A 56,210-nucleotide genomic window follows, 5' to 3' on the forward strand; every position below is an offset into this window, starting at 1 on the left:
GCTGGCAACCGTCGGCGGCAGGCACGCGCCGGGAACGCCAGCAATGGCGAGGGGCACATGGGGGGACGGCGCGACAGATGAGTGTATGGCACACGGAAAACGCGCAGGGCTCGGCCGACTTGGCCGCAGAGGTCCGCGCATCACCCTCCGTGATGCCGTTGGCTGAATCAGGCCGGTCTCCGGGCTCATGAGCGGGGCCTGGCGGCCGCCCGAGCGTGCGCCTTCCCGGAATTCACCAGTGGCCATGCACGATCCTTGACTCATTTACCGTTGCGGGGGCAGCGCCGGGTTCGCGCTTGGTTAGCGCCCACCGGCTTCCCTGTTTCACCCTGCCGACCCACGGGCCACAGAGCACCTGAAACAAGACGCGAAGGTTAGAGGGTTGGGCCCGGAGCGTCAATGAAAGGCACGCCCACTGGCCTGGATCAATGGCGCAATCGGCACCTTGTGTAACACTGGCATCAGTGATATCACTGAGCCATCAATGATGGCGGATCTCGATTACAACGATAAGGGAGCGCGCAGCATGCAAGGCTTGATCATCAACAACCCGCGCCTGGAGTTCCTGCGTCCGGCCCTGGAGCGCTGGAGCGAGTGCATCGAGCGCTTCAACCAGACCCTGGGCGACAACGAGGCACCCTACTGGCAGGGCGTGCAGGCCAACCTGGGGCTGCTCTCGGCAGCCGCCTGGCAGGCCGAGCTGGTCACCTTGCATGCCGCGCCGAGCAAGAAGCAACGCGACGAAGGCGAGCGCGAAGGACGCTGCGACCTGGTGATTGCCAGCCACGACGAGTCGGCCTACGTGCATGCCGAACAGCGCTGGCCGAAAGTCGCCAAGCTCGACCTGAACGCCGCCCTGGGCGAGGTCACCACCCTTGCCCGCCAAGGTGCCTACCCCAGCCAGCTGAAACTGGCCGCACTGTTCGCCAGCCCGTGGAAAGCAGGCCAGCACGCCAGCCCGGAAGAACTGCAGGATCTGGTCGATGACCTGCAACATCACAATGCCTGTGCCCTGGCCTGGTTCTTCCCTTACGGCTACCGCAAGCTGCACAACGAGCTGGGCCAGTATCACCCCGGGATCATCCTGCTGCTCAAGCAGGCCTGAGCGACAATGGAACCTTGCGCGATAGGCGTGTCTCTACTGCTCACTACCGCCGTCATCGCGAGGGATTTCGATCAGGCGCCTTCCCCCCATTGCACTGCTGTTGCTGCTCGGCGGCGGATTGGCCGCCTGTGGTGAGACCGCCCGCCTGGCGGTGAGCGACGGCAGCGGCCCGTCGCCGCAGTTGCCCGAACCGAACAAGACCCTGATCCCCACCGCCAACGTCGCCAAGGCCGTCGGCTGGGCGCAATCATTGGTCAGCATGGTTCGTGGAACCGCAAGCCGCACAGTGGCTATAAGGTGCTGTTTGTACCGTTCAGTACGGCGGGTAAGCCGGCGGGCAAACCTCTGGACCTGTTGACCGGGTTCCTCGATGGCGATGGCAAGGCCATGGGCCGGCCGGTGGGGGGTAGCGAGCGACAAGCGGTGGGGTGCTGGTAGCGGATGATGTCGGGAATGTGATCTGGCAAGTGAGCAAGGCGCAGTAGCGCGGCGCTCCCACAAGAGCGCAATACAACCTGTGGGAGCGGGCTCGTCCCGCGAGAGGCCTGAAGCCTTAGCGCTTACGGCACAGCGTCATTCCATCGCCCAGCGGCACCAGCGACAGATCCACCCGCGCATCGCCCTGCAAGGCCAGGTTGAGCGCCTGAATCCCCCGCGTGTCTTCACTGTCCGGCTGCGCCTGTAACACTCGCCCGCTCCACAGGGTGTTGTCGAACACCAGCACCCCGCCCCGACGCAACAACACCAGCGCGTGCTCCAGGTACTGCGGATAATTGGCCTTGTCGGCATCGACAAAGATCAGATCGAACGCCCCCGCCTCCAGCCCGGCGAGGGTCTGCACTGCCGGGCCAAGGCGCATTTCGATGCGCCCGCTCACCCCGGCTTCGTCCCAGTAACGCTGGGCAATCGCCTGATAGTCCCCCGCCAGGTCACAGCAGATCAGTTGCCCCTCAGGCATCGCCTGGGCCATGCACAGCGCGCTGTAGCCGGTAAATGTGCCCACTTCGATCACCCGCCGCGCGCCGATCACACTCACCAGCCAGGCCAGCAATTGCCCTTGCTCGGGCGCCACCTGCCAGCGCGCCTCGGGCAAGGCCTGGGTTTCCACGCGCAAACGCGCCAGCAGCGGCGTCTCACGCAAAGAGACCCGCTGCAGGTAGGCATAGAGGCTATCGTCGAGGTAGAGCGTTTGACCGGTCATCGCTCACCTCGCGGCGATCAGGGGTTGTGCGCCAGGTGCTCCGGCTGGGCCGGGTTCAGCACGCGCTTGGCGTTGAGGTAGGCCTTCTGCCAATAGCTGTTGGACAGGTAGTCCAGGCGCACCGTTCCGCCGCTGGACGGTGCATGGACGAAACGCCCCTCGCCGACATAGATGCCAGCATGGCTGACCTGCCCGCCGCCATTGGTGGCGAAGAACACCAGGTCGCCCGATTGCAAGGCTTCGCGACCGATATCCGGGGCGCGCATCACGATCATTTCGCGGGTGGAACGCGGCAAGGCGATACCCGCCGCGTCACGGTACACGTAGCCGATCAAGCCGCTGCAATCGAAACCGGAATCCGGGGTGTTGCCGCCCCAGCGATACGGCGTGCCGACCAGGCCAATGGCACGGAACAGCACGTCTTCGGCAACCGGCGAGAAGAAGGTTTGCGGGGCCATGACACGAGGCTCGAGCACCTGAGGTGGGGCCGGGGCATGGCTGGAACAGGCACCGAGCAGTGCCAGCAGGGAAAGAACAGCAAAGCGCGCCGTCATCGACATGTCAGAACATCCTGTCTGAAGCCGCCCGGCGCGGTGGCCGGAAATAGTTGAGAAGTTAGATTAGACGCTTTCTGTAAACACGTACGGCGGCAAGCTTTTCAGCTCTGCCGCCGTACGTCGGAAAGACCGGAAGGCTCAGTTGCGCGAGAGGGTGGTCGGGGCCATTGCCAGCGCGCGCTTGGCTTCGATAAAGGTCTTGCTCCAGTAGCGATCGCCCAGGCTGTCGATCCGCACCCCGCCGCTGCGGCGGCTGCTGGAGTGAATGAACTGGTCGTCGCCCAGGTAGATACCGGCGTGGCTGACACGGCCACGGCCATTGGTGCTGAAGAACAGCAGATCGCCTGGCTTGAGGTTGTTACGGGCTACCAGCGGGGCTTTTACGTTGATCATTTCGCGGGTGGAACGCGGCAGGGTCATGCCGGCTTCTTCGCGGAACAGATAACCGATGAAGCCGCTGCAATCGAAGCCGGATGCCTCGGAGGTGCCACCGAAGCGGTAACGGGTGCCGATCAGCGCCATGCCGCGTTCGAGGATGTTGTCCGCCAGTGCTGGCAGTTGGTAAGGCTTGGAGCCACTGGAGAAGGCTTCCAGTTCCTGCTCGGTGGCCAGCTCTTCTTCGAACACCGATGACTTGGCGTTGGATTGGGCAGCGGCGGCAGCCTGGGCAGTGATGGCGTGTGGCGCCTGCTGCTGCGAAGAAGGGCTATGAGCCGCGCAGCCAAAAAGCAGGGTCACGAGTGCGAGGGGCACGAGGGGTGCGAAGCGATTTAGCATGGGCACGACCGTGTCTGGAATTTAAAGAAGTCGAGACTATGCCTTCTATCGCATCGATTTGCAAATTCAATCGAAAAAAATGTGACTTTTATGTGCCGAGGCTCTAGACCGCCATTACCAGCCCAGCGTCTCCTTTAAAAACGGAATCGTCAGCTTGCGCTGCGCCTGCAAGGAGGCCTGGTCGAGCCGTTCGAGCAGGTCGAACAGCGCACTCATGCTGCGGGTGCCACGGGTGAGAATGAAGTGCCCGACTTCGTCGGTGAGGTGCAAACCGCGGCGCGACGCGCGCAGTTGCAAGGCGCGCAGCTTGTCTTCATCGGACAGCGCGCGCATCTGGAAAATCAGCGCCAGGGTCAGCCGTGACTTGAGGTCGGCCAGCTTGATCGGCAGTTCCCGCGGCGAACTGGAGGCCGCCAGCAGCAGGCGCCGGCCGCTGTCACGCAAGCGATTGAACAGGTGGAACATTGCCTCTTCCCACTCTGGTTTGCCGGCGATCACGTGCAGATCGTCGAGGCAGACCAGTTCGTACTGTTCAAGGTTGTCCAGCAGTTCAACGCCGCGGTCGAGCAGTTGCGCCAGCGGCAGGTACACGGCCGGTTCGCCGAGTTGTTCGAAACGCAGGCAGGCGGCTTGCAGCAGGTGGGTTCGACCGACCCCCTGCTTGCCCCACAGGTAGATCAGGCTTTCGGTCCAGCCGGCGTCGGCTTCGCAGAGACGCTCGACGTAGCCCAATGCGGCGGCGTTGGCACCCGGATAGTAGTTGATGAAGGTGGCGTCATCACGCAGACGCACACCCAGGGGCAACTGGATCGGTTTCATGCTGGCTGGGCAGTCCCGAGGGACCGCAAGGGGCCTTTTGTGAAAAGTCTGCAAAGTCTATACCCGTGACGTCGGTCGCACAATGCGTTAAGAAAATCAAAGGCTTGCGCCAGAGCCAAGGCAAGCCCACAGGTCAAAGGTCCGGATCAATGTCACCCGCATAGATATCCGACTCTTTATACAGGTCATGCACATGCCGCAGCAGCACCATGATCACCGCCGCCACCGGCAGCGCCAACAGCACCCCGGTAAAACCGAACAGCTCGCCGCCAGCGAGGATCGCGAAGATCACTGCCACCGGATGCAGGCCGATCCGGTCGCCGACCAGCAACGGCGTCAGCAGCATGCCCTCCAGCGCTTGACCGACCATGAACACCGCCACGATACCGAGCATCGGGTACAGCTCGCCGCCAAATTGGAACAGCCCCGCCACCAGCGCCGCGCCGAGGCCAATAATGAAGCCCATGTACGGCACGATGGCCGCCAGCCCCGCCAGCAGGCCGATCAACAGGCCCAGCTCCAGCCCCACCAGCATCAGGCCACTGGCATAGATCAGCCCCAGCGCCAGCATCACCAGCAACTGCCCGCGGACGAACGCCCCGAGCACCTCATGACACTCGCCGGCCAGCACCACCACCTGTTCCTCGCGCTGGCGTGGCAGCAGGCTGCGCAACTTGGCCATCATCAAGTCCCAGTCACGCAGCAGGTAGAAACCCACCACCGGAATCAGCACCAGGTTGGCCAGCCAGCCGATCAGCGCCAGGCCCGACGCGGTTGCCTGCGACAACACGACCCCGACGATGTCGGTGGTCTGGCCCATGTGCTCGCCAATCGCCGCCTTGATCTTGTCGAACTTCCAGAAGCCGTCGGCCAGCCCCAACCGCGCCTGCACCCAGGGCAGCGCCACATGCTGCAGCCAGTCGAGCATCTGCGGCGCCAGTTCATAGAGGCGGATCAACTGCTTGGCCAGCATCGGGATCAGCACCAGCAGCATGGCAATCAGAATCAGCGTAAACAGGGCGAACACCAGCACCACGCCCCAGGTACGCGACAGCCCCATGCGTTCCAGCCGATCGACCAGCGGGTCGCCCAGGTAGGCGAGCAGAATGCCGATCAGAAACGGCGAGAGAATCCCGTGCAGCACATACAGCAGCGCACCTACCAGCAACGCCACGCCCAGCCACATCCAGCGGCGCATGTCAGTCATCGTTCAGCTCCCTTACCAGCGAAAACGCAGGCCGCTGAACGGCGCCGCCACAGACACCGGCGCTGCACCCGGCGCGGCCGCTGCGGTGGGAGCCGGGGCAGTTTGTAGCGCTTCGGCCGGCAGCTCCTGCAGCTTCGACAGCGACAGTTGCGCGCGCAATTGCTCGGCACTGCCACTGACCTTGTATTCCAGGGTGTCGCCATCGACTGCCTGCAAACGCGCCCCGAACGGTTCCAGCACCCGGCAGAGCTCGGCGTAACGCTCCAGGGTCATGCCCTGTACCTGCAACAGCTGGTCGCCACTGGCGCCCGGCTTGGTCGCAAAGCGTGGTGCCAGGCGCGTGCTGAGCGCCAGCATCAGCGCATCGGCCAGGGCCGCCTGATCGGCGCCCTCGACCTTGCCCTGCTCGTGCTGGTCGCCCAGCCACAGCCGCCAGTTGCCCTGCCATTTACCCTCGGCCTCGGTCGCATGGACGGTCAGCAAGGCGTTGGCCGCATAACGCTCGGCGGCCTCGCGCAGCGGCGCCGGGTCGCTGCCTTCGAGGTTCTTCGCGGTGGCCACCAGCTGTTCCTGCAAGTCGCCCAGAGGCAAGCGCAGCGGCAAGCCGCGGTGCTGGGCCGCACGTCGCAGCGGCTCGGCGCTGCTCTGGCCATCGCCGACCAGGCTCGCGCCTTCCGGGCTGTCGTTCAGCCACCAGACGAGGATCGATGGCCGGTTGCTGCCCCACAGGGCCAGGCCGGCCTGGCGCAAGGCGCGCTCGGTGCTGCCCGGATCGAACTCGACCAGCAGGGTTTCCGGCGGGCCGGCTTCGAAGCCGAACTGGCTGATGATCTGTTGCGGGTCTTTGCGCAGCGCGGCCAGGCCTGGGTTTTGCAGCGCCTTGGGGTCGCCGGTGAGGCGCAGCACCAGGGTGTCGAGGGCCTTGTTCAGCGCTTCGCTGCGTACTTCGGCGCTCTGGCCGTTGGCCGGCTCGCGCACCTGGTACAGGCCGGTGAGGGTTTCTGCCTGGACACTGAAGCCAAACAGGGCAAGACAGCCGACGGCCAGGTAAGAACGCAAACGCATGGAGGATTCCTGTCCAGATATAAAGAAGAGGCGTGGCCCGGGAAAAGTGATGCTCAGACCACCACTGCTGGCAAAACATTCAGCCACACAGGTGAAATTCATTCCCTATACCTTATACAGGCCTTGGCGCGGCAACCAGCCGCAGGCCAAGAATCGCAGTTTTTCCATCGAATCAGGCCCTGCCCGTCGGCCTGAGGATGGCCGCTCAAGGGTAACCCTGATAAAATCGCGCGCCTTCGCAGACCGCCGACGGTCGGCCAGCCGGTTTTCCCCCGCTGTGCCGGGCCAGTCACGGTCGATTCCCCTGAATCCCTCCCCCCTAAAGGCCTGGATCATGAGCAAGCAACCCTCCCTGAGCTACAAGGACGCCGGTGTAGACATCGACGCCGGTGAAGCATTGGTCGAACGCATCAAAGGCGTCGCCAAGCGTACGGCGCGCCCGGAAGTCATGGGCGGCCTGGGCGGTTTTGGCGCCCTCTGCGAAATCCCGGCTGGCTACAAGCAGCCAGTGCTGGTCTCCGGTACCGACGGCGTCGGCACCAAGCTGCGCCTGGCGCTGAACCTGAACAAACATGACAGCATCGGCCAGGACCTGGTCGCCATGTGCGTCAACGACCTGGTGGTGTGCGGTGCCGAGCCGCTGTTCTTCCTCGACTACTACGCCACCGGCAAGCTCAACGTCGATGTCGCCGCTACCGTGGTAACCGGCATTGGCGCTGGCTGCGAACTGGCTGGCTGCTCGCTGGTTGGCGGTGAAACCGCCGAAATGCCAGGCATGTACGAAGGCGAAGACTACGACCTGGCCGGCTTCTGCGTCGGCGTCGTGGAAAAGGCCGAAATCATCGACGGCTCCAAGGTTGCCACGGGTGACGCGCTGATCGCCCTGCCGTCTTCCGGCCCGCACTCCAACGGCTACTCGCTGATCCGCAAGATCATCGAAGTGTCCGGTGCCGACATCGAGACCGTACAGCTGGACGGCACCCCGCTGACCGAACTGCTGATGGCGCCGACCCGTATCTACGTCAAGCCGCTGCTCAAGCTGATCAAGGACACCGGCGCGGTCAAGGCCATGGCCCACATCACCGGTGGCGGCCTGCTCGACAACATCCCGCGGGTGCTGCCAAAAGGCGCCCAGGCCGTGGTTGACGTCGCCAGCTGGGAACGCCCTGCGGTGTTCAACTGGCTGCAAGAGCAAGGCAACGTCGACGAGCACGAAATGCACCGCGTGCTGAACTGCGGCGTCGGCATGGTCATCTGCGTAGCGCAGGATCAGGTCGACAACGCCCTGAACGTGCTGCGTGCCGCTGGCGAACAGCCATGGGTGATCGGCCAGATCGGCGTTGCTGCCGAAGGCGCCGCCCAGGTCGAGCTGAAGAACGTCAAGGCGCACTGATGCCGAGCAAGACCTGTGATGTCGTGGTGCTGCTGTCGGGCACCGGCAGTAACCTGCAAGCCTTGATCGACAACGTCCGTGCCGGGGATTCCCCGGTACGGATCCGCGCCGTGATTTCCAACCGCGCCGACGCCTACGGCCTGCAGCGCGCCAGCGCTGCCGGCATCGACACCGCCGTACTCGACCACAAGGCCTTCGACGGCCGCGAGGCATTCGATGCGGCACTGGTCGAGCTGATCGACGGCTTCCAGCCGCAGCTGGTGGTGCTGGCCGGTTTCATGCGCATCCTCAGTGCCGGCTTCGTCCGCCACTATCAAGGCCGCCTGCTCAACATCCATCCTTCCCTGCTGCCCAAATACAAGGGCCTGCACACCCATCAACGGGCGTTGGAAGCGGGCGATGCCGAGCATGGCTGCAGCGTGCATTTCGTCACCGAGGAACTCGATGGCGGCCCGCTGGTCGTACAGGCAGTCATCCCGGTCGAGGCCGATGACACGCCAGAGCGCCTGGCACAAAGGGTTCACCAACAGGAACATCAGATTTATCCGCTGGCGGTGCGCTGGTTTGCCGAAGGCCGTTTGCGCCTTGGCGAGTACGGTGCTCTACTGGATGGCCAGCCCCTGGCGGCCAGCGGCCACTTGATACGACCCTAGGAGATTTTATGCGTCGCGCCCTGCTCTTCGCTCTTGCCGTGCTTGCGCTGCCCCTGCAGGCAGCCGATCTGAAGCCGTTCTCGGCCAGCTACACCGCCGACTGGAAGCAGCTGCCCATGAGCGGCACTGCCGAGCGCAGCCTGGAAAAGAACGCCAACGGTACCTGGAACCTCAATTTCAAGGCGTCGATGATGATCGCCAGCCTGACTGAGCAAAGTACCCTGCGCCTGGACAAGGACACCCTGCTGCCGCAAACCTACCACTTCGAACGCGGTGGCCTGGGTAAAGCGAAAAAAGTCGACCTGGACTTCGACTGGAGCAGCAAGATGGTCACCGGCACCGACCGTGGCGACGCGATCAAGCTGCCGCTGAACCGTGGCGTGCTGGACAAGTCGTCTTATCAGCTGGCCCTGCAGCATGACGTGGCCGCTGGCAAGAAGAGCATGACCTACCAAGTGGTCGACGGTGACGAGATCGACACCTACGACTTCCGCGTGTTGGGCACCGAAGCGGTGAGCACCAAGAACGGCAAGGTCTCTGCAATCAAGGTCGAGCGCGTGCGCGACCCAAGCCAGAGCAAGCGCATCACCGAGCTGTGGTTTGCCAAGGACTGGGACTACCTGCTGGTGCAACTGCGCCAGGTCGAGACCGATGGCAAGGAATACGTCATCGTGCTGCAGGACGGTACTGTGGATGGCAAGGCTGTCAAAGGCCAGTAAGCGTTTCGCGCTGTAAGCAAACCCCGCGCTGTGCGGGGTTTTGTTTTTTGGGGCGCCAGCCTTCTGTGCACCAGCAGGGCCAACGGGTCGGGATGTTCCACCAGGAACACGAAGCCCACCGATATCGCCTGGAGCTGGAGCGCCTCGAAGCCGAGCAAGGCCAGCCCTGAAGCCCTGCCCCTGAATACGACAAACCCCGCCTGGGCGGGGTTTGTCGGGTTTACCACATGAGATCGTCGGGGATCACATAAGCGGCGTACGGATCGTCGGCATCCGGCGCTTCCACCTGGGTGTTGAGCAGGATGATACGCTGCGGATCGCGTTCCTGGATCTTCACCGCCGCTTCCCGTGGGATCACTTCATAACCACCGCCATGCGCGACGATCGCCAACGAACCACTGCTCAGCTTGCTGCGCATCAGGGCGTTGACCGAAAGGCGCTTGACCTTCTTATCGTCGACGAAATTGTAATAGTCCTCAGTGGTCAGCTTGGGCAGGCGCGACACCTCGATCAATTGCTTGACCTGGGCGGCACGGGCCTTCTGCTCGGCCTTTTCCTGCTGTTGACGGTTCAGCTCCTGGTCGCGCCTGGCCTTCTCGGCCATGGCTTCCTTGGCCACGCGCTGCTGGCTGTCGTCGACGTCGACCTGGCCTTTATGCTCCAGGCGCTTTTGTTTCTTCTGCTCTTTGGTGACCTGCTTGACCTGCTTCTGGTTGACCAGACCGGCCTTGAGCAACTGGTCGCGAAGGGAAAGGCTCATTGGTGTTCACTCACTTATGCAACAGCTCAGCCGCAGCTGGGCAGGTTCTTTTCCTGACGTTTGGCTTCGCCCCAGAGCGCGTCCAAGTCTTCGAGGGTGCAATCTTCAATCGGACGACCCACATCGCGCAATGCCTGTTCGATAAAACGGAAACGTCGCTCGAACTTGCTGTTGGCGCCACGCAGGGCGTTTTCCGGGTCCAGCTTGAGGTGGCGGGCCAGGTTGACGGTGGCGAACAGCAGGTCGCCGACCTCGTCGGCCAGCGCCTGCGGGTCGTTGTCGGCCATGGCCTGGAGCACTTCGTCGAGCTCCTCGCGGACCTTGTCGAGCACCGGCAAGGCATCCGGCCAGTCGAAACCGACCTGGGCCGCACGCTTTTGCAGCTTGGCCGCGCGCGACAGGGCCGGCAGTGCGGCCGGAACGTCATCGAGCAGCGACAGTTGCTCGGGCTCGCTGCGTTCGGCGCGCTCCTGGGCCTTGATTTCTTCCCAGCGCTGCTTGACCTGGTCTTCGCTCAGCTGCGGGGTGTCCAGCGGCGCGTACAGCTCGCCGGTGGGGAATACGTGCGGGTGACGGCGGATCAGCTTGCGGGTGATGCTGTCGATCACCCCGGCAAACTCGAAACGCCCCTCTTCCAGCGCCAGCTGGCTGTAATAGACCACCTGGAACAGCAGGTCGCCCAGTTCGCCCTGCAGATGCTCGAAATCGCCGCGCTCGATGGCGTCGGCCACTTCGTAGGCTTCTTCGAGGGTGTGCGGGACGATGCTCGCGTAATTCTGCTTGAGGTCCCACGGGCAACCGTATTGCGGGTCGCGCAGGCGGGCCATGAGATGCAGCAGGTCATCGAGGTTGTACATGTTTGCGGTCTCGGTTGGACCTATCGCGGGACTAACCCGCGATAGCTAGCTCATGGCGTACGGTTACGCCGCGTCTCGATGATGTTCGGCAACTGCGAGATGCGTCCCAGCAAGCGTCCGAGCGCATCCAGCCCGGGAATCTCGATGGTCAGCGACATCAGCGCGGTGTTGTCTTCCTTGTTCGAGCGGGTATTGACCGCCAGCACGTTGATCCGCTCGTTGAGCAGCACCTGCGAGACGTCGCGCAGCAGCCCCGGACGGTCGTAGGCACGGATGATGATGTCTACCGGGTAGGTCTGCACCGGCACCGGCCCCCAGCTGACCTGGATGATCCGCTCCGGCTCGCGCCCGGCCAGTTGCAGCACCGAGGCGCAGTCCTGCCGGTGAATGGTCACGCCACGGCCCTGGGTGATATAGCCGACGATGGCATCACCCGGCAGTGGCTGGCAGCAACCGGCCATCTGCGTGAGCAGGTTGCCGACGCCCTGGATCTGGATGTCGCCGCGCTTGCCCGGTTTGTAGCCGGTAGCCTTGCGCGGCACCAGCTCGACGTGGTCGCTGCGCTCCGGTTCGACCAGTTGCTGGGCGGCGTTGACCAGGTGCGCCAGGCGCAGGTCGCCGGCACCGAGCGAGGCGAACATGTCCTCGGCCGTGCGCAGGTTGGCTTTTTCCGCCAGCCGCTCGAAGTCCACCTGCGGCAGGCCGAGACGGTTGAGTTCGCGTTCGAGCAGGGTCTTGCCGGCGGCGACGTTCTGATCGCGCGCCTGCAGCTTGAACCAGTGAACGATCTTGGCCCGCGCCCGCGAGGTGGTCACGTAGCCGAGGTTGGAGTTCAGCCAGTCGCGGCTCGGGTTGCCGTGCTTGCTGGTGATGATCTCGACCTGCTCGCCGGTCTGCAGGCTGTAGTTGAGCGGCACGATACGCCCGTTGATCTTGGCGCCACGGCAGTTGTGGCCGATCTCGGTGTGCACCCGGTAAGCGAAGTCCAGCGGTGTCGCGCCCTTGGGCAGGTCGATGGCGTGACCGTCCGGGGTGAACACGTAGACGCGGTCCGGCTCGATGTCGACGCGTAACTGCTCGGCCAGGCCGCCGATGTCGCCCAGCTCTTCGTGCCATTCCAGCACCTGACGCAGCCAGGAGATCTTCTCTTCGTAATGGTTGGAGCCGGATTTGACGTCGGTGCCCTTGTAGCGCCAGTGCGCGCAGACGCCGAGCTCGGCCTCTTCGTGCATGGCATGGGTACGGATCTGCACTTCCAGCACCTTGCCCTCGGGGCCGATCACCGCAGTGTGCAGCGAGCGGTAGCCGTTTTCCTTGGGGTTGGCGATGTAGTCGTCGAATTCCTTCGGAATGTGCCGCCAAAGGGTGTGCACGATACCCAGCGCGGTGTAGCAATCGCGCATTTCCGGGACCAGCACACGCACCGCACGCACGTCGTAGATCTGGCTGAATTCCAGACCCTTGCGCTGCATTTTGCGCCAGATCGAATAAATGTGCTTGGCCCGGCCGCTGATGTCGGCGTTGACCCCAGTGGCCAGCAGCTCGTTCTGCAACTGGTTCATCACCTCGCTGATGAAGCGCTCGCGGTCGAGCCGGCGCTCATGCAGCAGCTTGGCGATCTGCTTGTATTGCTCCGGCTCCAGGTAGCGGAACGACAGGTCTTCGAGTTCCCACTTGATGTGGCCGATACCCAGGCGGTGCGCCAGCGGCGCATAGATATCGAACACTTCGCGGGCCACGCGATTGCGCTTCTCGTCGTCGGCGCCTTTCACCGCGCGGATAGCGCAGGTACGTTCGGCCAGCTTGATCAGCGCGACGCGAACGTCGTCGACCATGGCCACGAGCATCTTGCGCAGGTTTTCCACCTGCGCCTGCGAGCCCAGCACCAGCGATTGGCGCGGGCTGAGGCTGGCGCTGATGGCGGCCATGCGCAACACGCCGTCGATCAGCTTGGCCACCACCGGGCCAAAGCGCTGGCCGACTTCGGCCAGGGTCACCTTGCCTTCGCGCACCGCGCGATAGATGACGGCGGCGACCAGCGAGTCCTGGTCGAGCTTGAGGTCGGCGAGGATCTCGGCGATTTCCAGGCCGGCCTGGAAACTCGAGGTACCATCGGCCCAGGAATGCTTGGCCGGATTGCCCTTTTTCTCGATTTCCTGGGCGAATTCGCAGGCCACCTTGAGGGCTTGCCGGTCCAGCGCCAGGTCGACGCTGACCACGTGATCCAGCCATGCTTCGAGATTGATACTGCCGTCGGTGTTGACCGGCTGGTGCACTCTCACCTGTACCATCTTTGTTTACCTTTCCCTACAGCACATACGCGATGTGCTTGAAAACACAGGTGTCGCCCTGCCACATGAAGGGGCGACACCGGGCGGTCAGCGTCGCTAACCCACCTCGAATAACGCCATGGCCTCGACATGCGCAGTCTGCGGAAACATGTCGAGGATCCCGGCACTTTTTAACCGGTAACCCTGCTTGAGCAACTCAAGCGTATCGCGGGCCAGGGTTGCCGGGTTGCACGAAACATAGACCAGGCGCTTTGCACCCAGGGCGCCGATATGCCGGACCACTTCGAATGCACCGTCGCGCGGTGGATCCAAGAGTACCGCAGAAAAGCCCCCAGCCGCCCAGCTTGCCGTCGCCAAAGGCTGGGATAAATCGGCCTGAAAAAACGCCACGTTATGCAAATTGTTGTCGACGGCGTTCGCCGCCGCGCGCTCGACCATGGCCTGCACGCCTTCCACCGCCACCACTTCGCGGGCCAGCCCGGCCAGTGGCAGGGCAAAATTGCCCAGCCCACAGAACAGATCCAGCACCCGCTCGTCGGCTTGCGGAGCGAGCCAGGCCAAGGCCTGCTCGATCATCGCGGTGTTCACCTGTTCATTAACCTGAACGAAATCGCCAGGCCGATAAGCCAGGCTTAGCTGCCACGGCGCCAGCTCGAAGCCCAGGCGCTGACCGTCTTCGACCGGGGCCGGTTCAGCCTCGCCGTGTAACCACAGTTGCACGTTTGCTTCGCGGCAAAACGCTTGCAGCCGGCCCAGGTCACCCTCGCCCAGCGGCGCGGTGTGACGCAGCAGCAAAGCCAGCGCGGTGCCGCTGAACAGCTCGACATGCCCGACCACCTGCGGCTTGCTCAGGCTGCGCAACAACATGGGCAGGTGGCGCATAATCGAATGCAAGGGTTGTACCAGCACCGGGCAATCATCGATGGCGACGATCTCCTGGCTGGCCTCGGCGCGAAAACCGACGTCCAGTTTCTTCGCCTTCTGGTCCCAGCGCACGGCCACCCGCGCGCGGCGGCGGTAGCCGAACTCGGGGCCGCTGAGCGGCGGCGCCCAGCGCTCTGGCGTCACCCCGGCGACACGCTGCAACTGCTCGGCGAGTAGGCGCTGCTTGAGTTCCAGCTGGGCCGCATGTGGCAGGTGCTGCAGGTTGCAGCCACCGCAGCGGTCGAAATGCTTGCACGGCGCCGGGCGGCGCTCGGCGCTGGCGCTGAAGACCCGCTCCAGGCGTGCCTCGACCACCTTGCCATGGGTATTGAGCACCCGCGCTTCGACCTCCTCGCCGGCCAGCGCGCCACTGACGAACCAGGTGCGACCGTCAAGGAAGGCAATACCGCGGCCGTCACCGGCCAGGCGCTCGATGTTCAGGCGCTGTTTCTTGCCGCTGGGAATTTGCGGGGTACGGCTACCGCCGGCCGGCTGGAAGCGCAGGCCGCTGTTACGTTTGGCTTTGGACATCAGCGATCCGCGTCGAAAATGCCGGTCGACAGGTAACGGTCGCCACGGTCACAGATGATCGCCACCAGCACGGCGTTTTCCACTTCGCGGGACAGGCGCAGCATGGCGGCCACTGCACCACCGGAGGACACGCCACAGAAAATGCCCTCTTCGCGGGCCAGACGGCGGGTGGTGTCTTCGGCTTCGGCCTGGGACATATCGACCACACGGTCGACGCGGCTGGCATCGAAGATCGATGGCAGGTATTCCTGCGGCCAGCGGCGAATGCCGGGGATGGCCGAGCCTTCCATCGGCTGCAGGCCGACGATCTGCACGTTGGGGTTCTGTTCCTTGAGGTAGCGCGAGCAGCCCATGATGGTGCCGGTGGTGCCCATGGAACTGATGAAATGGGTGATGCTGCCGCCGGTCTGCTGCCAGATTTCCGGGCCGGTGCTGACGTAGTGGGCTTCGGGGTTGTCACCGTTGCCGAACTGGTCGAGCACCTGGCCACGGCCTTCGGCCTGCAGGCGCTCGGCGAGGTCACGGGCGCCTTCCATGCCTTCTTCCTTGCTGACCAGGATCAGCTCGGCACCATAGGCGGTCATCGCGGCCTTGCGCTCGGCGCTGGAGTTGTCGGGCATGATCAGGATCATCTTGTAGCCCTTGATCGCCGCTGCCATCGCCAGGGCAATGCCGGTATTCCCGGAGGTCGCCTCGATCAGCGTAGCGCCGGGCTTGATCTGTCCACGCAGTTCGGCGCGGGTGATCATCGACAACGCCGGACGGTCCTTGACCGAACCTGCCGGGTTGTTGCCTTCGAGCTTGAGCAGGAGGGTGTTGCTGGTTTCGCCGGCCATGCGTTGCAGGCGAACCAGAGGCGTGTTGCCGACGCAATCGGCGATGGTAGGGTACTGCAAGGTCATGGCGTATTCGCAATCCAGACTGCCGGGGATGCGTATCATACCGGCAAACGGCGGTGGCCCATATCACGCAATGTGTGAGGCTTATAGCTACAGAGCATAAGCCGGCGCCCACAGGGTGTGCTGGTTACTGATAAAGGCTATAGGGCGACCGCCGGCAAGCGCATGTTCAGGCGCAACCCGCGCCCGCTGTTCTGCGCCCACAGTTGCCCGGCCTGACGCTGCACGGCATTGCGCGCAATGCTCAAGCCCAGACCAAAGCCACCATCGCCAGGCCGTGAGTCGTCGAGCCGGGTGAACGGGGCAAAGATCCGCTCCAGCTCGCCTTCCGCCACCCCGCCACCTTCATCTTCCAGCCAGAGCAGCCAGTGATTGCCCTGCCGCTGCCCTTGCAGACGAATCACCCCGTCTGCCGGCGAATGACGGATCGCGTTGCGCAGAATATTCTCCAGCGCCTGCGCCAGGCTGTTGAGGTGGCCCTGCACCCAGCAATCGGCGGGCAACTGGCAGTGCAAGCGCTCACGCGACCAGCCGCACTCATAGCAGGCGTCCTCGCAGAGCATCTCCCACAACGCCTGCACCTGGATCGGCGCCAGCGCCAGCGGCGCCCGCTCGGCATCCAGCCAGGCCAGTTGCAAGGCGTCCTCGACCAGCCGCTGCATGCAGTCGATCTCGCGGCTCAGGCGCTCGCGCAGGCAGGCCGCGTCCTGCTCGCCGTCGCAGGCCACGCGCAAACGGCTCAGCGGCGTGCGCAGCTCATGGGAGAGGTCGTGCAGCATCTGTTGCTGCAGTGCCACCGTGCCCTGCAAGCGCTCGGCCATATGATCGAAGGCCCGCCCCAGCTCGCCAAGCTCGTCCCGGCGCTGAGTGGTTTCGCGGTCGACCCGCGCGGTCAACTGATCGGCACGCCAGGCGTTGGCCTGCTCACGCAACTGGTTCAACGGGCGGATCAGCATGCGGTACAGGCCCACGCAGAACAGCAGCGCCAGCAACCCTGGGATCAGGCCATTGGTCACCAGTTTCCAGAACAACAGGGTCCAGCGGCTGGGCATCAGCCGCTGCGGCAGCTCAATGACCACACTGCCCAGGCTCGGGTCCTGGGGGAACGGAATCTTCAGCCACGGGATGCGCTTGGAGTTGCGGCTCATCGGCCAGTCGGCGCCACGCAGGAAGGTCAGGTGCTGGCGCTGCGCGTCGCTCAGCGGTTCGCTGGCCAGGCTTTGCAGGTCGCTGCCGATCACCCCGACGAAACCCTGCTCGCGCTGGCGCATCTGTGCCAGCCACTGATCGACACCGTCGCGCCCCTTGCGGCGCAATGCTGTCTCGGCCTCTTCGGCAAAGCGGTGCAGGGTGGCGCGCGACTGCGGCGAAAGGAAACCGCTCTGGATTTCCATATGTTGGCCCCACGACCAGCTCAGGGCCACCATCAGCAGGCAGAAGCCAACCAGCAGAAACGCCAGTCGCCAGAACAATGAATGACGATTGGGCAACTCAGCTGTCCTCACCGGCACTCAGCACGTAGCCCTTACCCCACACGGTGCGCACCTGGCGCTCACTGTAGCCGATGGACTTGAGTTTGCGGCGGATCTGGCTCACGTGCATGTCCAGGCTACGGTCGTGCCGCGAATAGCCACGCTGCAACACATGCTGATACAGGAAGGCTTTGCTCAGCACCTCTTCGTTGCTGCGCTGCAAGGTGTCGAGCAGGCGGTATTCGCTGGGGGTCAGGCCGGCGGGCTGGCCGTTGTAGGACACCTCGCTGGCGGCTTCGTCGAACTGCAACTCGCTGGACGTGCTGGCCACCGGGGCCTGATGGCGACGCTCCAGGGCCACTCGGCGCAGGATCGCGGCAATCCGCACTTCCAGCTCGACCATGCTGAACGGCTTGGGCAGGTAATCGTCGGCGCCGCACTGGAAACCGCTGATGCGGTCGGCCTCGGCGCCCAGCGCCGACATCATGATCACCGGGATCGAACTCTGCAGGCGCAGTTGCTCCAAGGCCTCCAGCCCGCTCATGCCGGGCAGCAGGATGTCCATCAGCACCACGTCGAAGCACCCGTGGCGGGCCAGCTCCAGCCCCTCCAGGCCATTACGGCACCAGGTCACTTGAAAACCGCTGCGCTGCAAGTGCTCATGCAGGTAGGCCCCCAGAACCGGGTCGTCCTCGATGGCGAGAATGTTCGAATCGTGAATAGCTACGGGAGTCATTGGCAGGTGCTATCAATTCTCAGTTGCGCGATTATTGAGCATTCGCGCCACCCAGGCAACTTATGCCTACGAAAGGTCGGGCCCCCTCCTACAAAACGATAAAAACAGATACAAATGAGTGCATTGGGTTCCGACACGCGGTAATTTTCTGAATTGCTTTGTCAGTAACGCCTGACAAAGGTCCTACAGAACTTGCCGTACACAGGAGAGTGGGCGTGCTGAATCGTTTGGGTATCAGAAGTCGCGTGCTGCTGCTCGCCCTGTTGCCGGCCGGGATGATGGCCCTGGTACTGGGTGGTTACTTCACCTGGCTGCAACAGAACGAGTTGCAGACCCAGTTGTTGCAGCGCGGCAAGATGATCGCCGAACAGCTGGCGCCGCTGGTCGCGCCGGCCATGGTGCGTCACGACCCGGCGCAGCTCGAACGTATCGCCGCCGAGGCGCTGGAACAAACCGACGTGCGCGCCGTGTCGTTCCTCGGCCCGGATCGCAGCAGCCTGGCCCACGCTGGCCCGAGCATGCTCAACCAGGCACCGGCCGGTGGTGGCACGCAACTGCTGCAACGCACCGGCAACGATGCCACCCGCTACCTGCTGCCAGTATTCGGCCATCACCGCGACCTGGCCGGCGAACGTATTCCCGGTGAAGCCGACCGCCTGCTCGGCTGGGTCGAAATCGAACTGTCCCACGACGGCACGCTGCTGCGCGGCTACCGCAGCCTGTTTACCAGCCTGCTGCTGATCGGCTTCGGCCTGGCCGGCACGGCGCTGCTGGCGCTGCGCATGAGCCGCACGATCAACGGCCCGATCGGCCAGATCAAATATGCGGTCAACCAGCTCAAGGATGGCAACCTCGAACAGCGCCTGCCGAGCATGGGCAGCTACGAGCTGGACGAGCTGGCCTCGGGCATCAATCGCATGGCCGAAACCTTGCACAACGCCCACGAAGAGCTGCAGCACAGCATCGACCAGGCTACCGAAGACGTGCGGCAAAACCTGGAAACCATCGAGATCCAGAACATCGAGCTGGACATGGCACGCAAGGAGGCCCTGGAGGCCAGCCGGATCAAGTCGGAATTCCTCGCCAACATGAGCCACGAGATCCGCACACCGCTCAACGGCATTCTTGGTTTCACCCACTTGCTGCAAAAGAGCGAGCTGACCCCGCGCCAGCTCGACTACCTGGGCACCATCGAAAAGTCTGCCGACAGCCTGCTGGGGATCATCAACGAGATCCTCGACTTTTCGAAGATCGAGGCCGGCAAGCTGGTGCTCGACAGTATTCCGTTCAACCTGCGCGACCTGATCCAGGACACCCTGACCATCCTCGCCCCGGCGGCCCATGCCAAGCAGCTGGAGTTGGTCAGCCTGGTCTATCGCGATACCCCGCTGTCGCTGGTCGGCGACCCGCTGCGGCTCAAGCAGATTCTCACCAACCTGGTCAGCAACGCGATCAAGTTCACCCGCGAAGGCACCATCGTCGCCCGCGCCATGCTCGAGGAGGAGCACGCAGAGAGTGTGCAGTTGCGCATCTGTATTCAGGACACCGGCATTGGCCTGTCGTCGCAGGATGTGCGCGCGCTGTTCCAGGCCTTCAGCCAGGCCGACAACTCGCTGTCGCGTCAGCCGGGCGGCACCGGCCTGGGCCTGGTGATTTCCAAGCGGCTGATCGAGCAGATGGGCGGCGAGATCGGTGTCGACAGTGTGCCCGGCGAAGGCTCGCAGTTCTGGATCAGCCTGAGCCTGCCGAAGGCCCGCGACGACGCCGAAGACCTGCCACTGCAACCGCTGCAAGGGCGCCGCGTGGCCATCGTCGACGGCCATGAGCTGGCACGCCAGGCGCTTGAGCATCAATTGCAGGACTGCGGCCTGACAGTGACCAGCTTCGCCAACATCGACCCGTTGCTCAAGGGCGTCGCAGCCGCCAGCCTCGGCGGCCAGCCGTTCGAGCTGGCGGTACTCGGGGTGAATCTGCAGGCCCTCGCCCCGGAGCGCCTCGGCGGGTACATTCAGCAGTTGGAGCAGCATGCCTGCCAGGCGCTGGTGCTATGCCCGACCACCGAGCAGGCGCTGTATCACCCGCACCTGCCCAACGCCCACGGTCAGCTGCATGCCAAGCCAGCCTGCACGCGCAAATTGCGCCGGGCCCTGGTCGACCTGGTGCAGCCGCGCCGCAGCAGCTCGGGCGAGATGCGCCTGCCCAATGCGCAGCGCCTGCCCAAGGTGCTCTGCGTCGACGACAACCCGGCCAACCTGCTGCTGGTGCAAACCCTGCTCGAAGACCTTGGCGCCGAAGTGCTGGCGGTGGACAGTGGCGGCGCGGCGATCAAGGCCGTACAGGAAGACAATTTCGACCTGGTGCTGATGGACGTGCAGATGCCGGTGATGGACGGCCGCGAATGCACCGAGCAGATCCGCCGCTGGGAAGCCGGCCAGGGCGGCACGGCGCTGCCGATCGTGGCGCTGACCGCGCACGCCATGGCCAACGAGAAACGCGCCCTGCTGCACAGCGGCATGGACGACTACCTGACCAAGCCGATCAGCGAGCGCCAGCTGTCGCAGGTGGTGCTGAAGTGGACCGGCCTGCAACTGGGCAACCCGCGCGGCGAACGGCTGCCCGAGCGCCACCTCGACGGCCACGAGCTGAAGGTACTCGATCCCGAGGAAGGCCTGCGTCTGGCGGCCGGCAAGCCGGACCTGGCCGCCGACATGCTGGCCATGTTGCTGGCCTCGCTGGACGCCGACCGCGAAGCGATCCGCGCCGCCCGCGAGGCCGACGACCGCAGTGCAACCATCGAGCGCGTGCATCGGCTCAACGGCGCCACCCGCTACTGTGGCGTACCGCAGCTACGCGCGGCCTGTCAGCGCAGTGAAACCTTGCTCAAGCAGGATGACCCGGACGCCCAGCAGGCCCTCGACGAACTCGACCAGGCCATCGGCCGCCTGACCTGCGCGGCGCGGCAAACCGCCTGACGTGCAGCAAATGCTCTAGGCCGAGGGTTGGCTACACTGGCGGCACACTTTTGAAGGAAGCTTGCCATGCGCGCCTTGTTCTATAGCAGCCAGCACTACAATCAGGACAGTTTCAACCAGGCCCCGGCAGTGCCGGGCCTGGAACTGCATTACCAGGCCGCGCGACTCAGCGACGACACCGCAGCACTGGCTGCCGGCTATGACGTGGTCTGCGCCTTCATCAACGACGACCTGTCGGCGCCAGTGCTGCAACGCCTTGCAGCGGGCGGCACGCGACTGATCGCGCTGCGCTCGGCCGGCTACAACCATGTCGACCTGGCAGCCACCAGGCGCCTCGGGCTGACCGTGGTGCGGGTGCCGGCGTACTCGCCGCACGCGGTGGCCGAGCACGCCGTGGCGTTGATCCTCGCGCTCAACCGGCGCCTGCACCGCGCCTACAACCGCACCCGCGAAGGCGACTTCAGCCTGCACGGGCTGACCGGCTTCGACCTGCACGGCAAAAGCGTCGGCGTGGTCGGCACCGGGCAGATCGGCCTGGCCTTCGCCCGGATCATGGCCGGCTTCGGTTGCCAACTGCTGGCCTACGACCCCTACCCCAACCCGCAGCTCGAAGCCCTCGGCGCGCGTTACCTGCCATTGCCGGAACTGCTGCGCGAGGCGCAGATCATCAGCCTGCACTGTCCGCTGACGGCGCAGAGCAAGCACCTGATCAACCCGCGCAGCCTGGCCACCCTGCGCCCAGGGGCGATGCTGATCAACACCGGGCGCGGCGCACTGGTCGACACCCCGGCGCTGATCGAGGCACTGAAAAGCGGCCAGCTCGGCTACCTGGGGCTGGACGTCTATGAGGAGGAAGCGCAGATCTTCTTCGAGGACCGCTCCGACCTGCCCTTGCAGGACGATGTGCTGGCGCGGCTGCTGACCTTCCCCAACGTGATCGTCACCGCGCACCAGGCCTTTCTCACCCGCGAGGCACTGGCGGCGATTGCGGCGACCACCCTGGACAACATTGCCCGCTGGACGGCAGGGAATCCGCAGAATCTGGTCGAGGGTTGATGCTAGGATACGCGGCAGATTTGGAGGACCCATGGTCGAACACGATTTCCGCTACACCCTGTTTAACCCGCAACACACCCTGATCGAATGCCGTTCGCTGCTGCCTGGCCGTTACCAGGTCACCGGCAATGGTGGCTCGATCCAGAAAGGCGACGTTCTGCTGGTCACCCTCAAGGGCAGCAAAACCCTGTCCATGCGCCTGAGCGTGGAGTCGGTGCGTCACCTGATCAACCCGAGCGGCCAGTGGGTCGCGGTGGCCAGCGGCCCGGTGTTCGGCGAGCTGGCGATTCACAGTTGGCAGGTCAACTGCAACAGCTGCGAGGCAACCCTGGACTTCGAGTTCGCAGTGGATGCCAAGCTGGGTAAAAAGGCCCAGCAGCCGGCCGCAGTGGCGCGGATTGCCGAGCTGGGCTGGCGCACCAAGGGCGACACGCATCAATGCCCGCAATGCCAGGAGGCAGCAAAGTGAAAGCCGTGCTGGTCAGCGGCCTGATCGCCGCCGGGTTGCTCGGTTGTGCCGCCGAGCCGATGAAACTGGAACAGGAACGCAGCTACGTGCTGGAGTGGATCGGCGAGCGTCCGCTGATCGACTACAGCCACCTGACCCTGACCCTGGCCGACGATGGCCGGGCCTATGGCAATGCCGGCTGCAACCACTGGTTTGCGCCGTATACGCTGCAAGGCGACAAGCTCAGCTTCGGCAAGGTGGGCAGCACACGCAAGCTCTGTGCGCCGGCGCTGATGGAGCAGGAGCGACGCTTCCTGCAGGCACTGGAAGCGGTGCAGCGCTGGGATATCTCGCCGATTGAGCAAGTACGCTTCTGGCCTGAACAGGGCAAGCCGCTGCGGTTCTGGCCTGAGGAAAGCTGATCGTCCGCGGCGGGTTGCACTACCTGTAGCTGGCTTGCCTGCGATCGGCTGCGCAGCAGTCGTAAAGCCTGAACACGCGGAGTATCAGAGACACCGCCATCACAGGTTTTGCTGCCGCTTTGCCCGAACGCGGACCGGGCGATCGCAGGCAAGCCAGCTCAGGATTGTGCAGGGCCGGTAATTCAGGCGCCTTTCAACGCCTTGATCTTCTCGCGCAGGCCCTCTGCCGTCTGCTCGCCCATCAGTTGCTCACGCACCTTGCCCTTGTCGTCGATGATGTAGGTCACCGGCAAGGCTTCGCTGCGGGGCAGGTCATACCGCTCGGCCGGGTCTTCGGCCAACACGGTAAAGCCGATGCCCAGCGCTTCGCTGGCCTTCTTCAGCTCATCGCCCTGCAAGCCGTCGAAGTTCACCCCGACCACTTGCACCCCCAGTGCCTGCCAGTCTTTGGCCGCCGCGTTCAGTTCCGGGATCTCGGTCCGGCACGGGCCACACCACTCGGCCCAGTAATTGAGCACCAGCCATTTGCCGTCCAGTTGCTCGGCTTTCACCGTGCTGCCGTTCTGATCGAGGCCGTAATCGGCACCGCAACCTGCGAGCAACAGGCTCGCCGTCATCGCCAGTGCTGCCGCCAATCGCCTTGTCATGGGTCAATCCTTCTTCAAGATTCAGGCAAAATGCCAATTCGCTGCGGTTAGAATAGCCGCCACCCCCTGCTGGATGCGACCCTCACATGACCGATCTGACCCTGTACCACAACCCACGCTGCTCCAAATCCCGTGGCGCGCTGGAACTGCTCGAGGCCCGTGGCCTGACCCCGACCGTGATCCGCTACCTGGAAACCCCGCCCGACGCCGCCACCCTCAAGGCCCTGCTCGGCAAGCTGAACATCGGCGCACGCGCCCTGCTGCGTACCGGCGAAGACGAATACAAAAGCCTCGACCTGGCCAACCCGGCGCTCAGCGACGAGCAACTGATCGCCGCCATGGCCGCGCATCCGAAGCTGATCGAACGGCCGATCCTGGTCGCTGCTGACAAGGCCGTGATCGGCCGACCACCGGAGAAAGTGCTGGAGTTGGTCTCGTGAGCGCGCCGTACATCCTGATTCTGTATTACAGCCGCCATGGCGCCACCAGCGAGATGGCCCGGCAGATCGCCCGCGGTGTCGAGCTGGGCGGCCTCGAAGCACGCCTGCGCACCGTGCCGGCAATCTCCACCGAGTGCGAAGCGGTGGCCCCGGACATCCCGGAAACCGGCGCGCTGTACGCCACCCTGGACGACCTGCGGCACTGCTCGGGCCTGGCCCTGGGCAGCCCGACCCGGTTCGGCAACATGGCCGCGCCGCTGAAGTATTTCATCGACGGTACCAGCAGCCTGTGGCTGAGCGGCGGCCTGGTCGGCAAGCCGGCGGCCGCCTTCACCTCCACCGCCAGCCTGCACGGTGGCCAGGAGTCGACCCTGCTGTCGATGCTGCTGCCGCTGATGCACCACGGCATGCTCATCATGGGCCTGCCGTACAGCGAGTCGGCGCTGCTGGAAACTCGTGGCGGCGGTACCCCGTATGGCGCCAGCCACCATGCCGGAGCCGACGGCAAGCGCGATCTGGACGCCGATGAAATCGCCCTGTGCCGGGCGCTCGGCCAGCGCCTGGCGAGTACCGCCAAACTGCTGGAGAACGGCCGTGGCTAAGAAGCCGAAGATCCTGCCGTCGCTGGAATGGCTGGCACCGCGCCTACGCCTGAGCCGGGCCTTGAGCCTGGCGGCGTTTTTTGGCCTGGCAGCGCTGCTGACGTTGAACAACCTGCTGTTCGCCGACCTGCATGGGGCGCGGGTCGGGGTAATCCTGGCCATCGAGCTGGTGCCGCTGGCGCTGCTGTTGCCGGGCATGCTGCTGGGCAGCGCACGGGCGCACGCCTGGACCTGCTTTGTGGTGAACCTGTATTTCATCAAGGGCGTGCTGGCCGCGTTCGACCCGACGCGGGCGCTGTTCGGCTGGCTGGAAGTGGCAATCAGCCTGGTGCTGTTTGTCAGTGCACTGCTGTATGTGCGCTGGCGCTTCCAGTACGAGCGGCGGCTGGCGGGGGAAGGTTCGCTCTAGGCGGTGCTGCTATCGCGGGACGAGCCTGCTCCCACAGGGGATAGCAGTGCTTGCGCTCTTGTGGGAGCGGACGAGTCCCGCGATCGGGCCACCGCCACTCTCAGTGATTGACGGTATACGCCAGCATCATCGACAACTGGCACAGCGGCCGCCCGCTGTCGGCACGCCACTGGTTGAACGCCTGCTGCACCGTGGCCAGGTCGCGCTGGCTGGTCGGCTGCTTGTCGATGATGTCCTGCGCCACCAGCGCGGCCACCACGTCGTTGGTCGGGACGAAAGTGTCCTTGCCGACCATGCGCAGGAAGCGCGGCGCCGACAGGCCGCCCAACTGGTTGCCCTGCTTGGCCAGGTACTTCCACAGGCCGACGATATCGTCCAGCGGCCACTCGGCGATAAACGCAGCGAAGCTACCGTGCTCCTGCTGGATATCCAGCACCATCTGCGCATTGCGCGGCACGCTCTTGAGCTTGCCCAGGTGGCGGATGATCCGCGTGTCCTGCATCAACCGTTCCAGGTGTTCGCCGCCCATCAGCACTACCTTCTCCGGGTCGAAGCCGAAGAACACCTGCTCGAACGCCGGCCACTTGGCGTCCACCAGGCTGTGCTTGAGCCCGGCACGGAACACCCGCAGGGCCAGGGTCGACAGGTAGCGGTCGTCGCCGATCGCGCGCAACTGCGCGGCGCTCAGCGCCTGCGGCAGGTGCGCCTCTAGCGCCGCCGCCGAGCCGAAGCGGTTCAGGCAGAATTCATGCAACCACTGATAATCGCGCATGCCAGTCAGATATTCAGCACGTCGAGGAAGCGCGGGGTGGCGCTCTCGTCGATTCGCAGGTTGGTGAAGTCGAACAGGTTGCGGTCGGCCAGCTGCGACGGCACCACGTTCTGCAGGCCGCGGAAGATGCTCTCGGTACGGCCCGGCGACTTGCGCTCCCACTCCACCAGCATGTCCTTGACCACCTGGCGCTGCAGGTTTTCCTGCGAGCCGCAGAGGTTGCACGGGATGATCGGGAATTCCTTCATGTCCGAGTAGGCCTGGATGTCCTTCTCATTGCAGTAGGCCAGCGGGCGGATCACCACGTTGCGGCCGTCGTCGGCCAGCAGCTTGGGCGGCATGGCCTTGAGCGTGCCGTTGAAGAACATGTTGAGGAAGAAGGTTTCGACGATGTCGTCGCGGTGATGCCCCAAGGCCATCTTGGTCGCGCCGATCTCGTCGGCGAAGGTGTACAAGGTGCCGCGGCGCAGGCGCGAGCACAGCGAGCAGGTGGTCTTGCCCTCCGGGATCAGCTCCTTGACCACCGAGTAGGTGTCCTTCTCGACGATGTGATACGCCACGCCCAGGCTTTCCAGGTAGGCCGGCAGCACGTGCTCGGGGAAGCCCGGCTGTTTCTGGTCCATGTTCACCGCGACGATCTCGAACTTGATCGGCGCCACTTTCTGCAGGTGCAGCAGAACATCGAGCATGGTGTAGCTGTCTTTGCCGCCGGACAGGCAGACCATGACCTTGTCACCGTCTTCGATCATGTTGAAGTCGGTGATGGCCTCGCCGGCGAGGCGACGAAGGCGTTTTTGCAGTTTGTTCTGGTTGACCGAAAGGGTGCCCATAGCGCTTGGAATCCGCGAGGTGTGACAAAAGGCCGGTATTTTACGCACAAACCGGGGCCGGGCGAAGACCCAACCGATAAAGACTACAAGGGAATCAAGACGCGCCCCTACAGCGCGATTTGCTCTAAAAAACCGGCTTTGTGCAGTGAACGCCTTCCTATACTGCGACATAAGGCCACAGCGACAGTGACCTGATTGTTCTGGCCCCACCGTGCGGGCCGCAGGCGCTCCGCTGGGGGGCGATGGCAACGATGAAGGAGTGACTGGCATGATCCATCACGTTCTGGGGCTGTTCACCCATCCCGATCAGGAATGGAAGGAGATTCGTGGCGAGGATGAGTCCATCAGCCACATGTACCTGACCCACACCTTGATATTGGCGGCCATCCCCGCCGTTTCGGCATTTATCGGCACCACCCAGGTCGGCTGGGTCATCGGCGAGCGCGCCCCGGTCATGTTGACCGTCGAAAGCGCGCTCTGGATGACCATGATGTCGTACCTGGCAATGCTCGGCGGCGTCGCGGTGATGGGCGCCTTCATCCACTGGATGGCGCGCACCTACGACGCCAACCCGAGCATGGCGCAATGCATCGCCTTTGCCACCTACACCGCCACCCCGCTGTTCATTGGCGGCCTGGCGGCGCTTTACCCGCATCTGTGGCTGGGGATGATCATCGGCACAGCCGCCATTTGCTACACGGTTTACCTGCTGTACGTCGGCTTGCCGACATTCATGAACATACCGTCCGACGAGGGCTTCCTGTTTTCCAGCTCGGTACTGGCAGTGGGGCTGGTGGTGCTAGTGGCCATCATGGCCTTCACCGTGATCGTCTGGGGACTGGGCGTGGGGCCCGTCTACACCAACTAAAGCTAGAAACACCCACAACATAGGTGCTGTATCCCTCAGGCCGCCGCAAGGCGGCCTGTTGCTGCGTGCGGACCAGCGGACTCGGCAGCGCTGCCCGGGTTGCGGCATAATTGCCGGCCAGGAGTGCCTACCCGTTATGCCAGAGCTGCTCAATTCCCGCGTCGAAAGCTGTTACCAGCAAGCCGAAGCCTTTTTCAAGCGCCCGTTTCAGCGTCCCGAGGTCAGCTTCAAGCTGCGCGGACAGAAGGCCGGTGTCGCGCATCTGCACGAGAACCTGCTGCGCTTCAACCTGCAGCTGTACCGGGAAAACGCCGAAGACTTTCTCAAGCAGACGGTGGCCCATGAAGTCGCGCACCTGATCGCGCACCAGTTGTTCGGCGAGCGCATTCAGCCGCATGGCGAAGAGTGGCAATTGATCATGCGCGGGGTCTACGAGCTGCCGCCCAATCGCTGCCACAACTATGCGGTCAAGCGCCGTACGGTGACCCGCTACATCTACAAATGCCCGTGTGCCGGCAGCGATTTCCCGTTCTCGGCGCAGCGCCATGGGCTGGTGCGGCAGGGGCGGCGGTACCTGTGCCGGCGCTGTCGGCAGACCCTGGTATTTACCGGCGAGATGCGCGTGGAGTGAAGCGCATCGCCGGCCTTGCCGGCGATAGGGCTGCCAGCGTTCAGCCGCTGTCGCGAAAGCGCCCCGGCGTCACCCCCACCACCTTCCTGAACGCCCGCGCCATATGGCTCTGATCGAAAAACCCGGCACAGAACGACGCATCGGCAATCGCCATGCCCTGGCGCAGCAGTTGCTGCACATGCGCCACGCGTTTCTGGATCTGGTAGCTGTGCGGTGAAACCCCGACGCTCTTCTTGAACACCCGGATCATGTACAGCGGATCCATCCCCACCAGCGCAGCGAGTTCGTCCAGCGCCACGTTGCGGGCAAAGGCTTCATCCAGTAGCCCCCTCACCCGCCTGACGGCTTCGCGCTCGGCCGCCAGCGCCCGCTCCAGGCGCACGCCGCCGCGCTGGAACAACGCCGCGAGCAAACCCAACAGCAAGCTGTCGCGCTCCAGCAGCGAATCCGCCACCTCGATCAGCGCATGCTGGCGGGCAAAGGCCTGGGCAAAGACTTCATCGCGGCTGAAGGCCTCCCGGAACAGGTGCAGGTGGTCGTCACCATAGTGCCCCTGCAAGACCACGCGGTTCAGCCATTGCGGGTCGACATAGAGCATCCGGTACATCCAGCCTTGATCGCTGCCGGGCAAGCCGTCATGGATTTCGCCGGGGCTGATGGTCACCAGCGTGCCGGCCGTGCCCAGGTAGCTGGCGCCGCGGTAGTAGAGCTTTTCCACCCCCGCACAGATCGCTCCGAGGGCATAGCGTTCATGGGCGTGGCGGCCGAACGACTGCCGGCTGAAACGCGCGGCCAGCAGCTCGCACTGGCCATCGGCGACCCGCCGGAACCGCGAAAAATCAGCTGTTTGCCCATCCATGCCGTTGTCCAGTTTCGTCCAATACGCCAACGCGGCGCCGCTGCAAAACTAGCACTCACTTCTTCACGCAGACAAGCGAGTCCCCATGTCCCCCAACAGAGCAATAGCCGAACTGACCCTCGGCGGCCTGATGCTGAGCCTTTCCGCCCTGGCGGTCGCCTTCGCCAATATCGGCGCCGGCGGTGCCGGGTTCTACCGCATGCTGATTGCCTCGGCGCTGTTCTACCTGGTGCTGCGCCTGCGCAAGGTGCCAGCCCGCCTGAACAGCCGCAAGGCGCAGCGGTTCAGCGCACTGGCCGGGGTGTTTCTGGCGGTGGACCTGATTCTCTGGCACCAGAGCATCTACATCGTCGGCCCGGGCATCGGCTCGATCCTGACCAACTGCCAGGTGTTCTTCATGACCCTGCTTGGCCTGGCCCTGCTCAAGGAGCGGCCGACGCTGTATTTCGTGGTGTCGATCGTGCTGGCGTTCGCCGGGCTGTACCTGCTGCTGTTGCCGGAGATGAGCAGCAGTGCCGGGGCGAAAGGCGTTGCCTATGGCGTGCTGTCGGGGCTGGCGTATGCGGTGTGCGTGTACTTTCTCAAGGTCAACACGCGCCTGCCGGAGGGCGGCGGCGACACCCTGGCGCAGATGCTCAACCTGAGCCTGTGGGCCGCGCTGGTGTTGCTCGGCTATGCCCTGGCGACCGGCGAGAGCCTGGCTATTGTCGATGGGCAGACGCTGCTGATGCTGGTGATCTATGGCGTGCTGGTGCAGTTTGCCGGCTGGCTGCTGGTGAACCGCTCGATTGGCGCGATCAGCCTGGGCCTGGCCGGGTTGATCCTGTTGCTGGAGCCGGTGATTACCTATGCCATCGACGTGCTACTGCTCGGCAAGGCCAGTTCGCTGGTCCAGATGGCCGGCGCCGGGCTGACGCTGGTGGCAGTGTATGTCGGCTCGATGAAACCGCCGGAAAAGGCAATGGCTGAGGCGGTGTGACTGCGGGAGCGGGCCCGCTTGAAAGGATGCACCGCAATAACACGCACAAAAAAGCCCGCCGAAGCGGGCTTTCTCGTTCAGGCGAACCTCAGCGCGCGGCGCCTTCGGCTACACCCAGGTCGTCGGTTGGACGGGTGTCGATCAACGGCGCACCGCCGGAAGCCAGTTCGGCTTGCAGGGTGTCGTTGTCCAGCTCGTTGACCCACTTGGCAACCACCACGGTGGCCACGGCATTACCGATCAGGTTGGTCAGGGCACGGGCTTCGGACATGAAGCGGTCGATACCGAGGATCAGCGCCAGGCCCGCCACCGGCAGGTGACCGACCGCCGACAGGGTCGCCGCCAGCACGATGAAGCCGCTACCGGTCACGCCGGCAGCACCTTTGGAAGCCACCAGCAGTACCAGCAGCAAGGTGATCTGGTGGCTGATGTCCATGGTGGTGTCGGTCGCCTGGGCGATGAACACGGCCGCCATGGTCAGGTAGATCGAGGTACCGTCGAGGTTGAACGAGTAACCGGTCGGGATCACCAGACCCACTACCGATTTCTTCGCACCCAGGCGCTCCATCTTCAGCAGCATGCGTGGCAGTGCCGATTCCGAGGACGAGGTGCCGAGCACGATCATCAGCTCTTCACGGATGTAGCGGATCAGCTTGATCACGCTGAAGCCGTGGGCACGGGCGATACCGCCGAGCACCACCAGGATGAACACCACGCAGGTGATGTAGAAGCACAGCATCAGCTGGCCGAGCTGCACCAGCGAACCTACGCCGTACTGGCCGATGGTGAAGGCCATGGCACCGAAGGCACCGATCGGCGCCAGCTTCATGATCATGTTGATGATGTTGAACATGACATGGGCGAAGCGGTCGATCATGTCCAACAGCGGCTTGCCGTAGGCACCCAGGCGATGCAGGGCGAAACCGAAGATTACCGAGAACATCAGCACCTGCAGGATATCGCCGTTGGCGAACGCGCCCACGACAGTAGCCGGGATGATATTGAGCAGGAAGCCGATGGTGGTCTGCTGCGCGCCGGCAGCGGCGTAGGCCGCCACGCTGCTGGCGTTCAGGGTGGACACGTCGATGTGCATGCCGACGCCCGGCTTGACCACGTTGACCACGACCAAGCCGATGATCAGGGCGATGGTGGAGACGATTTCGAAGTAGAGCAGCGCGTAGCCGCCGGTCTTGCCGACCGATTTCATGTTCTGCATGCCGGCGATGCCGCTGACCACGGTGCAGAAGATGATGGGGGCAATGACCATCTTGATCAGTTTTACAAACCCGTCGCCCAGCGGCTTCAGGGCCTGACCGGTCTCAGGGTAGAAGTGACCCAGCAGGATACCGATGGTAATCGCGACGATTACCTGGATATACAGCGATTTGTACAGCGGCTGACGCGTCGTCATGGCTTATTCCTCAAGTGCACCGCCCGCCTCCTTCCCAGGAGTGTTAAGTGCCTAAAGCGCGAACCCTCCTGCACTGGAGGGATTTGTTGTGTCGAGCTGCCTGGCAGAACTCTGCTGGGTACATAGCAAGCCCGATGCCAAAATGCGCCGTCACGGTGCAAGTCGCCGGTTTTGTGGGGTTGGCTGCACAACTTCGCGGCATGAGAAATAGATGGCGATGGCGGATTTCCGCCCAACCGCCGCCGGATCGCAGGGCGGTTGGCGGTAATCCGCCTTACTCGAAGGGGAAGCGAATACGGAACGCCGCCCCGCCGAGCGGTGAGTCGTCGAGGGTCAGGCTGGCGTCGTAGCTGTCGATGATGTCCTTGACCACCGCCAGGCCGATGCCCTGCCCCGGGTACTGGCGGTCCAGCCGTTCGCCGCGCTGGAGGATGCGCTCGCGCTGCCCCACCGGCACGCCGGGGCCGTCGTCCTCCACGCACAGCACACGCTCGCCGGCGTTGCCGGTGAGGCTGACGCGCACCTGCGACAGGCACAGGCGGTAGGCGTTCTCCAGCAGGTTGCCGAGCAGTTCGAGCAAGGCGCCCTGCTCCATCGGCACCTGCGCCCCGGCCGCGACGTTGAAGCTGACCTGCACCGCCTTGTCGCGGTAGACCTTGGCCAGCGTGCTGCACAGGCTGTCGAGCAACGGTTGCAGCTCGACCCGGTGGCGCACCAGGCCGCTCTTGCGCAGGCTGGCACGCTGCAGCTGGTAGTCGATCTGCTGGCTCATGCGCTCGATCTGGCTTTGCAGCACCCGCGCCTGCTCACGCTCTTCGCGGCGCTGGGCCATGCTCTCGCTGACCCCCTGCAACACCGCCAGCGGGGTTTTCAGGCTGTGTGCCAGGTCGTCCAGCGAGTCGCGGTAGCGCCCGCGCTGCTCGCGCTCGCTGCGCAGCAGGCGGTTCAGTGAGCGGGTCAGGCGCAGCAGTTCGCGCGGGTGCTCGCCGCTCAAGCCATCGCGGGCACCGGACTCGACGTCGTCCAGTTCCAGGCTCAGTTGGCGCAGCGAACGCAGGCCCCAGGTCAGGCCGGCCCAGAGCAGCAGCAACAGCACCAGCAAGGCGGCGCCGAAACCGAGGTAGAGTTTTTCCCGCAGGCCATCGAGGGTCTGCCGGTATTCGCGCACCGGTTGCAAGGCGACGATGCTGAATGCCGCACTCTTGCCGCCCAGCAGCTTGACCTCAACGTCGTAGACAAAGAATTCCTCGCCGTCGCTCTGCTGGATGCGCGCAAACTCGTTGCCGCGCCCGTCGTAGCGCGGGGAGTAGTTGATGTTCTCTTCGGCGGTAGCACGCGAGCGCCACACCAGGTGGCCTTCGCGATCATAGATGTAGCCGAGCAGGCGGCTGTCGGGCAGGTTGAAGCGCTCATCCGGGAGCAGGTCGGGCATCTCCAGGCGATTGTTCTCGATGCGCGCCGCCGAGATCAGCGTGGTCACGTCCGAGGCCAGGCGCTTCTCGATGGACGCCTGCAAGGCCAGGCTGAAGGCCTTCTGCAATGCCGGCAGCAGCGCCAGCATGAATAGCAGCGCCAGCACGAAGGCCGCCAGCATCAGCCGTACGCGCAGCGAGCGGATCATCGGCAGCGCTCGGTGAACAGGTAACCGAGGCCGCGCACGGTGTCGATCGGTTTGAAGCCGTTGTCGCCTTCGAGCTTGCGCCGCAGACGGCCGACCAGCACTTCGATCACATTCGGGTCACGCTCGCCGTCGTCCGGGTACAGCTGTTCCATCAGCCGGTCCTTGGCCACCACCTGCTGGTGGTGGCGCATCAGGTATTCGAGGATGCGGTATTCGTAGGCGGTCAGCGCCAGCGGCTGCTCGTCGAGCTGCGCTTGCTTGCGGTTGAGGTCGAGCACCAGCGGGCCGGCGGTGATGGTCGACTGGATAAAGCCGCTGGAGCGGCGCAGCAAGGCGTTCAAGCGCGCTTCCAACTCTTCGAACTGGAACGGCTTGACCACATAGTCGTCGGCGCCGGCGGCCAGGCCTTCGACCTTGTCCTGCCAATTGCCGCGGGCGGTGAGGATCAGGATCGGGAAGGCCTTGCCCTGGCTGCGCAACTGGCGGATCAGGTCCAGCCCGCTCATGCCCGGCAGGCCGAGGTCGACCACTGCCAGGTCGTGATTGAACTGTTCGGCCTGGTACAGCGCTTCTTCGGCGTTGCCGACCGCTTCGACCACATGGCCAATTTCCGTCAAGCGGGTATGCAGATGGTGGCGCAACAGCGCTTCATCCTCGACCACCAGCAGCTTCATACACTCCTCCGTTCACAGCGCCCGGCCCCAGGGTAACGGGTCCCAGGCAGAATAATAGCGAAGCGGCCGCCAAGGCGGCCGCTTCGGTGTCCAGCACAACGCCGAGCGCCGGCTTAGAACGCGTAGTTGGCGGACAGATAGGTTTGCGCGCTGCTGCTCAGGCGCAGGGTACCGAGTTTGTCGCCGCCGTGTTCGGCCAGCTCGGTGGCCGCGTTGGTGCGCAGGTAGCGATAACCGAGCTCGACCGAGGTGTTGTCGGTAACCTGCTGCAGCACGCCGGCCTGCAGGCCGACAGCGTAGCCGATGTCGGTGTCGCGGCTGTAACCGGAGGATTCCTGGCTGAGCTTGGTGATACCGGCGCTGGCGCCGCCGAACAGCTTGGTGCTGCTGCCGACCGGGTAGAACAGGTCGTAGCTGCCGAGCAGGTTTTCCTGACGCAGCTTCAGGCCGCGGTGATCGTTGGAGACGTTGTCGTAGGTGAGGTAGTAGCGGCCCTGGTCGTTGTACTGACCGAGGCGAACGCCGTAGGTGTCATCCTTGCTGATGATCCCGTCAGTGTTGCTGTGGTCGAGGTTGCTGCTGAGCAGGCCGGACTTTTTCACCTTGTCGCTGGTCTGCCCATAAGTAAGGCCGGCGAAGGTGCCGTCGGCGGCCTGGGCCAGGCTGCTGACGCCCAATACGGTGAAAGCCAGAAGCAGTGGTTTAAGACGTTTCATCGGTGTGTACTCCAGTTTGAGGGCACGCTGTTGGTGTGGAAGCTAGAGTAAGCAAGCGGCCCTGAACCGCCGCTGAACCCTGGCTGAACCAGGGCTGAACAAAGGAGAAGTGAAATGCGTTTGTTGCTCACCGCGCTGTTGATAGCCGCTGCCGGGCTGGCACAGGCCGAGGTACAGACCCGCGAGATCGCCTATGAAGTGAAGGGCGAACGAATGGTCGGCTATTACGCCTACGACGATGCAATCTCCGGCAAGCGTCCCGGCGTGGTCGTAGTGCATGAGTTCTGGGGCCTGAACGATTACGCCAAACGCCGCGCACGGGATCTGGCGGCGCTCGGCTATGCGGCGCTGGCCATCGATATGTATGGCGACGGCAAGACCACCGAGCATCCGCAGGATGCAATGGCCTTTATGAATGCTGTGCTCAAGGACCCAAAAGCGTCGAAGCGGCGCTTCGACAAGGGCCTGAAGTTGCTCACCTTGCAGCCGCAGACCGACGAGACCCGGCTAGCGGCCATCGGCTACTGCTTTGGCGGCAAGGTAGTGCTGGATGCGGCGCGGCGTGGCAAGCAACTGGCCGGGGTGGTGAGTTTCCATGGTGCGCTGGTCACCGATACGCCAGCAACGCCCGGCAGTGTCAAAGCCAGGGTGCTGGTGGAGCATGGCGCCAGCGACAGCATGGTAACCCCGGCGCAGGTCCAGGCCTTCAAGCAGGAGATGGATACGGCGGGGGCTTCTTATGAGTTCGTGTCGATCCAGGGGGCCAAGCATGGCTTCAGCAACCCGGATGCCGACCGGTTGAGCCATGGCGAGCATGGTGGGCCGGATATTGGTTACAGCAAGGCGGCAGACGAGCGTTCGTGGGCGGATATGCAGGCGTTTCTGAAGAAGGTGTTTGGGCAGTCTTGAGGGGTCGTGCAAGCGCTTCAGATCCACGGCACAATAGCGCCCATGACCCGACTCCCCCTGTGCTGTGCCCCGCTCCAGCATCACTGGCCCCTGCCCCGCCCGATTCCCGGTGCGGTGCTGGTCAGTTGCCCGTTCGATCCCGCCGCGCTCGCCGCCGACGACTTCCAGCGCGCGGCCATTCCGCAGACCGCCAGCCTGCAACGCTCGGTGGCCAAGCGCAAAGCCGAATACCTCGCCGGCCGCGTCTGCGCCCGCGCCGCCCTGCAACGCCTGGACGGCCGCGACTACATACCCGGCACCCGCGACGACCGCGCGCCGATCTGGCCGGCCGGGATCAGCGGCTCGATCACCCACGGCACAGGCTGGGCCGCCGCCGTGGTTGCACACAGCCACGACTGCCAGGGCATCGGCATCGACCAGGAAAGCCTGCTCAGCCACGAGCGCGCCGAACGCCTGGCCGGCGAGATCCTCACCACCGCCGAACTGCAACGCCTGGACCCGGCCCAGCTCGGCTTCGGTGTCAGCCTGACCTTCTCGCTCAAGGAAAGCCTGTTCAAGGCGCTGTACCCCATCGTGCAGCAGCGCTTCTACTTCGAACATGCGGAAATCGTCGAATGGTCCAGCGACGGTTTCGCGCGCCTGCGCCTGCTCACCGAGCTGTCCGCCGAATGGCACCACGGGCGTGAGCTGGAAGGCCAGTTCGTGCTCAACGGCGACCAGCTACTGAGCCTGGTCAGCACCTGAAAGCAACGGGCAATGCTCGCAATGCCCGACCCAGTCGACCTTGTAGCTCAGGCAACAACTGCGCCGACAGCGCACACCGGCAACGCTGTAGCGCACCGCCGCAAACAGCGGGCTGCCCGGCGTATCGAGCAGTTGCCGCGCCTGCGGGTGGTCCTTGAGCTGCTGCTCCAGGCAATCCCCGGCATTGCCCCAGAGCACCGCCGCCGGCACTTCGCCGACCTGCGCCAGCGCCGCGATCAATGGCCGCAGATGCTGCTCCAGCACCGCCTGTAACGAGGCACAGTACGGCGCCGCCGAGCGCCCGAACGCCAGCGGCAAGCCACGCTCATCGAGCTCGATGGCCAGGTCCTCGTGCCACGGCGGCACCTGCCCGAGCGACGCCGCCTGCCAGAGCATGGCGAAGTAATACTTGGACCACTGCGAAGCCAGCACCGGCAGTTGCGCCGGCATCAGCTCGGCGCCGTACAGCGCCAGCAACAGCGGATGAAAACGTTCGGCACGCAGCAGTTGACCGAGGATCATGACTCGGCCTGATCCTGCACCCGCGGCCAGCTCAAACTGAAGCAGGCACCGCCAAGGCGTTCGCTCTTGCCGACCAGTGCACGGCCTTTGTGCCAGTAGATGATCCGCCGCACGATCGACAAGCCCAGGCCATGCCCGCCCGAAGCCCGCGCGCGGCTGTTATCCAGCCGGGTGAACGGGGTAAAGATGCGCCCCCACTCGCTTTCCGGCACGCCCGGACCGTCGTCCTCGACATCAATACGGCAGCGCTCCTGACCCAGGTGGTAGCTCAGGCTGACCTGCCCTTCGGCGTGGCGCATGGCGTTGCTCACCAGGTTTTGCAGTGCCCGGTGCAGGTAACGTGGCTCGGCTTCGACCCACGAGCCGTCCTCGCCGCCCTGACACGGCCCACGGGACACCCGCACGTCGCCGCGCAACGGCGACAGCTCGTCGATCACCTGGTCGAGCAAGGCGTCCAGGTCGACCCGCTGGAAGTGCAGCGCTGGCGCGCCCTGCTCCAGGCGCGCGTAGGTGAGCATCTCGTCGACCAGCTTGTCGAGGTCCTGAATATCGTTGTCCATGCCGGCCAGGTACTTCTCGCGGGCCGGCTCGCTGCTGGCGCTGGCGATCATTTCCAGGCCGAAACGCAGCCGTGCCACCGGCGTGCGCAGCTCGTGGGACACCGCACGCACCAGCTCACGCTGGATGGTCAGCGAACGCTGCAGGTGCTCGGCCATGCCGTTGAAGGCGGCGGCCAGACGCCCGACCGAGTCGGCGTCGTCGGCCTCGACGCGGGTATCGAGGCTGCCCTGGGCGATCTGCGTGGCGGCGGTTTCCAGGCCGGACAGGCGCCGCTCCAACTGGCGCACCAGCAGGTAGACGATCAAGCCGATCAGGCACAGCCCCAGCGCGGCGATCAGCACCAACATCTGCGGCGGGTACGGGTTCATCTGGTACAGCGGGCCGATCTCCAGTACCCATGGCGTGCCGACCATACCGGCGAAGACACGGATCGAGTCGCCGTCCTTGCCCAGCGCCATCACCGTATCGCCTTCATCGACGCGCCGGCGCTGGTCTTCGTCCATGTCGGTTTCGCCCAGGCCGAGCAGGCGCAATTCGAAACCGAAGCCTTTGTCCTGTTTCAACGCCAACAGGCGCTTGGGCTGCTCGCCGACCGGGTAGCGCACCAGTTCGTCGGCCAGCAGGTAGATAGTGGCGCGGGCCAGTTGCTCGCTGATCTGCTGCACCTCGCCGGTCAGCAGCAGGTTCTGCCCTCGCACCTGACACATGACCTTGGCCGCATGCGGGCCGGTGCGCTCGACCAGCACCTGGCCGCGCTGCAACTGGCTGCGCTGGCCGCCATCGAGGCGGGCCTGCTCCAGGCTTTGCAGTTCCAGCGGAATGCCCAGCAGGCGCTCCCAGATGGCCAGGGCGCGGGTGCGCTCGACGCTGTTCATCTGCGCCAGGTTATCGGCCATCAGGGTAAAGGTGCCGTGGGCCAGGCGTTCGCGGTACTGGCCGGCGCGCACCTCGTTGAGCAGGTGCAGGCTGAGCACGCCGAGTACCGCCACCAGCACCAGTGCGGCGCACATGCCGCCATAGATGCGCAGGAAGATCGAGTTCATTCCGCCTGGCCCAGGGCCTCGGCGGCCTCGCGGACAAACAGGTAGCCCTTGCTGCGCAGGGTCTTGATCATCCGCGGGTGAATCGGGTCGTCGCCGATCTTCGGCCGGATGCGCGAGATGCGCACATCGATGGAGCGATCCTGACCGTCGTAGCCAACGCCGCGCAGCGAGGTGAAGATCTCTTCGCGCGAGAGCACCCGCCCGGCATTGCTCACCAGCAACCAGAGCAGGTCGAACTCGGCGCTGGTCAGCTCGATGCCTTCGCTACCGAGCCAGGCTTCGCGCAGGGTGTTGTCGACCCGCAGCGGGCCGAACTGCAGGCTCTGCCGTTCGGCCTGCTCGGCGGGCGGCTCGCTGCGCCGCAACAGGGCGTTGATCCGCGCCAGCAGCAAGCGTGGGCGCACCGGCTTGCACACGTAGTCATCAGCCCCCAGGTCCAGGCCCTGCACCTGATCGAGGTCGTCGCTGCGTGCGGTGAGCATGAGGATCGGCCCGGCGAACTGTGTGCGCACCTTGCGGCAGATGCTCAGGCCGTCCTCACCGGGCAGCATCAGGTCGAGAATCACCAGGTCGGGCTGCTCGGCGATGATCCGCGCTGCGGCGCGGGCGCCGTCGCCCTCCACCTGCACGGCAAAGCCGTTGGCCTCCAGGTACTCGCGGGTCAGTTCGGCGAGACGCTCGTCGTCCTCGACGATCAGAACCTGACTCAACTGCTGCACTCATCACCTCGGCTGGGCGTGTTGTTATAGAGAGAAGGCTTGCGCCGGCCCCTTCACCAAAGGGCAACATCGGCCCCGGATACTACGACGCGTACCCGCGCCTGCCAACCGCTACCAGGCGCCTGAAACGACCACCTCGGCAGCGCTCGGAGATGGCGCTTTTTTGTGATAGGGTTCGCGCCCGCAAAAATCCGCCGAAGGGCGATTTGTCGCGCAAATAAGTGTAAATGGCGGTGGGACGCGGCCTACAAGGGCCCGGCGAGAATCACTCACAAACTACTCACAAGTTATCCACAGGGCGCTGCCTTGCAATACCCCCTGGACCGCATTATCTTGTATCCCCAGCGCAGCAAAACACTACATCTTGGGGTTTCATTAATATCCCAAGCATAAGTCAAGCATCAAACTCAAGCCCTCTGACGGTGCTTTTTTTGCTTGAACTTAAGAAGAATTCAGCAGCCAAACCGCTCCTGCGGAGGCGAACGTTGCAAGCCCTCAGCGGGACTTGTTTCGGGTACGGGTGATGCAGGCCAAGCCGCACACAGTACCGCAACAGTTCTGGGTTTTTGACCCAGAGCCTTTGACTTCGGCCAGGGAGCGGCAAGCGATTGCCCCTTTATTCCTGATCTGTCCCGAAGTCGGTATCGACCGGTGAGACACGCGCCTTGCGTGTGCGTGTGCTGCCGGGGTGGTTGTCGAGCTTTCGGACGGAACGGTGGGCGCCCACAAAGCGCCTGAACATATTTAGAGAACGTGGAGACACCCATGCAAACCGACACAACTCGCGAGAACCCGCAGGCCCAGGCGCCGCAGGCCGCCGATTCGAACCTGGATCTGGCCGCCACTGCTCCAGGCCAACTGCGCGTGATCAAGCGCAATGGCACTGTCGTCGCCTACACCGACGACAAGATCACCGTAGCCATCACCAAGGCGTTCCTCGCAGTTGAAGGCGGCACCGCCGCTGCCTCGTCGCGTATCCACGACACCGTTGCCCGCCTGACCGAACAGGTGACTGCAACCTTCAAGCGCCGCATGCCGTCCGGTGGCACCATCCACATCGAAGAAATCCAGGACCAGGTCGAACTGGCGCTGATGCGTGCCGGCGAGCAGAAAGTTGCCCGCGACTACGTCATCTACCGCGATCAGCGCGCTAAAGAGCGTGCCAACCGCGCCCCGGCCGAGGACAACGTGCAGCCGCACCCGAGCATCCGCATCTCGCTGGCCGACGGCAGCCTGGCGCCGCTGGACATGAACCGCCTGAACACCATCATCAGCGAAGCCTGCGAAAGCCTGGCCGAAGTCGATGGTGAGCTGATCCAGCGCGAAACCCTGAAGAACCTCTACGACGGCGTCGCCATGAAGGACGTCAACACCGCCCTGGTGATGACGGCCCGTACCCTGGTCGAGCGTGAGCCGAACTACTCGTTCGTCACCGCCCGCCTGCTGATGGACACCCTGCGTGCCGAAGGCCTGGGCTTCCTCGGCGTGGCCGAGAGCGCCACCCACCACGAGATGGCCGAGCTGTACGCCAAGGCCCTGCCGGCCTACGTGGCCAAAGGTATCGAGTTCGAGCTGCTGAACCCGGCGCTGGCCGACTTTGACCTCGAGCGCCTGGGTAAAGCGATCAACCACGAGCGCGACCAGCAGTTCACCTACCTGGGCCTGCAGACCCTCTACGACCGCTACTTCATCCACAAGGATGGCGTGCGCTTCGAGCTGCCACAGGTGTTCTTCATGCGTGTGGCCATGGGCCTGGCGCTGGAAGAGAAAGACAAAGAAGCCCGTGCGATCGAGTTCTACAACCTGCTGTCGTCGTTCGACTACATGGCCTCGACCCCGACCCTGTTCAACGCCGGCACCCTGCGTCCACAGCTGTCGAGCTGCTACCTGACCACCGTGCCGGACGACCTGTCGGGCATCTACCACGCGATCCACGACAACGCCATGCTGTCGAAATTCGCCGGCGGCCTGGGCAACGACTGGACCCCGGTGCGTGCACTGGGCTCGTACATCAAGGGCACCAACGGCAAGTCGCAAGGCGTCGTACCGTTCCTGAAAGTGGTCAACGACACCGCCGTTGCGGTTAACCAGGGCGGCAAGCGCAAAGGCGCAGTCTGTGCCTACCTGGAAACCTGGCACCTGGATATCGAAGAGTTCATCGAGCTGCGCAAGAACACCGGTGATGATCGTCGTCGTACCCACGACATGAACACCGCCAACTGGATCCCTGACCTGTTCATGAAACGCGTCTTCGACGACGGCAAATGGACCCTGTTCTCGCCTTCGGAAGTGCCGGATCTGCACGACCTGACCGGCAAGGCCTTCGAAGAGCGCTACGAGTACTACGAAGCGCTGACCGAGTACAACAAGATCAAGGTGTTCAAGACCATCCAGGCCAAGGACCTGTGGCGCAAGATGCTCTCGATGCTGTTCGAGACCGGCCACCCATGGCTGACCTTCAAGGACCCGTGCAACCTGCGCAGCCCGCAGCAGCACGTGGGCGTGGTCCACAGCTCGAACCTGTGCACCGAGATCACCCTGAACACCAACAAGGACGAGATCGCAGTCTGCAACCTGGGCTCGATCAACCTGCCGAACCACATCGTCGACGGCAAGCTGGACACCAGCAAGCTGCAACGCACCGTGAACACCGCCGTGCGTATGCTCGACAACGTGATCGACATCAACTACTACTCGGTGCCGCAAGCGCGCAACTCGAACCTCAAGCACCGCCCGGTGGGCCTGGGCATCATGGGCTTCCAGGACGCACTGTACCTGCAACACATCGCCTACGGTTCCGACGCTGCCGTCGAGTTCGCCGACAAGTCGATGGAAGCGGTCAGCTACTTCGCGATCCAGGCGTCCTGCGACCTGGCCGACGAACGTGGCGCCTACGAGACGTTCCAGGGTTCGCTGTGGTCCAAGGGCATCCTGCCGCTGGATTCGCAACAGATCCTGATCGAAGCCCGTGGCCAGAAGTACATCGACGTCGACCTGAACGAAAGCCTGGACTGGGCGCCGGTGCGTGCCCGTGTGCAGAAAGGTATTCGTAACTCGAACATCATGGCCATCGCGCCAACCGCGACCATCGCCAACATCACCGGCGTGTCGCAGTCGATCGAGCCGACCTACCAGAACCTGTACGTGAAATCGAACCTGTCGGGCGAGTTCACCGTGATCAACCCGTACCTGGTTCACGACCTCAAGGCCCGCGGCCTGTGGGACTCGGTCATGATCAACGACCTGAAGTACTACGACGGTTCGGTGCAGCAGATCGAGCGTATCCCGCAAGAGCTGAAAGACCTGTACGCCACGGCCTTCGAAGTTGAAACCAAGTGGATCGTCGATGCCGCCAGCCGTCGCCAGAAGTGGATCGACCAGGCGCAGTCGCTGAACCTGTACATCGCCGGCGCTTCGGGCAAGAAGCTCGACGTGACCTACCGCATGGCGTGGTACCGTGGCCTGAAAACCACCTACTACCTCCGTGCCCTGGCCGCGACCAGCACCGAGAAGTCGACCATCAACACCGGTAAGCTCAACGCCGTTTCCAGCGGTGGCGACGCCCCGATGCACGCCGCGCCAGCCGCAGCCCCGGCGCCAGCGCCAGCGCCAGTGCCAAAGGCCTGCGCGATTGACGAGCCGGATTGCGAGGCTTGCCAGTAAGCCCGCGATAGCGCTAGTCGACACAAGACAAAGGCCGGGGATTTTTCCCCGGCCTTTGTGTTTGCGCAGGGTAATACCGGCGGCTGCTGAACGGCACATCGCGCGTGTAGCGTGAGCACTCCCCCCTAGCAGGATGCTTGCCCATGAACAGCCAAAAGCCCAGCGCCCGGAAGATCGGCCGCGACGCCGAAACCGGTCGCTTCACCAGCGTCGAAAAAGCCCGGCAACAGCCGAAAACCCACATCATCGAAACCGTGAAAAAATCCAGGTAATCGGTGAGCGCCGTTTGCCGGCGCCCGCCCTCCCCCACACCCCGCTTTCGCCCGTCAATCCCACCCGGCACAGAAAAAAACCAGCGTGTGATCTGCCGCAGACTTCCTGGGGCAAAACACCGCATCTAGTGTTTTTTTCAAAATCCGGACACCGCATGTAGGATTTTTCGTCTAAACTCCTACCCCGACAAGACAGGTCGAACGGTAGGAACGCGGACAACCGCCACAGGTCAAAATTAACCTGTATTGCAGGCTGGCGAAGCCCCGACCGGGCGATATTTCCGGTATACTTCGCGCCCCCTGAAACAGGGGCAAAAGCCACGTCTGTTTTGGCGACCTTTCTCGACCCTGGCCCCCCCTCAATGCGCGGCGGCGAGGTTCGAAGCGAACAATCAAAGATGTCCGGGGAGCTGGCCTCCCGAACTGCCGTATTGCCTTCGTGGTTTGCGTAGTGGGTGCATCACCTTATTAAATCCAAGCGGTTGCCTTCAGGGCGACCCTCATGCAGGAGCCTCATCATCATGCTGAGCTGGGACGAATTCGACAAAGACGAAGGCGAAGAAGCAGCCAAGGGCAGTAACGCCACTCACGCCGCGGCTGCTGGCATCGACAAGCTGGACAGCGCCGGTGGTGCTGCTGCGCTGGAAGCCCGTGCCGTAACCGCCAGCGACTCGGCTGCCGTGATTCGCGCCAAGGCGGCGCTGGACAAACTGGACATCGCCGAAGGTCTGGCGGAGCTGGAAGGTTCGGCGGCGCGAGTAGCCGTTGACGAAAAACGCATGATCAACTGCCGTGCCGACCTCAACCAGCTGGTGCCGTTCAAGTACGACTGGGCCTGGCAGAAGTACCTCGACGGTTGCGCCAACCACTGGATGCCGCAAGAGGTCAACATGACCGCCGACATCGCCCTGTGGAAGAGCCCGGAAGGCCTGACCGACGACGAGCGTCGCATCGTCATGCGCAACCTGGGCTTCTTCTCCACCGCCGACTCCCTGGTTGCCAACAACCTGGCGCTGGCCGTGTACCGCCTGATCACCAACCCGGAGTGCCGCCAGTACATCCTGCGCCAGGCCTTCGAAGAGGCGATCCACACCCACGCGTACCAGTACTGCATCGAATCGCTGGGCATGGATGAAGGCGAGATCTTCAACATGTACCACGAGATCCCATCGGTAGCGAAAAAAGCTGCCTGGGGCCTGAGCTACACCCGCGCGATCTCCGATCCGGAATTCAACACCGGCACCGTCGAGACCGACAAGGAACTGCTGCGTAACCTGATCGCTTACTACTGCGTACTGGAAGGTATCTTCTTCTACTGCGGTTTCACCCAGATCCTGTCGATGGGTCGTCGCAACAAGATGACCGGCGTCGCCGAGCAGTTCCAGTACATCCTGCGTGACGAGTCGATGCACCTGAACTTCGGTATCGACGTGATCAACCAGATCAAGATCGAAAACCCGCACCTGTGGGATGCCGAGATGAAGGAAGAAGCCACGCAGATGATTCTGCAGGGCACCCAGCTGGAAATCGAATACGCGCGCGACACCATGCCACGCGGCGTGCTGGGCATGAATGCGGCGATGATGGAGGACTACCTGAAGTTCATCGCCAACCGTCGCCTGTCGCAGATCGGCTTGAAGGAAGAGTACCCAGGTACCACTAACCCGTTCCCATGGATGAGCGAAATCATGGACTTGAAGAAAGAGAAGAACTTCTTCGAGACGCGGGTTATCGAATATCAGACTGGCGGGGCGTTGAGCTGGGATTGATGGCTCGGGTGTTTGCTTGAGTGGAAAAAGGCTGCCGGGAGGCGGCCTTTTTTGTGCCTGTGAGAAAATTTCGGAAATCGCCTACAACAGAACGATTGACCGCACTTCGCCAAATTTTCTACCTTCTTTCACTGCCTTAAGAAAGCGCGCGCAGCGGCCAACCGCTCCCGTCAGCAGCGGCTCTCCTTTTGAAATTTAGGAAGCCGGGGCATGAAAGAACACTACGAACCTACATTGTTTTTGCCCCATAATCGCCCGTTGCACGCGATTTGGCGTGAGTCGCAGGCTGTGTTTTGTGTGCGGGAATTGGGGCGGCTGATGCGGCGATGCCTGGATGACCACATAGTTTGCAAGCTCGATGAAGACCAGCACAAAGCTGTCTCACAGCGGTGATATTTGCCTCTGCAAACGGATAAATCATGTTCGTGGAAGCGAATAGCCAGTCGCCTGCTGAGGTGATGAACCAACTGGGCTATCCAGCCCCATGGCTCCTTGCGTAGGAGCGAAGCAAGGAAGGCCAATTGCTACTATCCTACATCCCCGATTATGATTGGGTATCACACCAAGGAGCAGGGTATGGAATTCGTCGAACGCTTGAATGCATTGTCGGCAAAAATTGAACAACAGAGTTCAGTGATTCAGACTGAAGAAGCGACAAAAACAGCATTCGTTATGCCGTTTATTAACTCCGTACTAGGTTACGATGTTTTTGACCCTACAGAGGTCACCCCGGAGTACATATGCGACGTCGGTACCAAAAAGGGTGAAAAAATAGACTATGCCATCAGGAAGAATGGTGAAATCCAGATCCTGATCGAGTGCAAAAAAATTGGCGAGCCTCTCAACATCAATCACGCAAGCCAACTATTTCGCTATTTCCATGTAACAAGTGCCAGGATTTCAATCCTAACAAATGGGCGCCATTATCGCTTCTATACAGACTTAGACGCCCCTAACAAAATGGATGAAAAACCATTCCTTGAACTGGACCTGCTAGATCTAGACGAGCACACGCTACCTGAGCTTCAGAAGCTCACAAAAAACGCATTCGATGTAGACTCGATCATCAGCTCGGCAGGCGAGCTCAAGTACGTAGGCCAAATAAAAAAAGAAATAGCAACCCAGTTCTCACAACCTGACGACGAGTTCGTGAAATTTTTTGCATCCCGAGTGTATGACGGAATCATCACACAAAAGGTCCGCGAACAATTCGGCTCATTAACGAGGAAGGCAACAGCGCAATTCCTGTCAGATCAAATAAATGATCGCTTAAAATCTGCCATGCGTGGCCCTGCATTACCGTCCTTTGCGGTATCGGTTCTCCAAGAAAATACCGCAGAGGAAATTACTGAAGAGCCTAGCGAGGACCGTGTCCAAACCACCTTGGAAGAGCTTGAAGGCTTCCACGTTGTCAAAGCCATTGTCCGAAGGGCAGTCGATGCGAAACGGATAGTCCATAGAGATACGCAGAGTTATTTTGGCATACTTCTCGATGACAACAATAGAAAGCCCATTTGTCGATTGCACTTCAATCGTGCGCAAAAATATATTGGCATCTTCAATGAAGAAAAAATAGAAACGCGCCACCCAATTACCACAATAGATGATATTTACGGATTTTCGGAACAGCTAGCGCAAACTGTTTCATTTTACGACTGATAGCCCCGAGCCGAACATTACAAACTCTACCAAAGCAGATACATTACTTTGGTAGAGTTTTAGGCACGTAAACGTCAGAAACTTTGATCTGTCGCCAAACTTCAATAACCTGCCCCCCCTATTGAGCCTCACCACCACCGCTCAAATTTAGGGCAGATGTACGTCTTAGCACGCACTTTTCAGGAACGTGAGTATCTGCTTAACGTGTCGCCACCTTACCTGAATCTGGCTGGCCGTCAGGTCCTGGCAGAATTGGCTGCAGAAGCCCAAGCGCTAGGACACTACTGAGCAATGACTAACTTCCTGTCACTTCAGCCCCTGTTGCCACTGGCACCACAGCAACCACCCAATGCACCAACGCACTGGGCCCCCCGGCCGATTTCGGCTAATGTGCCCGATCAACAGCAGATGGCCTCTCATCTCATACAAAAATTCTCCACCCGCTGTGGGACCTGCATCCGCCGCCCGGTCGGCCCGTTGTACCCTTGCGCCCCGCAGCCACAGCACTTCAGCCCCAGCGTCACGGAGCGCTAACCGCATGATCGAAGTCACCGAACTCCCTATCGCCACCCTGCGCGCCGCGCTCGAATCGGGCCAGACCACCGCCGTTGAACTGGTCCAGGCCTACCTCGCGCGGATCGATGCCTACGACGGTGCCGACACCGCCACCGCACTCAACGCCGTGGTCGTGCGCAACCCCGAGGCCATCGCCGAAGCACAGGCGTCCGACGCGCGTCGCGCCAAGGGCGAAACCCTCGGCCCGCTCGACGGCATCCCCTACACCGCCAAAGACAGCTACCTGGTCAAAGGCCTCACTGCGGCCTCTGGCAGCCCGGCCTTCAAGGACCTGGTCGCCTACCGTGACGCCTTCACCATCGAGCGCCTGCGCGCCGCCGGCGCCATCTGCCTGGGCAAAACCAATATGCCGCCGATGGCCAACGGCGGCATGCAACGCGGCGTCTACGGCCGCGCCGAAAGCCCGTACAACGCCAACTACCTGACCGCGCCGTTCGCCTCCGGCTCGTCCAACGGCGCCGGCACCGCCACCGCCGCCAGCTTCTCGGCGTTCGGCCTGGCTGAAGAAACCTGGTCCAGCGGCCGCGGCCCCGCCTCGAACAATGGCCTGTGCGCCTACACGCCGTCGCGCGGGGTGATCTCGGTGCGCGGCAACTGGCCACTGACGCCGACCATGGACGTGGTAGTGCCCTACGCCCGGACCATGGCCGACCTGCTCGAAGTGCTCGACGTCATCGTTGCCGAAGACCCGGACACCCGCGGCGACCTGTGGCGCCTGCAACCCTGGGTGCCGATCCCGAGCGTCGCCTCGGTGCGCCCGGCGTCCTACCTGGACCTTGCCGTGAAGGCCGACGCCCTGGCCGGCAAGCGTCTTGGCGTGCCGCGCATGTACATCAATGCCGATGACCAGGCCGGCACCGCCGAAGCCCCCGGTATCGGCGGCCCAACTGGGCAAAAGATCAACACCCGCGCCTCGGCCATCGAGCTGTGGAAGCAAGCCCGCCAGGCGCTCGAAGCAGCCGGCGCGGAAGTGATCGAAGTGGACTTCCCGCTGGTCTCCAACTGCGAAGGCGACCGCCCCGGCGCGCCGACCGTGTTCAACCGCGGCATCGTCTCCCCGGAGTTCCTCCATCACGAACTGTGGGACCTGACCGCCTGGGCCTTCGACGACTTCCTGCAAGCCAACGGCGACCCGAAACTCAACCGTCTGGTCGACGTCGACGGCCCGCTAATCTTCCCGCACGACCCCGGCACCCTGCCCAACCGTGAAGGCGATCTGGCCGCCGGCATGGACGAGTACGTGCGCATGGCCGAACGCGGGATCACTCCGTGGGACAAGATCGAGACCGTGCCGGACGGCCTGCGCGGCCTGGAGAAAACCCGCAAGCTCGACCTCGAAGACTGGATGGACAACCTCGGCCTCGACGCTGTGCTGTTCCCGACCGTGGCCGATGTCGGCCCGGCCAACGCCGATGTAGACCCGGCGGCGGCCGACATCGCCTGGAGCAACGGCATCTGGGTGGCCAACGGCAACCTGGCGATCCGTCACCTGGGTGTGCCGACCGTGACCGTGCCGATGGGCGTGATGGCCGATATCGGCATGCCGATCGGGCTGACCTTCGCCGGCCGTGCCTACGACGACTCGTCGCTGCTGCGCCTGGCGGCAGCCTTCGAGTCGACCGGCTCGAAGCGTCTGGTACCGCCGCGCACGCCGCCACTGTCGGCCGCGCGCTAAGCCGCCAGCGGGGTTGCAGCCAGGGCGGCTGCAACCCCGCCTGTCACTTCAGGGGCTTGGCCATCTCGGCAGTTCCCGCCCAGCCCAACTGCGCGTATACCGGCCTACCGCGAAGCCCAATCCGCGCTGAGCGAGCTCGGCCTGCCCTCGTCTCATCAATCGCTATAACCACCGGCATACAGGCGCGCAAATCGGCCTTTATTCGTAGGCCGGAAAGCCTCACCATTGACGGTTTTCCCGGAGGCCTGAGCAATGGAACGCATCGTGATTTTGGGCAACGCCGGCAGCGGTAAATCAACCCTGGCTCGCGCTATCGGTGAGCGCCTGCAAATACCTGTCGTCCATCTGGACACACTGTTCTGGGAGCCCGGCTGGGTCGAACCGGATGCCGAGCAGTTTCGCGCGCGGGTCCGCCAGGCCGTGGCGCCGGACGCCTGGGTGTGCGAAGGCAATTACTCGCGACGCACCTTCGACCTGCGCATGCCGCGTGCGCAGTTGGTGATCTGGCTCGACACCCCGAGAACGGTATGCCTGAAGCGGGTGCTCCTGCGCAGCGTCATGAACCGTCCGCGCCCAGACCTGGCGGCCGGTTGCCGCGAGAAGCTGGACCGCGAGTTCCTGACCTTCCTCAAGTACGTCTGGACCTACGACAACGACTATCGGCCGTCCATCGAGGCGATGCGCGTGGCCGTCGGCGGGCATGTGCCGGTGATTCACCTGCGCGGCAAACAGCAGATCGCCGCGTTCCTCGACAGTCTGCCCGCTGGCGCGACCATCCCCTACTCGTCCAACAAAGGCGAACAGCACCATGCGTGAACGAAAATCGGCCCGCCTGCTGGTCATGAGCCCTGCCTGTACCGTGCTGTTGTTCCGCTTCGTGCACAAGGACGGCCCGTTGGCGGGCGATGATTACTGGGCCACCCCGGGCGGCGGCGTCGAGCCGGGGGAAACCTTCGAGATGGCGGCCATTCGCGAACTGCGCGAGGAAACCGGCATCCACATCGACGCCGTCGGCGCCAGCATCGCCGAACGGCGCTTCCCGTTACAGCTGCCCTGCGGCGAGTGGGTGACATCGGTTGAGGAGTACTTCGTGGTGTATGTGGGCAGCCAGGCGCTATCGAACAGCGAGTGGACGGCGAACGAAACCAAGGTCATTGCGGACGCTGACTGGTGGTCTGCCGAAGCGTTGAGAACCACGGAGAAGACGGTTTGGCCAGAGAACCTGGTGGCGATGCTGGAGCGCGCCGGGGTGTTTTCAGCGGTGACCTCACACTGATCAAAACCAATGATGAGAGCATTCATCACGAAAGGTTTGACAAAAAACTAGCGCACAAGCATGATCGCCCTCAATAAATGCAATGCAAAGGAGAGCTCTCATGAAGGTTACCCTGGAAATTCAGGACAACATCCTCGGCGCCTTGATCGAACGCAGCAGTGCGACTGGCGTCAGCACCGAAGACATGCTGAACAGTTTGCTGGCGAAGGCCCTGGAACAGCCGGTACACGAATCTGTCGATCTCGATCTGGCCATTGATAGCGCGCTAGTTGGCGTGCGGATGGTGCCTTTCGGCACAACGTTCCTGGTGGAAGACATAATGCCTACCGGCCTGTGGCAAACGATGTCACCGGGTGATCGCAAGTCGTTTGGTAAAAACTTCCGCAAGCGGGTCGAGGAAGCCAAACTCGCTGTATGGGATTCCCGCACCAGTGGCAACAAAGCTGTATATCGCCGCCCCCAGGCATAAACCGATAAGGCGTTATCAAATGACTTTGCGCGAAAAACTGCTCGACGCTGTAATCGATGGCCAACTGGGCAACGGCTTGGTCGTGACTCGCCAGGCGTTCATCCATCATTTCAAGGAGGTGACCGAAAGCTATACCGGCGTCTTCCTGGCCAACTCCGAAATCAGCCAGGATCACAGCCCCACCTACGAGAAATTTACTCAACGCCTGGAGGTGGGCGTCTATCGGATCCACCCGCAAGCGCTGCTTGAGCGCATGAACGAGCGCAAACTGGCTTAAGCCAATCCGTCGCCCTCCTCTTCAATTCATCAACGCGGCAGCCCCCAGCAACCCCGCCAACCCGAACAGGCACACCACGCCCACGGCATAGGCGATGGTGCGCCAGGGCTGCCAGCCGCCCAGGTACATCAGCGTGTGCAACAGCCGCGCGAGGGTAAAACCACAGAACATCCAGGCTGTCGCCACCTGCGACGTGTTCAGCAGCACGCACACCCCACCCAAAACCCAGAACAGCGGAATGTTCTCCAGATCGTTGGCCCAGGCCCTGGCCGCCCGCCGAACCGGCGGCAGCTCTTGTTCGCGTGCAATGCCGTGCAGAAAGCCGGCGTCTTCGGGGTTGCTGAACGCCCGATGGCGGAGGCGGAAAAAGCCCTGGTAGCACGAGATCGCGAACATCTTCACGAACAGCACCAGCACGCACAACACATACAACGCCAGCAGGCTGCTCATTCAACCGCTCTCGGCCGCGCGAAACCTTCGATCACGATGTACAGCAACGGCCCTATCGAAACAAACACCGCCGTGAGCAGAAAATACGGCCACAGCGCTGCCAGGCCGCGACCCTTCGCCCGGGCATCGCGGTACATCCACACGCAGGCCATGGCGCCGAGCAGGTACAGATCGATCAGCACCTGCGCCGTGCCTGGGCGCGACAGCAGTTGCCGGCCGAACGCGAGCAACGACTGCTCGGCGGTCAGCAGGGTGAACAGCGTGTAGAGCGTGAACGCCAGCAGGGCAAACAAGGCCAGGTACGGCTTGGGCATGGTCTCCTCCCAGGAGAATCGGGTTGCACAACGATGCTGGCAACTTAATGATAGGGCTCCGCTGCCGGCAATGACCTCGCAGGTCATCGACGGCGCCCGCCGCACTTGCCAGAGTTGCCCGATGAACATGCCGCTGCCGTTTCCCCGCTCCACGCCGCCGGTAGCCGCCGGCGAGCAACTGCGCCAGTTGCGGCGGCAGGCGCAATTGAGCCAGCTCGACCTGTCGTTGCTCAGCGGGGTGTCGCAGCGGCACCTGAGCTGTATCGAAACCGGCCGCGCCCAGGCCAGCCCCGGCACCCTGCATAACCTGCTGATGGCCCTGCAGGTGCCGCTTGAGCAGTGCAATGCAGTGTTCCTCGCTGCCGGCTACGCGCCGCGCTATCAGGCGACACCGCTGGCCTCGGCGGCAATGGATGCCGTACGCGGCGCCCTCGACCATCTGCTGCATGCCAACAACCCCGCCCCGGCGATTGTGCTCGGCAGCAACTGGGAGGTGGTCGCGGCCAATGCCAGTACTGCGCTGCTGTTCGACCTACTCGACTTGCCGGTAGACATGAGCAGCGGGCTGAACCTGCTGGTGACCCTGCTCGAACCCGGCGGGCTCGGCGACCACCTGCTCAACGCCGAGGAAATCCGCGCCGTGGCCTGGCAACGAGCGTCACGCGAGGCGCTCGGCAACCCGGTACTGGCCAGCCTGCTCGCCCAGTTGCCGCCCCCCGCGCACCCTGCCGTCGATGCCAGCGAGCTAACGCCGCTAGTGCTGACCCGGATCGGCTCGGCGCATGGCGAGCTGCATTTCCTCTCGACGTTCACCACCTTCGGCATGCCGCAGGACATCACCCTGGCCTCGCTGCGCATCGAGCATCTGATTCCGGCAGACAGCCGGACCTGGCAGGTGATGCGTTCGGCGTTCGAGGCATCGATCAGGAAACCACGTTGATGTCATTCTTCACGACCACCATCACCTGAAGGGACTCGTTGGCCCGACACCTCACGCCCCCTTGCAGTGATCGTTCACACCAACGATTGCCGTCGCCCCAATCTCCTAGGTATTATCGAGAACGATTCACAATACCAACCGGAATAGCGATCGGTGCAACCTCCTCCTTCCAGCAAGCTGGCGTTCTTTTTCAGCGATCACCATCGCTGGCTGTTGCACCACATCCAGCAGCGTCTGCGCAATCATGCGGACGCTGAGGACACCGCTGCCGATACGTTCTGCCAACTGCTCTCGGCGCGCGTCGACCCGGACAGCATCGAGCAGCCACGGGCCTACCTGTCGACCATTGCCCGCCGGCTGATCTACGACCGGCACCGCCGGCGCAAGCTGGAGCTGGCGTACCTGGAGCGGCTGTCGGCGCTCCCCGAGGCCCTGGCGCCGTCGCCGGAAGAGCAACTGCTGTTGCTTGAAGCGCTAGTGGCCATCGACCGTGCGCTCGGCGACCTGCCGCAGGTGGTCAAGGCCACGTTCCTCTATAGCCAGCTCGACGGCCTCAGTTACGTGGCCATCGCACAGCAGCTGGGCATTTCCGAACGCACGGTCAGCCGCTACATGAAACAGGCCTTGCGCCAGTGCTACCTGAGCGAGCTGGCGCTATGAGCACACTGCGCCTGGACCCGCTCAGCGAGCAGGCCATCGACTGGATGGTACGCCTGAATGCCTGCACTCCACCGGCCCCTGCCCTGCTGGCGCGCTTCAACGCCTGGCTGGACCAGGACCCGGCCCATGGCCAGGCCTGGGCACGCTTGCAGGAGCGCGTCGGCGGCTCGTTCAATACCGTGCGCACGCTGGAGCGACGCCTGCCCGGCCAGGCCGGCGAGGCGCGCCAGGTGCTGCTGCAACCGCACGCCTCGCGCCGCGATGCCCTGCGCATGCTCGGTGGCCTTGGCCTGCTGGGCGGCGGCCTCTGGCTGGGCGCCCAAACCCACTTGGGCGACTCGCTGCTGGCCGACCTGGCGACCGGCCGTGGCCAGCGCCAGGACTTCGACCTGGCCGATGGCAGCCGCCTGAGCCTGAACGCCAGCAGCGCGGTAGACCTGCGCTTCGACGACAGCCAACGGCTGGTGATCCTGCGCCACGGCGAACTGGTGATCCAGGTCGCGCCCGACCCGCAACGGCCGCTGCGCGTGCGTACTGCCGAAGGCGATGTGCGCGCACTGGGCACGCGCTTTCTGGTGGAACAACAGGCGCAGGCCACCCGCGTGGTGGTGCTGCAGCATTCGGTACAGCTGCGCCTGCGCGACGGCAGTAGCCGCGACTTGCAGGAAGGCCAATCGGCGCTACTGCAGGCGCGGCAGATCGTGCCACTGGCCGGCGACCAGCGTTATCGCGCCGACTGGATCAGCGGCCGACTGAATGTGCTGGACGATCCCCTGGAGCAAGTAGTCGACGCACTGCGGCCCTACCAGCGTGGTTTTGTCCGCGTCGCGCCAGAGGTGCGCAGGCTACGTGTGCAAGGCGTGTTACCGCTCGACGAGCCGGAACGGGCACTCGCGGCACTGGCCGAAACACTGCCGATCCGGGTCGATCGCTATGGCCCTTGGTTAACCCTGATTGGTGCGAAGTAACCCGATGGACATTATTTTTTGAAAATCGATCTTATTTGTGTCCGGTTTTCATTTCTCGTCCCACCTATCTCCTGACACTTTCACATCCTTCAGGAGAACGCTGTGCTCAACCCGTGGCCCCATGCCCTTTCCGTTGCCGCTGCACTGGTAACCCTGGCCAGCCCTGCCCTGGCGCAGGCGCAAGACCTGACCTTCAATCTGCCGGCCGGCCCGCTGGCCAAGACCCTCAATGCGATTGCCAGCCAGAGCGGCCAGATCGTCTCGCTGGAGCCGGCGCTGGTGCAAGGCAAGCAGGCGCCCGCCGTGATCGGCCAGATGTCGCCGGCCCAGGCCATGGACCGCGCCCTGAGCGGCAGCGGCTTGCAACTGCGGATTACCGCACAGGGCAACTTCAGCATCGAGCCGGCCCCCGAGGCCGGCGCGGCGCTGCAACTGGAGGCCACCAGCATCGTCGACCACCGCCTCGATCCGACCACCGAGGGTAGCGGCTCGTACACTGCGCGGGCGGTGACCATCGGCAAGGGCGTGCACAGCCTCAAGGAAACCCCGCAGTCGGTGACGGTCATCACCCGGCAGATGCTCGACGACCAGAACCTGAACACCATCGAACAGGTCATGGAGAAGACCCCGGGCATTACCGTTTACGACTCGCCCATGGGCGGCAAGTATTTCTACTCCCGCGGTTTCCGCATGACTGGCCAGTACCAGTACGACGGTGTGCCGCTGGATATCGGCAGCAGCTATGTACAGGCCGACAGCTTCAATAGCGACATGGCGATCTACGACCGGGTTGAAGTGCTGCGCGGTGCGGCGGGGATGATGAAGGGCGCCGGCGGCACCGCCGGTGGGGTGAATTTCGTGCGTAAGCGCGGCCAGGAAACCGCGCACACCCAACTGTCGCTGTCGGCCGGGCGCTGGGACAACTACCGTGGCCAGGTCGATACCGGCGGGCCGCTGAACGATGCCGGGACCTTGCGCGGTCGCGCCGTGGTGACCCAGCAGAGCCGGCAGTATTTCTATGACGTGGCCGAGCGTAAGGACCAGATCTACTACGGCGCCCTCGACCTGGACCTGAGCGACGCCACTACCCTGGGCATCGGCATGGCCTATGAAGACGTCGACGCCACCCCATGCTGGGGCGGCCTGCCACGCTACGCCGATGGCAGCGATCTCAAACTCAAGCGCTCGACCTGCCTGAACACCGCCTGGAACAACCAGCGCAGTAAACGCAGCACCTATTTCGGCGACCTCAAGCATCAGCTCAACGATGACTGGGCCGTGAAGGTGGCCGGGGTCTATTCGAAAAATACCCAGGACATGGAATACGCCTTCCCGAGCGGCGCCGTACCGCTGGGTGCCAGCCGTTCGAGCACCCTGATGCTCGGCAGCACCTATGACTACGAGCAGGTCGATTACGGCCTGGACGCCTACCTGGATGGCAAGTTCGACGCGCTGGGTCAGCAGCATGAGCTGACTGTCGGCGCCAACGCCAGCCGCTCGCACAAGGACGACTTCTACGCCGTCGCCGCGCTGCAGCAACGCCAGGATGTGTTCAACCCCGACCATCACCTGCCGCAGCCGGACCCGAGCTACTACCTGGCCAACGCCAGTCGTGGCGGGCCGGTGGACATGCGCATCAAGCAGTATGGCGCCTACTCCATCGCCCGCCTGAAACTGGCCGACCCGCTGACCGTGGTACTGGGCAGCCGCGTGAGCTGGTACAAGTCCGACACCGACAGCGTCGCCTACTGGCGCGGCGAAGGTACACCGAACCCTTCGCAGTCGACCGAAACCGGGCAGGTCACACCATTCGCTGCGGTGCTGTTCGACCTCAACGACAACCTCACGGCGTACGCCAGCTACGCCGATATCTTCACGCCGCAGGGTGGCTACAAGAGCATCGATGGTGGCACCCTGAAACCGCTGATCGGCCAGAGTTATGAGCTGGGGATCAAGGGTGAGTGGTTCGAGGGTCGCCTCAACTCCGCGTTCACCCTGTTCCGCACGATTCAAAAGGATGCCGCCCAGGACGCCCCGGCGTGCCCGGACAGCAGTTGCCAGCTGAACTCGGGCAAAGTTCGCGCCCAGGGCTTCGAAGCCGAAGTCAGCGGCGAGGTGATCGACCGCCTGCAACTGCTGGCCGGCTACACCTACACCCAGACCAAGAAACTGGAGGATGCCGACGCCAGCCAGAATGGCGTCGACTACAACTCCTACGTGCCGCGTCACCTGTTGCGGGTGTGGGGCGACTACGCGCTCAGCGGTCCGCTGGAGCGCGTGAGCATCGGTGCCGGGGTGAATGCGCAGAGCAGCAACTATCGAGTCTCGCCGCTGGGTGGCGATAACATCACCGAAGGCGGCTACGCGGTGTGGAACGCGCGTATCGGTTACCGCATCGACGACACCTGGTCGCTGGCGCTC

Annotated in this window: 55 protein-coding genes, 1 pseudogene and 1 riboswitch (1 of these 57 cut by a window edge); of the genes and pseudogenes, 30 read left to right on the forward strand and 26 right to left on the reverse strand. The window is 63.5% G+C overall.

Features of this window, described 5'->3' with window-relative positions; translation table 11 throughout:
* Positions 1–152: 152 nt before the first annotated feature.
* Positions 153–374: riboswitch (cobalamin riboswitch) on the reverse strand.
* A 152-nt stretch (positions 375–526) separates the two neighbouring features.
* Entirely contained in the window at positions 527–1,105 is a 579-nt protein-coding gene (locus DCO48_RS12040) for a hypothetical protein (RefSeq protein WP_116550890.1), read from the forward strand.
* A gap of 240 nt (positions 1,106–1,345) precedes the next feature.
* Positions 1,346–1,590, forward strand: a pseudogene (locus DCO48_RS12050) (sorbosone dehydrogenase family protein); the annotation flags it as partial.
* Between the two features lie 68 nt (positions 1,591–1,658).
* Here DCO48_RS12050 and DCO48_RS12055 read toward each other — a convergent pair.
* The 6 genes from DCO48_RS12055 to DCO48_RS12080 form a co-directional block, all read right to left on the reverse strand.
* Positions 1,659–2,306 (reverse strand): O-methyltransferase, encoded by a 648-nt coding sequence (locus DCO48_RS12055; protein ID WP_116550833.1) that lies wholly within the window; start codon positions 2,304–2,306, stop codon positions 1,659–1,661.
* Positions 2,307–2,323: 17 nt separating this feature from the next.
* Positions 2,324–2,866, reverse strand: a complete 543-nt coding sequence (locus DCO48_RS12060) for a C40 family peptidase (protein ID WP_116550834.1) — start codon at positions 2,864–2,866, stop codon at positions 2,324–2,326.
* 135 nt (positions 2,867–3,001) lie between these two features.
* Complete coding sequence (locus DCO48_RS12065; protein WP_116550835.1) at positions 3,002–3,640, reverse strand: C40 family peptidase; 639 nt, start codon at positions 3,638–3,640, stop codon at positions 3,002–3,004.
* A 114-nt stretch (positions 3,641–3,754) separates the two neighbouring features.
* Positions 3,755–4,459 carry a DnaA regulatory inactivator Hda gene (gene hda / locus DCO48_RS12070; RefSeq protein ID WP_010220358.1) on the reverse strand — a complete coding sequence of 235 codons (705 nt, stop codon included), beginning with the start codon at positions 4,457–4,459 and terminating at the stop codon, positions 3,755–3,757.
* A 133-nt stretch (positions 4,460–4,592) separates the two neighbouring features.
* Complete coding sequence (locus tag DCO48_RS12075; protein ID WP_116550836.1) at positions 4,593–5,666, reverse strand: AI-2E family transporter; 1,074 nt, start codon at positions 5,664–5,666, stop codon at positions 4,593–4,595.
* Between the two features lie 12 nt (positions 5,667–5,678).
* Positions 5,679–6,731, reverse strand: coding sequence for a DUF2066 domain-containing protein (locus DCO48_RS12080; protein WP_116550837.1), 1,053 nt, complete (start codon positions 6,729–6,731; stop codon positions 5,679–5,681).
* A gap of 334 nt (positions 6,732–7,065) precedes the next feature.
* On the opposite strand from DCO48_RS12080, the gene purM reads away from it, so the two are divergent.
* Genes purM through DCO48_RS12095 form a run of 3 tightly spaced genes read left to right on the forward strand, consistent with a single transcriptional unit; the run spans position 7,066 to position 9,496 of the window.
* Positions 7,066–8,124 carry a phosphoribosylformylglycinamidine cyclo-ligase gene (purM, locus tag DCO48_RS12085; protein ID WP_116550838.1) on the forward strand — a complete coding sequence of 353 codons (1,059 nt, stop codon included), beginning with the start codon at positions 7,066–7,068 and terminating at the stop codon, positions 8,122–8,124.
* Positions 8,124–8,777, forward strand: a complete 654-nt coding sequence (gene purN / locus DCO48_RS12090; protein WP_116550839.1) for a phosphoribosylglycinamide formyltransferase — start codon at positions 8,124–8,126, stop codon at positions 8,775–8,777. Before purM ends, purN begins: the two co-directional genes overlap by 1 nt.
* 8 nt (positions 8,778–8,785) lie before the next feature.
* Positions 8,786–9,496: a DUF3108 domain-containing protein gene (locus DCO48_RS12095; RefSeq protein WP_116550840.1), complete on the forward strand. Its 711-nt coding sequence runs from the start codon at positions 8,786–8,788 to the stop codon at positions 9,494–9,496.
* A 220-nt stretch (positions 9,497–9,716) separates the two neighbouring features.
* Here DCO48_RS12095 and DCO48_RS12100 read toward each other — a convergent pair whose 3' ends face one another.
* The 7 genes from DCO48_RS12100 to DCO48_RS12130 form a co-directional block, all read right to left on the reverse strand.
* The gene (locus DCO48_RS12100) at positions 9,717–10,256 is read right to left on the reverse strand and encodes a DUF2058 domain-containing protein (protein ID WP_116550841.1); all 540 of its coding nucleotides are present in this window, start codon (positions 10,254–10,256) and stop codon (positions 9,717–9,719) included.
* A 26-nt stretch (positions 10,257–10,282) separates the two neighbouring features.
* Positions 10,283–11,113: a nucleoside triphosphate pyrophosphohydrolase gene (gene mazG / locus DCO48_RS12105; RefSeq protein WP_116550842.1), complete on the reverse strand. Its 831-nt coding sequence runs from the start codon at positions 11,111–11,113 to the stop codon at positions 10,283–10,285.
* A 50-nt stretch (positions 11,114–11,163) separates the two neighbouring features.
* Positions 11,164–13,404, reverse strand: a complete 2,241-nt coding sequence (gene relA, locus DCO48_RS12110; protein ID WP_116550843.1) for a GTP diphosphokinase — start codon at positions 13,402–13,404, stop codon at positions 11,164–11,166.
* A 96-nt stretch (positions 13,405–13,500) separates the two neighbouring features.
* Positions 13,501–14,859 (reverse strand): 23S rRNA (uracil(1939)-C(5))-methyltransferase RlmD, encoded by a 1,359-nt coding sequence (gene rlmD, locus DCO48_RS12115; RefSeq protein WP_116550844.1) that lies wholly within the window; start codon positions 14,857–14,859, stop codon positions 13,501–13,503.
* Positions 14,859–15,761 carry a cysteine synthase CysM gene (gene cysM, locus DCO48_RS12120; RefSeq protein WP_165840766.1) on the reverse strand — a complete coding sequence of 301 codons (903 nt, stop codon included), beginning with the start codon at positions 15,759–15,761 and terminating at the stop codon, positions 14,859–14,861. The genes rlmD and cysM overlap by 1 nt, the downstream gene beginning before the upstream one ends.
* A 137-nt stretch (positions 15,762–15,898) precedes the next feature.
* A complete protein-coding gene (locus DCO48_RS12125) occupies positions 15,899–17,263 on the reverse strand; it encodes a sensor histidine kinase (RefSeq protein WP_116550891.1) in 1,365 nt (454 codons plus the stop codon).
* A complete protein-coding gene (locus DCO48_RS12130; protein WP_116550846.1) occupies positions 17,250–17,966 on the reverse strand; it encodes a response regulator transcription factor in 717 nt (238 codons plus the stop codon). The genes DCO48_RS12125 and DCO48_RS12130 overlap by 14 nt, the downstream gene beginning before the upstream one ends.
* Before the next feature lie 215 nt (positions 17,967–18,181).
* Here DCO48_RS12130 and DCO48_RS12135 point away from each other — a divergent pair, with 215 nt between their 5' ends.
* The 4 genes from DCO48_RS12135 (at position 18,182) to DCO48_RS12150 (ending at position 22,864) form a co-directional block, all read left to right on the forward strand.
* Positions 18,182–20,938, forward strand: a complete 2,757-nt coding sequence (locus tag DCO48_RS12135; RefSeq protein WP_116550847.1) for a response regulator — start codon at positions 18,182–18,184, stop codon at positions 20,936–20,938.
* A 66-nt stretch (positions 20,939–21,004) separates the two neighbouring features.
* A complete protein-coding gene (locus DCO48_RS12140) occupies positions 21,005–21,994 on the forward strand; it encodes a 2-hydroxyacid dehydrogenase (protein WP_116550848.1) in 990 nt (329 codons plus the stop codon).
* Positions 21,995–22,025: 31 nt separating this feature from the next.
* Positions 22,026–22,463, forward strand: coding sequence for a hypothetical protein (locus DCO48_RS12145; protein ID WP_116550849.1), 438 nt, complete (start codon positions 22,026–22,028; stop codon positions 22,461–22,463).
* Positions 22,433–22,864: an META domain-containing protein gene (locus DCO48_RS12150; RefSeq protein WP_371919502.1), complete on the forward strand. Its 432-nt coding sequence runs from the start codon at positions 22,433–22,435 to the stop codon at positions 22,862–22,864. Before DCO48_RS12145 ends, DCO48_RS12150 begins: the two co-directional genes overlap by 31 nt.
* Before the next feature lie 182 nt (positions 22,865–23,046).
* Here the strand turns inward: DCO48_RS12150 and DCO48_RS12155 are convergent, their stop codons facing one another.
* Entirely contained in the window at positions 23,047–23,511 is a 465-nt protein-coding gene (locus DCO48_RS12155; RefSeq protein WP_116550851.1) for a TlpA disulfide reductase family protein, read from the reverse strand.
* An 86-nt stretch (positions 23,512–23,597) separates the two neighbouring features.
* Here DCO48_RS12155 and arsC point away from each other — a divergent pair, with 86 nt between their 5' ends.
* From arsC to DCO48_RS12170, 3 genes are read left to right on the forward strand one after another with little or no spacing between them, the layout of a single operon-like run.
* Positions 23,598–23,951 (forward strand): arsenate reductase (glutaredoxin), encoded by a 354-nt coding sequence (gene arsC / locus DCO48_RS12160; protein WP_116550852.1) that lies wholly within the window; start codon positions 23,598–23,600, stop codon positions 23,949–23,951.
* Entirely contained in the window at positions 23,948–24,553 is a 606-nt protein-coding gene (wrbA, locus tag DCO48_RS12165) for an NAD(P)H:quinone oxidoreductase (RefSeq protein ID WP_116550853.1), read from the forward strand. The genes arsC and wrbA overlap by 4 nt, the downstream gene beginning before the upstream one ends.
* Entirely contained in the window at positions 24,546–24,962 is a 417-nt protein-coding gene (locus tag DCO48_RS12170; RefSeq protein ID WP_116550854.1) for a DUF2069 domain-containing protein, read from the forward strand. Before wrbA ends, DCO48_RS12170 begins: the two co-directional genes overlap by 8 nt.
* Before the next feature lie 100 nt (positions 24,963–25,062).
* On the opposite strand, the gene DCO48_RS12175 is transcribed toward DCO48_RS12170, so the two are convergent.
* Complete coding sequence (locus DCO48_RS12175; protein ID WP_116550855.1) at positions 25,063–25,734, reverse strand: DNA-3-methyladenine glycosylase I; 672 nt, start codon at positions 25,732–25,734, stop codon at positions 25,063–25,065.
* 5 nt (positions 25,735–25,739) lie between these two features.
* On the reverse strand, positions 25,740–26,564 hold the full coding sequence (gene ttcA, locus DCO48_RS12180) for a tRNA 2-thiocytidine(32) synthetase TtcA (protein ID WP_116550856.1): 825 nt from the start codon (positions 26,562–26,564) through the stop codon (positions 25,740–25,742).
* Between the two features lie 268 nt (positions 26,565–26,832).
* Between ttcA and DCO48_RS12185 the strand changes: the two genes are divergently transcribed.
* Both DCO48_RS12185 and DCO48_RS12190 read left to right on the forward strand, forming a co-directional pair.
* Positions 26,833–27,432 (forward strand): Yip1 family protein, encoded by a 600-nt coding sequence (locus tag DCO48_RS12185; RefSeq protein WP_116550857.1) that lies wholly within the window; start codon positions 26,833–26,835, stop codon positions 27,430–27,432.
* Between the two features lie 136 nt (positions 27,433–27,568).
* Positions 27,569–28,063 (forward strand): SprT family zinc-dependent metalloprotease, encoded by a 495-nt coding sequence (locus tag DCO48_RS12190; protein ID WP_116550858.1) that lies wholly within the window; start codon positions 27,569–27,571, stop codon positions 28,061–28,063.
* Between the two features lie 40 nt (positions 28,064–28,103).
* Here the strand turns inward: DCO48_RS12190 and DCO48_RS12195 are convergent, their stop codons facing one another.
* On the reverse strand, positions 28,104–28,922 hold the full coding sequence (locus DCO48_RS12195; protein WP_116550859.1) for an AraC family transcriptional regulator: 819 nt from the start codon (positions 28,920–28,922) through the stop codon (positions 28,104–28,106).
* Between the two features lie 85 nt (positions 28,923–29,007).
* On the opposite strand from DCO48_RS12195, the gene DCO48_RS12200 reads away from it, so the two are divergent.
* Entirely contained in the window at positions 29,008–29,901 is an 894-nt protein-coding gene (locus DCO48_RS12200; protein WP_116550860.1) for a DMT family transporter, read from the forward strand.
* Between the two features lie 88 nt (positions 29,902–29,989).
* Here DCO48_RS12200 and DCO48_RS12205 read toward each other — a convergent pair whose 3' ends face one another.
* From DCO48_RS12205 to DCO48_RS12220, 4 genes are all read right to left on the reverse strand, one after another.
* On the reverse strand, positions 29,990–31,312 hold the full coding sequence (locus tag DCO48_RS12205) for a dicarboxylate/amino acid:cation symporter (protein WP_116550861.1): 1,323 nt from the start codon (positions 31,310–31,312) through the stop codon (positions 29,990–29,992).
* 274 nt (positions 31,313–31,586) lie between these two features.
* The gene (locus DCO48_RS12210) at positions 31,587–32,933 is read right to left on the reverse strand and encodes an ATP-binding protein (RefSeq protein ID WP_116550862.1); all 1,347 of its coding nucleotides are present in this window, start codon (positions 32,931–32,933) and stop codon (positions 31,587–31,589) included.
* The gene (locus DCO48_RS12215) at positions 32,930–33,607 is read right to left on the reverse strand and encodes a response regulator (RefSeq protein ID WP_116550863.1); all 678 of its coding nucleotides are present in this window, start codon (positions 33,605–33,607) and stop codon (positions 32,930–32,932) included. Before DCO48_RS12215 ends, DCO48_RS12210 begins: the two co-directional genes overlap by 4 nt.
* Before the next feature lie 113 nt (positions 33,608–33,720).
* Positions 33,721–34,323: an outer membrane protein gene (locus DCO48_RS12220; protein WP_116550864.1), complete on the reverse strand. Its 603-nt coding sequence runs from the start codon at positions 34,321–34,323 to the stop codon at positions 33,721–33,723.
* Positions 34,324–34,437: 114 nt separating this feature from the next.
* On the opposite strand from DCO48_RS12220, the gene DCO48_RS12225 reads away from it, so the two are divergent.
* Together DCO48_RS12225 and DCO48_RS12230 are read left to right on the forward strand one after the other, a co-directional pair.
* Positions 34,438–35,232 carry a dienelactone hydrolase family protein gene (locus DCO48_RS12225; protein WP_116550865.1) on the forward strand — a complete coding sequence of 265 codons (795 nt, stop codon included), beginning with the start codon at positions 34,438–34,440 and terminating at the stop codon, positions 35,230–35,232.
* A 42-nt stretch (positions 35,233–35,274) separates the two neighbouring features.
* Positions 35,275–35,976 carry a 4'-phosphopantetheinyl transferase gene (locus DCO48_RS12230; protein ID WP_116550866.1) on the forward strand — a complete coding sequence of 234 codons (702 nt, stop codon included), beginning with the start codon at positions 35,275–35,277 and terminating at the stop codon, positions 35,974–35,976.
* Here DCO48_RS12230 and fhuF read toward each other — a convergent pair.
* The 3 genes from fhuF to DCO48_RS12245 are packed head-to-tail and all read right to left on the reverse strand — an operon-like array spanning position 35,953 to position 38,821.
* Complete coding sequence (fhuF, locus tag DCO48_RS12235) at positions 35,953–36,498, reverse strand: siderophore-iron reductase FhuF (protein ID WP_116550867.1); 546 nt, start codon at positions 36,496–36,498, stop codon at positions 35,953–35,955. The genes DCO48_RS12230 and fhuF overlap by 24 nt on opposite strands.
* Positions 36,495–38,102 (reverse strand): ATP-binding protein, encoded by a 1,608-nt coding sequence (locus DCO48_RS12240; RefSeq protein ID WP_116550868.1) that lies wholly within the window; start codon positions 38,100–38,102, stop codon positions 36,495–36,497. Before DCO48_RS12240 ends, fhuF begins: the two co-directional genes overlap by 4 nt.
* Positions 38,099–38,821, reverse strand: a complete 723-nt coding sequence (locus DCO48_RS12245) for a response regulator transcription factor (protein ID WP_116550869.1) — start codon at positions 38,819–38,821, stop codon at positions 38,099–38,101. The genes DCO48_RS12240 and DCO48_RS12245 overlap by 4 nt, the downstream gene beginning before the upstream one ends.
* A 765-nt stretch (positions 38,822–39,586) precedes the next feature.
* Between DCO48_RS12245 and DCO48_RS12250 the strand changes: the two genes are divergently transcribed.
* The 9 genes from DCO48_RS12250 to DCO48_RS12285 all read left to right on the forward strand — a co-directional run bounded on the left by DCO48_RS12250 (position 39,587) and on the right by DCO48_RS12285 (position 50,457).
* A complete protein-coding gene (locus DCO48_RS12250) occupies positions 39,587–42,484 on the forward strand; it encodes a ribonucleoside-diphosphate reductase subunit alpha (protein WP_116550870.1) in 2,898 nt (965 codons plus the stop codon).
* Positions 42,485–42,627: 143 nt separating this feature from the next.
* Positions 42,628–42,756, forward strand: coding sequence for a hypothetical protein (locus DCO48_RS22965; RefSeq protein WP_256584062.1), 129 nt, complete (start codon positions 42,628–42,630; stop codon positions 42,754–42,756).
* Positions 42,757–43,277: 521 nt separating this feature from the next.
* Positions 43,278–44,525 (forward strand): ribonucleotide-diphosphate reductase subunit beta, encoded by a 1,248-nt coding sequence (locus tag DCO48_RS12255; protein WP_116550871.1) that lies wholly within the window; start codon positions 43,278–43,280, stop codon positions 44,523–44,525.
* A 576-nt stretch (positions 44,526–45,101) separates the two neighbouring features.
* Positions 45,102–46,184 (forward strand): type I restriction endonuclease, encoded by a 1,083-nt coding sequence (locus tag DCO48_RS12260; RefSeq protein WP_116550892.1) that lies wholly within the window; start codon positions 45,102–45,104, stop codon positions 46,182–46,184.
* A 538-nt stretch (positions 46,185–46,722) separates the two neighbouring features.
* Positions 46,723–48,435 (forward strand): amidase, encoded by a 1,713-nt coding sequence (locus tag DCO48_RS12265; protein ID WP_116550872.1) that lies wholly within the window; start codon positions 46,723–46,725, stop codon positions 48,433–48,435.
* A 252-nt stretch (positions 48,436–48,687) separates the two neighbouring features.
* Positions 48,688–49,251 carry an AAA family ATPase gene (locus tag DCO48_RS12270; protein ID WP_116550873.1) on the forward strand — a complete coding sequence of 188 codons (564 nt, stop codon included), beginning with the start codon at positions 48,688–48,690 and terminating at the stop codon, positions 49,249–49,251.
* Positions 49,244–49,711 carry an NUDIX hydrolase gene (locus DCO48_RS12275; RefSeq protein WP_116550874.1) on the forward strand — a complete coding sequence of 156 codons (468 nt, stop codon included), beginning with the start codon at positions 49,244–49,246 and terminating at the stop codon, positions 49,709–49,711. The genes DCO48_RS12270 and DCO48_RS12275 overlap by 8 nt, the downstream gene beginning before the upstream one ends.
* Positions 49,712–49,811: 100 nt before the next feature.
* Positions 49,812–50,180: a DUF1413 domain-containing protein gene (locus DCO48_RS12280; protein WP_165840764.1), complete on the forward strand. Its 369-nt coding sequence runs from the start codon at positions 49,812–49,814 to the stop codon at positions 50,178–50,180.
* A gap of 19 nt (positions 50,181–50,199) precedes the next feature.
* Complete coding sequence (locus tag DCO48_RS12285; RefSeq protein ID WP_116550876.1) at positions 50,200–50,457, forward strand: hypothetical protein; 258 nt, start codon at positions 50,200–50,202, stop codon at positions 50,455–50,457.
* A gap of 21 nt (positions 50,458–50,478) precedes the next feature.
* Here the strand turns inward: DCO48_RS12285 and DCO48_RS12290 are convergent, their stop codons facing one another.
* The gene (locus tag DCO48_RS12290; protein WP_116550877.1) at positions 50,479–50,907 is read right to left on the reverse strand and encodes an MAPEG family protein; all 429 of its coding nucleotides are present in this window, start codon (positions 50,905–50,907) and stop codon (positions 50,479–50,481) included.
* Positions 50,904–51,221, reverse strand: a complete 318-nt coding sequence (locus DCO48_RS12295; RefSeq protein ID WP_116550878.1) for a DUF2834 domain-containing protein — start codon at positions 51,219–51,221, stop codon at positions 50,904–50,906. The genes DCO48_RS12290 and DCO48_RS12295 overlap by 4 nt, the downstream gene beginning before the upstream one ends.
* A 121-nt stretch (positions 51,222–51,342) precedes the next feature.
* On the opposite strand from DCO48_RS12295, the gene DCO48_RS12300 reads away from it, so the two are divergent.
* The 4 genes from DCO48_RS12300 to DCO48_RS12315 form a co-directional block, all read left to right on the forward strand.
* Entirely contained in the window at positions 51,343–52,161 is an 819-nt protein-coding gene (locus DCO48_RS12300; RefSeq protein WP_371919503.1) for a helix-turn-helix domain-containing protein, read from the forward strand.
* A 153-nt stretch (positions 52,162–52,314) separates the two neighbouring features.
* Complete coding sequence (locus DCO48_RS12305) at positions 52,315–52,821, forward strand: sigma-70 family RNA polymerase sigma factor (protein WP_116550880.1); 507 nt, start codon at positions 52,315–52,317, stop codon at positions 52,819–52,821.
* Positions 52,818–53,789: a FecR domain-containing protein gene (locus DCO48_RS12310; protein WP_116550881.1), complete on the forward strand. Its 972-nt coding sequence runs from the start codon at positions 52,818–52,820 to the stop codon at positions 53,787–53,789. Before DCO48_RS12305 ends, DCO48_RS12310 begins: the two co-directional genes overlap by 4 nt.
* A 102-nt stretch (positions 53,790–53,891) precedes the next feature.
* Positions 53,892–56,210: the 5' portion of a TonB-dependent receptor gene (locus tag DCO48_RS12315; protein WP_116550882.1), read on the forward strand. Its footprint extends 114 nt past the window's final position; 2,319 of the gene's 2,433 nt are visible here — the first part of the coding sequence; the start codon lies at positions 53,892–53,894; the stop codon falls past the right edge of the window.

Origin of the sequence: Pseudomonas sp. SDI, from assembly GCF_003105155.1 — a bacterium.
GTDB lineage: Bacteria > Pseudomonadota > Gammaproteobacteria > Pseudomonadales > Pseudomonadaceae > Aquipseudomonas.

Bases quoted from the DNA above. Each gene is read 5' to 3' on its own strand.
- DCO48_RS12040 (WP_116550890.1), top strand. From the start codon at position 527: ATGCAAGGCTTGATCATCAACAACCCGCGCCTGGAGTTCCTGCGTCCG.
- DCO48_RS12055 (WP_116550833.1), bottom strand. From the start codon at position 2,306: ATGACCGGTCAAACGCTCTACCTCGACGATAGCCTCTATGCCTACCTG.
- DCO48_RS12060 (WP_116550834.1), bottom strand. From the start codon at position 2,866: ATGTCGATGACGGCGCGCTTTGCTGTTCTTTCCCTGCTGGCACTGCTC.
- DCO48_RS12065 (WP_116550835.1), bottom strand. From the start codon at position 3,640: ATGCTAAATCGCTTCGCACCCCTCGTGCCCCTCGCACTCGTGACCCTG.
- hda (WP_010220358.1), bottom strand. From the start codon at position 4,459: ATGAAACCGATCCAGTTGCCCCTGGGTGTGCGTCTGCGTGATGACGCC.
- DCO48_RS12075 (WP_116550836.1), bottom strand. From the start codon at position 5,666: ATGACTGACATGCGCCGCTGGATGTGGCTGGGCGTGGCGTTGCTGGTA.
- DCO48_RS12080 (WP_116550837.1), bottom strand. From the start codon at position 6,731: ATGCGTTTGCGTTCTTACCTGGCCGTCGGCTGTCTTGCCCTGTTTGGC.
- purM (WP_116550838.1), top strand. From the start codon at position 7,066: ATGAGCAAGCAACCCTCCCTGAGCTACAAGGACGCCGGTGTAGACATC.
- purN (WP_116550839.1), top strand. From the start codon at position 8,124: ATGCCGAGCAAGACCTGTGATGTCGTGGTGCTGCTGTCGGGCACCGGC.
- DCO48_RS12095 (WP_116550840.1), top strand. From the start codon at position 8,786: ATGCGTCGCGCCCTGCTCTTCGCTCTTGCCGTGCTTGCGCTGCCCCTG.
- DCO48_RS12100 (WP_116550841.1), bottom strand. From the start codon at position 10,256: ATGAGCCTTTCCCTTCGCGACCAGTTGCTCAAGGCCGGTCTGGTCAAC.
- mazG (WP_116550842.1), bottom strand. From the start codon at position 11,113: ATGTACAACCTCGATGACCTGCTGCATCTCATGGCCCGCCTGCGCGAC.
- relA (WP_116550843.1), bottom strand. From the start codon at position 13,404: ATGGTACAGGTGAGAGTGCACCAGCCGGTCAACACCGACGGCAGTATC.
- rlmD (WP_116550844.1), bottom strand. From the start codon at position 14,859: ATGTCCAAAGCCAAACGTAACAGCGGCCTGCGCTTCCAGCCGGCCGGC.
- cysM (WP_165840766.1), bottom strand. From the start codon at position 15,761: ATGACCTTGCAGTACCCTACCATCGCCGATTGCGTCGGCAACACGCCT.
- DCO48_RS12130 (WP_116550846.1), bottom strand. From the start codon at position 17,966: ATGACTCCCGTAGCTATTCACGATTCGAACATTCTCGCCATCGAGGAC.
- DCO48_RS12140 (WP_116550848.1), top strand. From the start codon at position 21,005: ATGCGCGCCTTGTTCTATAGCAGCCAGCACTACAATCAGGACAGTTTC.
- DCO48_RS12145 (WP_116550849.1), top strand. From the start codon at position 22,026: ATGGTCGAACACGATTTCCGCTACACCCTGTTTAACCCGCAACACACC.
- DCO48_RS12150 (WP_371919502.1), top strand. From the start codon at position 22,433: ATGCCCGCAATGCCAGGAGGCAGCAAAGTGAAAGCCGTGCTGGTCAGC.
- DCO48_RS12155 (WP_116550851.1), bottom strand. From the start codon at position 23,511: ATGACAAGGCGATTGGCGGCAGCACTGGCGATGACGGCGAGCCTGTTG.
- arsC (WP_116550852.1), top strand. From the start codon at position 23,598: ATGACCGATCTGACCCTGTACCACAACCCACGCTGCTCCAAATCCCGT.
- DCO48_RS12175 (WP_116550855.1), bottom strand. From the start codon at position 25,734: ATGCGCGATTATCAGTGGTTGCATGAATTCTGCCTGAACCGCTTCGGC.
- ttcA (WP_116550856.1), bottom strand. From the start codon at position 26,564: ATGGGCACCCTTTCGGTCAACCAGAACAAACTGCAAAAACGCCTTCGT.
- DCO48_RS12185 (WP_116550857.1), top strand. From the start codon at position 26,833: ATGATCCATCACGTTCTGGGGCTGTTCACCCATCCCGATCAGGAATGG.
- DCO48_RS12190 (WP_116550858.1), top strand. From the start codon at position 27,569: ATGCCAGAGCTGCTCAATTCCCGCGTCGAAAGCTGTTACCAGCAAGCC.
- DCO48_RS12195 (WP_116550859.1), bottom strand. From the start codon at position 28,922: ATGGATGGGCAAACAGCTGATTTTTCGCGGTTCCGGCGGGTCGCCGAT.
- DCO48_RS12200 (WP_116550860.1), top strand. From the start codon at position 29,008: ATGTCCCCCAACAGAGCAATAGCCGAACTGACCCTCGGCGGCCTGATG.
- DCO48_RS12205 (WP_116550861.1), bottom strand. From the start codon at position 31,312: ATGACGACGCGTCAGCCGCTGTACAAATCGCTGTATATCCAGGTAATC.
- DCO48_RS12210 (WP_116550862.1), bottom strand. From the start codon at position 32,933: ATGATCCGCTCGCTGCGCGTACGGCTGATGCTGGCGGCCTTCGTGCTG.
- DCO48_RS12215 (WP_116550863.1), bottom strand. From the start codon at position 33,607: ATGAAGCTGCTGGTGGTCGAGGATGAAGCGCTGTTGCGCCACCATCTG.
- DCO48_RS12220 (WP_116550864.1), bottom strand. From the start codon at position 34,323: ATGAAACGTCTTAAACCACTGCTTCTGGCTTTCACCGTATTGGGCGTC.
- DCO48_RS12225 (WP_116550865.1), top strand. From the start codon at position 34,438: ATGCGTTTGTTGCTCACCGCGCTGTTGATAGCCGCTGCCGGGCTGGCA.
- DCO48_RS12230 (WP_116550866.1), top strand. From the start codon at position 35,275: ATGACCCGACTCCCCCTGTGCTGTGCCCCGCTCCAGCATCACTGGCCC.
- fhuF (WP_116550867.1), bottom strand. From the start codon at position 36,498: ATGATCCTCGGTCAACTGCTGCGTGCCGAACGTTTTCATCCGCTGTTG.
- DCO48_RS12240 (WP_116550868.1), bottom strand. From the start codon at position 38,102: ATGAACTCGATCTTCCTGCGCATCTATGGCGGCATGTGCGCCGCACTG.
- DCO48_RS12250 (WP_116550870.1), top strand. From the start codon at position 39,587: ATGCAAACCGACACAACTCGCGAGAACCCGCAGGCCCAGGCGCCGCAG.
- DCO48_RS22965 (WP_256584062.1), top strand. From the start codon at position 42,628: ATGAACAGCCAAAAGCCCAGCGCCCGGAAGATCGGCCGCGACGCCGAA.
- DCO48_RS12255 (WP_116550871.1), top strand. From the start codon at position 43,278: ATGCTGAGCTGGGACGAATTCGACAAAGACGAAGGCGAAGAAGCAGCC.
- DCO48_RS12260 (WP_116550892.1), top strand. From the start codon at position 45,102: ATGGAATTCGTCGAACGCTTGAATGCATTGTCGGCAAAAATTGAACAA.
- DCO48_RS12265 (WP_116550872.1), top strand. From the start codon at position 46,723: ATGATCGAAGTCACCGAACTCCCTATCGCCACCCTGCGCGCCGCGCTC.
- DCO48_RS12270 (WP_116550873.1), top strand. From the start codon at position 48,688: ATGGAACGCATCGTGATTTTGGGCAACGCCGGCAGCGGTAAATCAACC.
- DCO48_RS12275 (WP_116550874.1), top strand. From the start codon at position 49,244: ATGCGTGAACGAAAATCGGCCCGCCTGCTGGTCATGAGCCCTGCCTGT.
- DCO48_RS12280 (WP_165840764.1), top strand. From the start codon at position 49,812: ATGAAGGTTACCCTGGAAATTCAGGACAACATCCTCGGCGCCTTGATC.
- DCO48_RS12285 (WP_116550876.1), top strand. From the start codon at position 50,200: ATGACTTTGCGCGAAAAACTGCTCGACGCTGTAATCGATGGCCAACTG.
- DCO48_RS12290 (WP_116550877.1), bottom strand. From the start codon at position 50,907: ATGAGCAGCCTGCTGGCGTTGTATGTGTTGTGCGTGCTGGTGCTGTTC.
- DCO48_RS12295 (WP_116550878.1), bottom strand. From the start codon at position 51,221: ATGCCCAAGCCGTACCTGGCCTTGTTTGCCCTGCTGGCGTTCACGCTC.
- DCO48_RS12300 (WP_371919503.1), top strand. From the start codon at position 51,343: ATGAACATGCCGCTGCCGTTTCCCCGCTCCACGCCGCCGGTAGCCGCC.
- DCO48_RS12310 (WP_116550881.1), top strand. From the start codon at position 52,818: ATGAGCACACTGCGCCTGGACCCGCTCAGCGAGCAGGCCATCGACTGG.